48 protein-coding genes and 7 pseudogenes are annotated in these 57671 nt (G+C 61.1%); 21 read left to right on the forward strand and 34 right to left on the reverse strand.

Features of this window, described 5'->3' with window-relative positions; translation table 11 throughout:
* Nucleotides 1–218 precede the first annotated feature (218 nt).
* The 3 genes from GNZ13_RS47500 to GNZ13_RS47510 all read right to left on the reverse strand — a co-directional run bounded on the left by GNZ13_RS47500 (nt 219) and on the right by GNZ13_RS47510 (nt 1387).
* Complete coding sequence (locus GNZ13_RS47500) at nt 219–578, reverse strand: recombinase family protein (RefSeq protein ID WP_236002513.1); 360 nt, start codon at nt 576–578, stop codon at nt 219–221.
* Between the two features lie 136 nt (nt 579–714).
* Nucleotides 715–1047: a DUF6788 family protein gene (locus GNZ13_RS47505; RefSeq protein WP_172178078.1), complete on the reverse strand. Its 333-nt coding sequence runs from the start codon at nt 1045–1047 to the stop codon at nt 715–717.
* Nucleotides 1048–1099: 52 nt separating this feature from the next.
* The gene (locus GNZ13_RS47510; protein ID WP_172178080.1) at nt 1100–1387 is read right to left on the reverse strand and encodes a Y4bD/Y4pK family protein; all 288 of its coding nucleotides are present in this window, start codon (nt 1385–1387) and stop codon (nt 1100–1102) included.
* A 29-nt stretch (nt 1388–1416) separates the two neighbouring features.
* Here GNZ13_RS47510 and GNZ13_RS53270 point away from each other — a divergent pair, with 29 nt between their 5' ends.
* From GNZ13_RS53270 to GNZ13_RS47520, 3 genes are all read left to right on the forward strand, one after another.
* Nucleotides 1417–2067 (forward strand): reverse transcriptase domain-containing protein, encoded by a 651-nt coding sequence (locus GNZ13_RS53270; protein WP_236002514.1) that lies wholly within the window; start codon nt 1417–1419, stop codon nt 2065–2067.
* Between the two features lie 62 nt (nt 2068–2129).
* Entirely contained in the window at nt 2130–2429 is a 300-nt protein-coding gene (locus GNZ13_RS53275) for a group II intron maturase-specific domain-containing protein (RefSeq protein ID WP_236002517.1), read from the forward strand.
* A gap of 21 nt (nt 2430–2450) precedes the next feature.
* A complete protein-coding gene (locus GNZ13_RS47520; protein ID WP_328807409.1) occupies nt 2451–3578 on the forward strand; it encodes an IS3 family transposase in 1128 nt (375 codons plus the stop codon).
* 70 nt (nt 3579–3648) lie between these two features.
* Here GNZ13_RS47520 and ltrA read toward each other — a convergent pair whose 3' ends face one another.
* Nucleotides 3649–4956: a group II intron reverse transcriptase/maturase gene (gene ltrA / locus GNZ13_RS47525; protein ID WP_121113901.1), complete on the reverse strand. Its 1308-nt coding sequence runs from the start codon at nt 4954–4956 to the stop codon at nt 3649–3651.
* 495 nt (nt 4957–5451) lie between these two features.
* Here ltrA and GNZ13_RS47530 point away from each other — a divergent pair, with 495 nt between their 5' ends.
* Nucleotides 5452–5757 (forward strand): winged helix-turn-helix transcriptional regulator, encoded by a 306-nt coding sequence (locus GNZ13_RS47530; protein ID WP_216675301.1) that lies wholly within the window; start codon nt 5452–5454, stop codon nt 5755–5757.
* A 241-nt stretch (nt 5758–5998) separates the two neighbouring features.
* Here GNZ13_RS47530 and GNZ13_RS53280 read toward each other — a convergent pair.
* Nucleotides 5999–6706: pseudogene (locus GNZ13_RS53280) on the reverse strand (glutamate cyclase domain-containing protein).
* 2 nt (nt 6707–6708) lie between these two features.
* Nucleotides 6709–7485: pseudogene (locus GNZ13_RS47545) on the reverse strand (MFS transporter); the annotation flags it as partial.
* Between the two features lie 202 nt (nt 7486–7687).
* On the opposite strand from GNZ13_RS47545, the gene GNZ13_RS47550 reads away from it, so the two are divergent.
* Both GNZ13_RS47550 and GNZ13_RS47555 read left to right on the forward strand, forming a co-directional pair.
* On the forward strand, nt 7688–8116 hold the full coding sequence (locus tag GNZ13_RS47550; RefSeq protein ID WP_172178135.1) for an organic hydroperoxide resistance protein: 429 nt from the start codon (nt 7688–7690) through the stop codon (nt 8114–8116).
* A 768-nt stretch (nt 8117–8884) separates the two neighbouring features.
* Complete coding sequence (locus GNZ13_RS47555) at nt 8885–9094, forward strand: HAD hydrolase-like protein (RefSeq protein WP_172178088.1); 210 nt, start codon at nt 8885–8887, stop codon at nt 9092–9094.
* Here the strand turns inward: GNZ13_RS47555 and GNZ13_RS47560 are convergent.
* Nucleotides 9081–10247, reverse strand: coding sequence for a MurR/RpiR family transcriptional regulator (locus tag GNZ13_RS47560; RefSeq protein WP_236002515.1), 1167 nt, complete (start codon nt 10245–10247; stop codon nt 9081–9083). The genes GNZ13_RS47555 and GNZ13_RS47560 overlap by 14 nt on opposite strands.
* Before the next feature lies 1 nt (nt 10248).
* Nucleotides 10249–12399, reverse strand: a complete 2151-nt coding sequence (locus GNZ13_RS47565; protein ID WP_172178090.1) for a phosphocholine-specific phospholipase C — start codon at nt 12397–12399, stop codon at nt 10249–10251.
* Nucleotides 12400–13037: 638 nt separating this feature from the next.
* Here GNZ13_RS47565 and GNZ13_RS47570 point away from each other — a divergent pair.
* The 4 genes and pseudogenes from GNZ13_RS47570 to GNZ13_RS47585 all read left to right on the forward strand — a co-directional run bounded on the left by GNZ13_RS47570 (nt 13038) and on the right by GNZ13_RS47585 (nt 15840).
* Nucleotides 13038–13292, forward strand: a complete 255-nt coding sequence (locus tag GNZ13_RS47570) for a DUF1488 family protein (RefSeq protein ID WP_328807410.1) — start codon at nt 13038–13040, stop codon at nt 13290–13292.
* A 1353-nt stretch (nt 13293–14645) separates the two neighbouring features.
* Nucleotides 14646–14768 (forward strand): annotated as a pseudogene (locus GNZ13_RS47575) (IS6 family transposase); the annotation flags it as partial.
* 138 nt (nt 14769–14906) lie between these two features.
* Nucleotides 14907–15089, forward strand: a pseudogene (locus GNZ13_RS47580) (transposase); the annotation flags it as partial.
* 28 nt (nt 15090–15117) lie between these two features.
* Nucleotides 15118–15840: an IS6 family transposase gene (locus GNZ13_RS47585; RefSeq protein WP_172178092.1), complete on the forward strand. Its 723-nt coding sequence runs from the start codon at nt 15118–15120 to the stop codon at nt 15838–15840.
* A gap of 102 nt (nt 15841–15942) precedes the next feature.
* On the opposite strand, the gene GNZ13_RS47590 is transcribed toward GNZ13_RS47585, so the two are convergent.
* The 5 genes and pseudogenes from GNZ13_RS47590 to GNZ13_RS47610 form a co-directional block, all read right to left on the reverse strand.
* Entirely contained in the window at nt 15943–17298 is a 1356-nt protein-coding gene (locus GNZ13_RS47590; protein WP_172178094.1) for a competence protein CoiA family protein, read from the reverse strand.
* Between the two features lie 242 nt (nt 17299–17540).
* A complete protein-coding gene (locus tag GNZ13_RS47595) occupies nt 17541–18008 on the reverse strand; it encodes a hypothetical protein (RefSeq protein ID WP_172178096.1) in 468 nt (155 codons plus the stop codon).
* A gap of 312 nt (nt 18009–18320) precedes the next feature.
* Nucleotides 18321–19046 (reverse strand): RES family NAD+ phosphorylase, encoded by a 726-nt coding sequence (locus tag GNZ13_RS47600; RefSeq protein ID WP_172178098.1) that lies wholly within the window; start codon nt 19044–19046, stop codon nt 18321–18323.
* Nucleotides 19006–19392, reverse strand: a complete 387-nt coding sequence (locus tag GNZ13_RS47605; protein ID WP_172178100.1) for an MbcA/ParS/Xre antitoxin family protein — start codon at nt 19390–19392, stop codon at nt 19006–19008. Before GNZ13_RS47605 ends, GNZ13_RS47600 begins: the two co-directional genes overlap by 41 nt.
* Nucleotides 19393–19859: 467 nt before the next feature.
* A pseudogene (locus tag GNZ13_RS47610) lies at nt 19860–20285 on the reverse strand (transposase); the annotation flags it as partial.
* A 79-nt stretch (nt 20286–20364) separates the two neighbouring features.
* Between GNZ13_RS47610 and GNZ13_RS47615 the strand changes: the two are divergent.
* The 3 genes and pseudogenes from GNZ13_RS47615 to GNZ13_RS47625 all read left to right on the forward strand — a co-directional run bounded on the left by GNZ13_RS47615 (nt 20365) and on the right by GNZ13_RS47625 (nt 24397).
* Nucleotides 20365–21452, forward strand: a pseudogene (locus tag GNZ13_RS47615) (IS110 family RNA-guided transposase).
* Nucleotides 21453–21748: 296 nt separating this feature from the next.
* Nucleotides 21749–22443: pseudogene (locus GNZ13_RS47620) on the forward strand (IS110 family transposase); the annotation flags it as partial.
* A 265-nt stretch (nt 22444–22708) separates the two neighbouring features.
* The gene (locus tag GNZ13_RS47625; protein WP_172177469.1) at nt 22709–24397 is read left to right on the forward strand and encodes a phospholipase D-like domain-containing protein; all 1689 of its coding nucleotides are present in this window, start codon (nt 22709–22711) and stop codon (nt 24395–24397) included.
* A 275-nt stretch (nt 24398–24672) separates the two neighbouring features.
* Here GNZ13_RS47625 and GNZ13_RS54060 read toward each other — a convergent pair whose 3' ends face one another.
* The gene (locus GNZ13_RS54060) at nt 24673–25383 is read right to left on the reverse strand and encodes a hypothetical protein (RefSeq protein WP_172177471.1); all 711 of its coding nucleotides are present in this window, start codon (nt 25381–25383) and stop codon (nt 24673–24675) included.
* Between the two features lie 188 nt (nt 25384–25571).
* Here GNZ13_RS54060 and GNZ13_RS47635 point away from each other — a divergent pair, with 188 nt between their 5' ends.
* Nucleotides 25572–26201: a LysE family translocator gene (locus GNZ13_RS47635; protein ID WP_172177473.1), complete on the forward strand. Its 630-nt coding sequence runs from the start codon at nt 25572–25574 to the stop codon at nt 26199–26201.
* 12 nt (nt 26202–26213) lie between these two features.
* Here GNZ13_RS47635 and GNZ13_RS47640 read toward each other — a convergent pair whose 3' ends face one another.
* Nucleotides 26214–27629 (reverse strand): aminotransferase-like domain-containing protein, encoded by a 1416-nt coding sequence (locus tag GNZ13_RS47640; protein ID WP_172177475.1) that lies wholly within the window; start codon nt 27627–27629, stop codon nt 26214–26216.
* 157 nt (nt 27630–27786) lie between these two features.
* Between GNZ13_RS47640 and GNZ13_RS47645 the strand changes: the two genes are divergently transcribed.
* Nucleotides 27787–29115 (forward strand): aspartate aminotransferase family protein, encoded by a 1329-nt coding sequence (locus GNZ13_RS47645; RefSeq protein WP_172177477.1) that lies wholly within the window; start codon nt 27787–27789, stop codon nt 29113–29115.
* A 160-nt stretch (nt 29116–29275) separates the two neighbouring features.
* A complete protein-coding gene (locus tag GNZ13_RS47650; RefSeq protein ID WP_115776711.1) occupies nt 29276–29527 on the forward strand; it encodes a hypothetical protein in 252 nt (83 codons plus the stop codon).
* A gap of 851 nt (nt 29528–30378) precedes the next feature.
* Here the strand turns inward: GNZ13_RS47650 and GNZ13_RS47655 are convergent.
* The 11 genes from GNZ13_RS47655 to GNZ13_RS47705 all read right to left on the reverse strand — a co-directional run bounded on the left by GNZ13_RS47655 (nt 30379) and on the right by GNZ13_RS47705 (nt 44606).
* Nucleotides 30379–31587 carry an ABC transporter substrate-binding protein gene (locus GNZ13_RS47655; RefSeq protein WP_172177479.1) on the reverse strand — a complete coding sequence of 403 codons (1209 nt, stop codon included), beginning with the start codon at nt 31585–31587 and terminating at the stop codon, nt 30379–30381.
* Between the two features lie 227 nt (nt 31588–31814).
* Nucleotides 31815–35426 (reverse strand): molybdopterin cofactor-binding domain-containing protein, encoded by a 3612-nt coding sequence (locus tag GNZ13_RS47660; RefSeq protein ID WP_172177481.1) that lies wholly within the window; start codon nt 35424–35426, stop codon nt 31815–31817.
* Nucleotides 35423–35929: a (2Fe-2S)-binding protein gene (locus GNZ13_RS47665; protein ID WP_172177483.1), complete on the reverse strand. Its 507-nt coding sequence runs from the start codon at nt 35927–35929 to the stop codon at nt 35423–35425. Before GNZ13_RS47665 ends, GNZ13_RS47660 begins: the two co-directional genes overlap by 4 nt.
* Nucleotides 35930–35960: 31 nt before the next feature.
* Nucleotides 35961–37160 carry an amidohydrolase family protein gene (locus GNZ13_RS47670; RefSeq protein WP_172177485.1) on the reverse strand — a complete coding sequence of 400 codons (1200 nt, stop codon included), beginning with the start codon at nt 37158–37160 and terminating at the stop codon, nt 35961–35963.
* A gap of 113 nt (nt 37161–37273) precedes the next feature.
* Nucleotides 37274–37987: an ABC transporter ATP-binding protein gene (locus GNZ13_RS47675; RefSeq protein WP_172177487.1), complete on the reverse strand. Its 714-nt coding sequence runs from the start codon at nt 37985–37987 to the stop codon at nt 37274–37276.
* Entirely contained in the window at nt 37984–38793 is an 810-nt protein-coding gene (locus GNZ13_RS47680) for an ABC transporter ATP-binding protein (RefSeq protein ID WP_172177489.1), read from the reverse strand. The genes GNZ13_RS47675 and GNZ13_RS47680 overlap by 4 nt, the downstream gene beginning before the upstream one ends.
* Nucleotides 38790–40730, reverse strand: coding sequence for an ABC transporter permease (locus tag GNZ13_RS47685; protein WP_172177491.1), 1941 nt, complete (start codon nt 40728–40730; stop codon nt 38790–38792). Before GNZ13_RS47685 ends, GNZ13_RS47680 begins: the two co-directional genes overlap by 4 nt.
* 18 nt (nt 40731–40748) lie before the next feature.
* Nucleotides 40749–41333, reverse strand: coding sequence for an amino acid synthesis family protein (locus GNZ13_RS47690; protein ID WP_172177493.1), 585 nt, complete (start codon nt 41331–41333; stop codon nt 40749–40751).
* A 120-nt stretch (nt 41334–41453) separates the two neighbouring features.
* On the reverse strand, nt 41454–42044 hold the full coding sequence (locus tag GNZ13_RS47695; protein WP_172177495.1) for an amino acid synthesis family protein: 591 nt from the start codon (nt 42042–42044) through the stop codon (nt 41454–41456).
* On the reverse strand, nt 42020–42958 hold the full coding sequence (locus GNZ13_RS47700; protein WP_172177497.1) for a UPF0280 family protein: 939 nt from the start codon (nt 42956–42958) through the stop codon (nt 42020–42022). Before GNZ13_RS47700 ends, GNZ13_RS47695 begins: the two co-directional genes overlap by 25 nt.
* Before the next feature lie 40 nt (nt 42959–42998).
* Nucleotides 42999–44606 carry a 6-hydroxynicotinate reductase gene (locus GNZ13_RS47705; protein ID WP_172177499.1) on the reverse strand — a complete coding sequence of 536 codons (1608 nt, stop codon included), beginning with the start codon at nt 44604–44606 and terminating at the stop codon, nt 42999–43001.
* A gap of 403 nt (nt 44607–45009) precedes the next feature.
* On the opposite strand from GNZ13_RS47705, the gene GNZ13_RS47710 reads away from it, so the two are divergent.
* Nucleotides 45010–45711, forward strand: a complete 702-nt coding sequence (locus tag GNZ13_RS47710) for a TetR family transcriptional regulator (RefSeq protein WP_172177501.1) — start codon at nt 45010–45012, stop codon at nt 45709–45711.
* A gap of 35 nt (nt 45712–45746) precedes the next feature.
* Here the strand turns inward: GNZ13_RS47710 and pcaC are convergent, their stop codons facing one another.
* From pcaC to GNZ13_RS47725, 3 genes are read right to left on the reverse strand one after another with little or no spacing between them, the layout of a single operon-like run.
* Nucleotides 45747–46142: a 4-carboxymuconolactone decarboxylase gene (gene pcaC, locus GNZ13_RS47715; protein ID WP_172177503.1), complete on the reverse strand. Its 396-nt coding sequence runs from the start codon at nt 46140–46142 to the stop codon at nt 45747–45749.
* A complete protein-coding gene (gene pcaD, locus GNZ13_RS47720; RefSeq protein ID WP_172177505.1) occupies nt 46139–46930 on the reverse strand; it encodes a 3-oxoadipate enol-lactonase in 792 nt (263 codons plus the stop codon). The genes pcaC and pcaD overlap by 4 nt, the downstream gene beginning before the upstream one ends.
* A 5-nt stretch (nt 46931–46935) precedes the next feature.
* The gene (locus GNZ13_RS47725) at nt 46936–48315 is read right to left on the reverse strand and encodes a 3-carboxy-cis,cis-muconate cycloisomerase (protein ID WP_172177507.1); all 1380 of its coding nucleotides are present in this window, start codon (nt 48313–48315) and stop codon (nt 46936–46938) included.
* Between GNZ13_RS47725 and GNZ13_RS47730 the strand changes: the two genes are divergently transcribed.
* Nucleotides 48314–48553, forward strand: a complete 240-nt coding sequence (locus GNZ13_RS47730; protein ID WP_172177509.1) for a hypothetical protein — start codon at nt 48314–48316, stop codon at nt 48551–48553. The genes GNZ13_RS47725 and GNZ13_RS47730 overlap by 2 nt on opposite strands.
* A 156-nt stretch (nt 48554–48709) precedes the next feature.
* Here the strand turns inward: GNZ13_RS47730 and GNZ13_RS47735 are convergent, their stop codons facing one another.
* The 5 genes from GNZ13_RS47735 to GNZ13_RS47755 form a co-directional block, all read right to left on the reverse strand.
* A complete protein-coding gene (locus GNZ13_RS47735; protein ID WP_172177511.1) occupies nt 48710–49369 on the reverse strand; it encodes a 3-oxoacid CoA-transferase subunit B in 660 nt (219 codons plus the stop codon).
* Between the two features lie 10 nt (nt 49370–49379).
* Nucleotides 49380–50084 carry a 3-oxoacid CoA-transferase subunit A gene (locus tag GNZ13_RS47740; RefSeq protein ID WP_172177513.1) on the reverse strand — a complete coding sequence of 235 codons (705 nt, stop codon included), beginning with the start codon at nt 50082–50084 and terminating at the stop codon, nt 49380–49382.
* 1092 nt (nt 50085–51176) lie between these two features.
* Nucleotides 51177–52229, reverse strand: coding sequence for a Gfo/Idh/MocA family oxidoreductase (locus tag GNZ13_RS47745; RefSeq protein WP_172178139.1), 1053 nt, complete (start codon nt 52227–52229; stop codon nt 51177–51179).
* On the reverse strand, nt 52229–53245 hold the full coding sequence (gene iolG / locus GNZ13_RS47750) for an inositol 2-dehydrogenase (RefSeq protein WP_172178103.1): 1017 nt from the start codon (nt 53243–53245) through the stop codon (nt 52229–52231). The genes GNZ13_RS47745 and iolG overlap by 1 nt, the downstream gene beginning before the upstream one ends.
* Entirely contained in the window at nt 53238–54119 is an 882-nt protein-coding gene (locus GNZ13_RS47755; protein ID WP_172178105.1) for a MurR/RpiR family transcriptional regulator, read from the reverse strand. Before GNZ13_RS47755 ends, iolG begins: the two co-directional genes overlap by 8 nt.
* Nucleotides 54120–54395: 276 nt before the next feature.
* On the opposite strand from GNZ13_RS47755, the gene GNZ13_RS47760 reads away from it, so the two are divergent.
* The 3 genes from GNZ13_RS47760 to GNZ13_RS47770 all read left to right on the forward strand — a co-directional run bounded on the left by GNZ13_RS47760 (nt 54396) and on the right by GNZ13_RS47770 (nt 57648).
* Nucleotides 54396–55442, forward strand: coding sequence for a sugar ABC transporter substrate-binding protein (locus GNZ13_RS47760; protein ID WP_172178107.1), 1047 nt, complete (start codon nt 54396–54398; stop codon nt 55440–55442).
* 201 nt (nt 55443–55643) lie between these two features.
* Nucleotides 55644–56810 (forward strand): ABC transporter permease, encoded by a 1167-nt coding sequence (locus GNZ13_RS47765; RefSeq protein ID WP_172178109.1) that lies wholly within the window; start codon nt 55644–55646, stop codon nt 56808–56810.
* Nucleotides 56811–56823: 13 nt separating this feature from the next.
* Nucleotides 56824–57648: an ATP-binding cassette domain-containing protein gene (locus GNZ13_RS47770; RefSeq protein ID WP_172178111.1), complete on the forward strand. Its 825-nt coding sequence runs from the start codon at nt 56824–56826 to the stop codon at nt 57646–57648.
* The last annotated feature ends 23 nt before the right edge of the window (nt 57649–57671 follow it).

Raw genomic sequence — 57671 nt, forward strand, 5'->3', positions numbered from 1 at the left:
TGAGCCAGTCATCAAAATCGTCAAGAACAGGGCCGAGCAGCGGCAAGGACAGATGCCGCGCATAGGCCGTTGGTAGAAGCTCGCGAATCATCAGAATCTCCTTTCCAATTGAAGCCAAAGGACACTCCGATGATCGTACTAATGTGAAGTCGCTGCTTGAAATCCATCGATCCACAAGGCCGAAAAGCGATTCGCGCCACATTACTGACCGCTCGACATTAGTCGATCACCAGGGTATGAGTGAGCGCACACAGTTCGAGCAGGCGATGCCAGTCCAGGTTTGAGCGCGCCAGTCGCGACACTTCCAGTGCAAACACTGCACCCACTTGCCCCATCGAGACGTCCGCCACCAGCGTCTTGAAGTCCTCGCGGCCCGTCATCTGCGCCCCCGACTGACCGAGGTCGCGGTCCAGGATCCGGACCGCCGTGGGTGGCCAACCCAGTGCCAGCGCCTTGTCGCGCAAAGCATACTGACGCTCGGTGCTCTCCTGATGGTGTCGCACCTGGGCCAGCGTCGACTGGCGGATATAGATGTACGCCGGCTTGCTGTGATGTTGCGAGGTGATCTTGGTGTTCATCGACGGCCTCCTCGGTCGGTTCCAGCGCGGGTCCGGCGGTGAGCCAGGCCTCGAGCATGTTGGCGATGAGTACGCCGGCCAGGTGAGGATCGATGGGTTGGGTGAGTGACTGCGACGACTGGCTCACCGCCGCCTCTCAGAGCGCTTCGCGGCGGCGTAAGAGTTCGCGGTTGATCTCGCAGATCTCTTCGATGATCTCGCGGACCCTGTGGTAGTTCGCCAAACGTTGGGTGACGTCGGCGTAATCGGCCTGAGGCACGTAGTCCATTTGCGGTCGGCGCCCGGGAAAGCTCACGGACAGATAGTACTTGGGGCCATGACCGGGCCCATCGGCGCACTTGCAGCCAGGCTTGCCGCAGCGCTTGTAGCGTTCGATGAGCGAGCCACGCAGTAGCGTATCCAGAGCCGGCATTTGCCGCAGCAACTGGGCGCGACGCTTGCGTAAAGTCGACGACGGAATGTCTTCCATAAGCGGACCACGTTAACGACTGGTCTGATAGTAGGATAGGACGATCCATTGATCAAGCTCCTTGGGTGGATGACTTCCTGGAGGCCGAAACGGCAAGCTGGTCGATCAAGTCGATCAGCTCCAGCAACATGCCCAGATCGAATCGGCACACGGTGATGCTGGCGTCGTCCTGGACGAAGGGTGCGCCCCAGTCGGTCCATTCGCGGGCAATGCTGAAGCTGCCGCGTTCCACATGACCGAGGAGCAGTGTGTCGGTGCCCGCGACGCGGCGCTCCTTCAGAACGGGAAAGCGTTGACCTCTGAGGGGATGGAACGGGTGACGAATCTCAGCCCAACCCAAATGCTCGTTGAGCGTTTGTGCAGTTCGCGATGACCGTCCCCACCGTGTCAGATCGAGTGGCCCAGACGGTTGTCAAGCTCATGATCGAGCCGATACTCGAGCCGATATTCCATGAAGATTCCTATGGGTATCGGCCTGGGAGGTCGGCGAAACAGGCGGTTGCGGTAACGCGTGAGCGCTGCTGGAAATGCGACTGGGTTGTTGAGTTTGACATCAAGGCGGCATTCGATCAGATTGATCATGGCCTCCTGCTCAAGGCGGTGCGTAGGCACATCAAGGCGGACTGGATCCTGCTGTATATCGAGCGGTGGCTGACTGCGCCGTTTGAGACTGCGGACGGAGCGAGATTGCCGCGGGTGCGCGGTACACCCCAGGGCGGAGTGGTCAGCCCGATGCTGATGAATCTGTTCATGCACTATGCGCTTGACACATGGATGCAGCGACACTTCCCGCAATGTCCCTTTGCGCGTTATGCCGATGATGCGGTGGTCCACTGCCGCAGTGAGGCGCAGGCGCAGGAGGTCATGCATGCCATTGCCTCGCGGCTGGCGGAATGCGGGTTGGAGATGCATCCCGAAAAGTCAGGCATCGTGTATTGCAGGGACCGAAGCCGTACTCAAGCCTACCCGAATGTGACCTTCACATTTCTGGGTTTACTTTCCGCCCGAGGCGAGCGCTGAGTAAGCATGGTCTGGGGGTGACGAATTTCCTGCCAAGTGTCAGTGACGAAGCACAAAAGCGGATGCGACAAACGGTACGGGGGTGGCGACTACACCGACAGACACCGGCGACTCTTGCCGGACTGGCAGAGCAATGGAACCCCACGCTGCAAGGGTGGTGGAACTACTTTGGGACATTTTATCGAACGGGAATGCTGCAGCTCTATCGTTATATCGATGGAAAGCTGGCACAGTGGGCCCGGCGGAAATACAAGAGACTGTGGCGGCATGAGCAGCGCAGTGTTGAGTGGCTTCGCAAGATGAAGACCGTATATCCCAGGCTGTTCGCACACTGGCGCATTATGGGGTGTCAGGTTGGATAGCGGGAGCTGTATGACGCGAGAGTGTCACGTACAGTTCTGAGAGAGGCTCGAGGTGCAATTCCTTTGGCCTACTCACCACAAAGAGGACGATTGATCAACGTCCCGGATCGCCTGTTATGCATATCGTTGATACGCGAGGCGGCGCAGTCAGGCTGCCGGCTGGAGAAGGCCTGCGACGAGCTGGGCCTGAGCCTGCGCACGTTCCAGCGCTGGGTGGGTGACGGTGACGCGGTGCGCGCCGATGGCCGCACGACGACCGAGCGAGCGCCGCCGTCCAATCGACTGAGTGAGGCCGAACGGCAGCAGATTCTGCAGGTCGCCAATAGTGCGGAGTTTGCCAGCCTGCCGCCCAGCCAGATCGTGCCGAGCCTGGCGGATCGCGGCGTGTACCTCGCGTCGGAATCGAGCTTTTACCGCGTGCTGCGCAGCGCTTCGCAGCAGCATCACCGGGGTCGGGCGCGCAAGCCCTCGGCCCGGGTGGTGACCAGCCATTGCGCCACTGGTTCGAACCAGGTCTGGTCGTGGGACATCACCTGGATGCCGGCGGCGGTCAAGGGCCAGTATTACTACTGGTACATGATGCTGGACGTGTTCAGTCGCAAGATAGTCGGTCACGAAGTGCATGAGGCGGAGTCGTCGGAACTGGCCGCGTTGCTGATGCGGCGTGCCAGTCTGGCGGAGGGCCTGGCAGGACGTCCGCTGGTGCTGCACTCCGATAACGGCAGCCCGATGAAGGGCGCGACGATGCTCGCCACCCTGGAAAACCTGGGGGTCGTGGCCTCGTTCAGCCGGCCGCGTGTGAGTAACGACAACCCGTTCGCGGAGTCGCTGTTCCGGACCTGCAAGTACCGGCCCGACTACCCGCGCAGGCCGTTCGGCAGCGTTGATGAGGCGCGGGCCTGGACGCAGCAGTTCGTGCGTTGGTACAACCATGAGCACAAACACAGCGGCCTGAAATTCGTCACGCCGGCGCAGCGCCATGACGGCGTCGCCGCCGCTGTGCTCGCGCAACGTGAAGCCGTTTACGCAGAGGCCAGGCAGCGCAATCCACGGCGTTGGTCCCGATCGACGCGCAACTGGAAATTGAACGATGAAGTCTGGCTCAATCCGGAGCGCATGCAGCCGGAAGAACTAAAGCAGTGCGCATGAAGTGACGGTCGAGTGGCCCGAGGGAACCGCCCCCTCAGGCTCTCACAGATCCGTACGTGAATCTCTCGATTCATACGGCTCCTCTTGTCCGCCGTTCTTCGAAACAGAAATCCCAGTGCGCGAACAGTTGGGGAAGACTTTCCCGACATCGCTTGAGCCATGCCCAAGATTGCCGTTTGTGTCCCCTCAGCCGCTTGTACTTGTTGCGCGCCCACCCGCCAAGCCGTAAATCTATTCTGATCAAGAACCGTTTTAGCGGCTCCGGATAGAAGGCACCGTAGTAATTCACCCATCCCCGTACCATTGGGTTTATGCGCCGCGCCAACTCGCGCAGTGTCAATGAGGTACTCCGATTAAGACTCATGCTTCGGATGGCCTGAGACATACGCTTCAGCGCCTTTTGACTCACCGCGGGTCCGAAACCCGTGAACAACTGCCCCGCTCGGTTTTGCACCGTCCGAGCGTGAAAGCTGAAACCAAGGAAGTCGAACTTAGTGTCGGTATGTTCCTCACGACGTCGTCCATCCCTGCAGTACACCAAGCGCGTCTTTTCCGGGTGTAGCGAAAGCCCACAAGCGGTAAGCCGCGCCCGCAAGGCAGACAAGAAACTTTCCGCCTGCTGCTTCGTGCTGCAATGACAGACAACATCATCGGCATACCGTTCAAACGGCACCTCCGGATGCTCAGTCTGAACCCATCGATCAAACGCGTAGTGAAGAAAGAGGTTAGCCAATAGCGGACTGATCACTCCACCTTGCGGAGTGCCTCGATCCCGAGCAACCAGCTCCCCGGTTTGCTTCTGTACCGGACTCTCTAGCCAGCGTCTGATGTAGAGTCGTGCCCATGGCTCCGAAACGTGCTTTTCTACCGCACGCCTGAGAAGCCCGTGGTCGATGGTGTCAAAGAAGGATTTCAAGTCAATGTCGACTACCCAGTCGTAGCGCCAACAGTTCCTTCTCGCTTGCGCCACGGCTTGCTTCGCCGATTTGTTTGGACGATAACCGAACGATGATGAGTGGAATATCGCATCGATTCCCGGCTCAACCAGTAACTTGACCGCCATCTGAGCCACTCGGTCAGAAATTGTCGGTACCCCGAGAGGACGAAACCCGTCCCCCTTCGGAATCAGCACCTCCTTGACCGGTTGAGGAAAGTAACTCCCCGAACTCATTCGATTCCACAGAGCGTACAGATTTCTTGCCAAACGATTGCGGAAGGTTTCAATACTCTCCCGGTCCACGCCCGGACCGCCTTGATTGGCAGCCACGCGTTTCCAGGCTTCCCAGATCAATCTCTTGGGTATCTCGAACGACTTGGCGTTAACCACGGAATCATCCCGCGTCGCAGTTGTTCCATGATCTCCACCAGACAAGGTCATGCCTTCGCTCCGAAAGTCATTACAACCCCTTCAACGCTACTACGCATGACTCCGCCCCTGTGCCTCGCATCGGTACTCTCACTCTCACGGGTTCTCCGCTTGAGTTTCTCCCTTGACATCGAGACGACAGGTTCCCAAGTTCCATATCCACGCCTGCAGAAAGGTCGCGCCACCTCTATGCCGGATGCCGTCAAACCCACCTTCAGGTTGCCGTTTGACTGATCCCGAGGCGTTGTCGAGTCCTCGGTTTTGACATCATTGCAATTATCGACACTTCTTCGATGGTTCACTTTCGTTCGCCTCCTTACTGCACACCTGACGGGATTCATCCCGCCTTTTCCACAGACGCTTACCACACCCGCTCTTAACGAGTGCAGCTCTGGGTGGTTTGGTATCACCGCCTGATCGGCGACACCGAGGGGCCGGCCCTCATCACGGATACAGCATGTACAGCGACGTACTGTCGCTTTCCTTCTTGGCACACCGACAACTACGTTGACAACCGCCGTACGCGACAATCCATTACGCTTCGTTGAGATCAGACGTCGGATACAGGGTGTGTCGGACAGGATGCTCACACAAACTTTGAGAGCAATGGAAAGGGATGGTCTCGTCCAGAGAAAAGTTTATGACGAACGTCTGCCACGCGTCGAATATGCTTTGAGCTCTTTAGCTCGCTCGGCGTTGCCAATCGTGGTTGAGTTGAAGAAATGGGCCGAGTGCTCTCTCGAGTCCATCGAAGCGAGTATGCAACGGTTTGATTCAAATATTGATCCGCGAGTGGCTTTCCATCAGACCTGACAGCGCCGCGCGTCTGGAAGCGTGGTCGCATAGGACGTTTGGGGCGCGGGGTAGCGTGCGCCATGCGCGCTGATGAAGGACATTGTCCAGTCCGACCATTGTGCGGCGAGCGGGACTCCCCAGTGAAGACCACGGCACAGTGGTTCGCAACTTGGGTGAACGTTCGACGGAAGGGATACGTTTGTGCGCCCACGCGGGGCTATGTTTAGGAGCGGATGCGGGTATGTTCGACATGATTCGGCTAGCGGTCTTTCTCCGGGTGGATGTCCTTGAGCAGCGACGTCGCGCGGGCGAGCTCGGCCAGCGCCGTCGCCAGCAGCAAGCCCCAGCCGCCCCAGTTTGAGACGACTGCGACGATCAAATGATCGGTGGGTGTGGTGGATGCGATGAGGGAACCGTTAGGGATGTCGTCGCGAACGATCTCGTAGGGCAACACGCTCATGCCGATCTCGTTGCCCCCGTCGCCGACGCCTATCGTCTCCCACGGCCGCTCCCATTCCGGGTCATCGAACAACAGGTGCAACGGCGCGGTATCGTCCGACATGTCCGCACCCTATTCGCGATGAGGCTTGCCGTCACTGCCGGGGGCCACACGTTCGATCGCGATCAGGTGCGTGATGGGCCGTTCACCGGCGGCGAGCCGCTCGCGGAGCGCGACGACCGACGCTTTGCTAACCGATGTGATTTCGAGCGCCACCGTTTCAGGCAACTCGGTGGTGATCGCCCAGACGGCCTTGCTGCATGGCGCATCGGAGATGACCGTCACGGGTATGCCCGCGTTCGCGAGACCGGCGGCCATGTGCGCCATGCCGCCAAGACCGTCTGTTTCCGGCGACGGCGGAACCGCATTGCGAATGAAAAATCCGGTGACGATGCCGACGTGCGCGTTGGGCGTACTCATGATTGAACGCGCCGCGTGCTCCAAACCGCCCTGCGCAAAACCCACCATGCGACTGATATCCCGCCGAGGTTTCCGCCGAAATTCAGCAAGCCGCCGAGCGCGCCGACCTTGTTGCGCGTAGCGAGCATCGCGGGAATCGACCAGTACAGCCCGCCCCAGCGCAGGAAGAACAAGGTCGCCGACAGCAGGATGACAACCATCCTTGGATTCGTCGCATAGGCCACGCAAAACACTGAGATCGTGGCCACCACCCCGGCAATGCCGAACATGACGCGCATCACCAGGTTGGGCGCGGCACCGCTCGCAAGCCATTTATCGGCGATAAAGCCGCCCACCACTTCGCCGACGAAGCCGCACATAAATATCAGGAAGCTCGCATTGCCCATTTGCTGCAGGTCGAAACCATGGACCTTGTGCAGATAGGTCGGCATCCAGGTAAAGAGCCCGTAGTAAAGTGTCGTGCAGCACATAAAGCCGAAAAACATCAGCCACACCGACCGGAACCTGAAGAAATCAATCGATCGGCCTGACAGGTCCTTGGCCTCCTTGGCATGCTCCAGCGCCTGAGCTCGCTCAATATGGAGCGCTTCCGCTTCGTTGACGCCCGCATGCTCGCGCGGCTGATTCCTGATATACCGCCATGCAACCATGCCGCACAGGATCGTGCCGATACCGGCGATCGCGAACGCGGCGCGCCACGAGTGCATGACCAGAATCAGCCATGCGATCAGTACCGAACCCAATGCCGCACCGAGCGGCGAGCCGCCGTCCATCAGCGAAGCGCCGCGTACACGCTCGAGTTCGGCCGCGCCGCCGAGCGGCGCGATCCGATGCGCGGGCTGCGACGGCACTTGGCTGCACGAGCAGTCCCCGCTCCTTTATAGACTGGGGTTTGAAGTTGCCGGCGTGGCCGATGGCGCATGACGGTTAGTTGCATTTCATCTACTTCGATCGGCTCACCGGAAGACGAGCCATTACGGGAGACCGACAGTGCTGCCTGTGTTATGTATGAAGTGAAAGCGTCGACTGATTGGCTGTCGATCGGCCCGATCGTATCGTGCTCATGCGCACGTTACCGGCGGCCGCGACGGACGTGCGACGGTTCCCGAAAGCAACCTTGATCTCAAGCTGACCACGCCAACGGAACTCGGCGGCGGAGGCAGCGACGGAACAAATCCCGAGCAACTCTTCGCAGCGGGCTATAGCGCGTGCTTCATCGGTGCGCTGAAATTCGTTAGCGCGCGCGACAAAATCGCGTTACCAAAGGATGTCGCCGTCGACGGCAGCGTCGACATCGGACAGATCCCCGATGGTTTCGCCATCGAAGTCGAACTGAAAATCTCGCTGCCGGCCATGGACCGCGCAGAGGCGCAAGCGCTGATCGACAAGGCGCACGTGGTCTGTTCTTATTCGAATGCGACACGCAACAATATCGACGTCAAGCTGACACTGGTCTAAGCCGCGCTACGTTAGCGAATTTTCGGGTGCAGGCAGCGGATGTGGTATAGCGTGAAGCGCCGCGATCCGCTGCAATCTTTCTGCCTCTATTCCTCATTGCGCGACTGCGCTTGGACGGCAACTGAGGAGCGGCGGCGTTGCCGTACGGATCTTCGTGCGTCGGACAGTCTGCAATGGCCCTTTCCTGCGGCTAGCGGCTTGTGCACGTTGCCAGGCGTCGTTCACCGCATCCTCGAACGCGCTGCCCGCCTTGAACTTCGCGCGATATGTGTCGCAAACCTCATCCTGTTGCCAATCAGCCAACTCGAGGACGTGCATCAGAAAGCGGCGCCCGCGCTTACGCTACGACGAATGCGGCCGGACTTCAGGCGGCTCAGTCCTGCGCTAACGGCCTCCTTTTTTTGGCCGCTCACGCGGCGCGAGGCAGCTATCGTAGGTCCATTTCTCCACCTTGCTTACCTGTCCGAGTTGAATCGGCGGCGGAGCTTTGAGCAACAGTTGGCTTGGATTGTTAAATACTGAGCTATTACCGCCTCAAAGTTGCGCTGGGTGTCGAACGAACGAGTTATCGCCGCCCCAAAACTGATCCGGGTTGTTGAAAACTGAGTTTGGGCCGCCCGCAATCTGGCCCAGCGTCCTTGCCGTCCACCCATTGCGCCCGACGACGTCGTTCGAATCACCGAAGCGTCCCTTGCCGCCAACGCCGTCCGCGTGCGTGGGAGGCACGCCCGAGCGCATCGTCGGCAAACCGGATGAGCCGCATTTTTTGTGCAGGCGCTGCGGCGGCTTGGCACGCCGTCCGCGGCCACGCTGATAATCGGCGACAACCCGGCCGCCACCAACACGACGGGCGCCGCACGGCTCTCGATGCCGCTCGTACTCGTCGCAACTCATGCGCAGGCCGACGTCGCGTCGCTTGCCGAGCTGTTCGACCCGGAGCCTGTGGCGGCGGTGCCCGTGGCCGTCAATATCGCTTGAGCGACAGCACGTCGAACGTATGGCGGATCGTTTCCACTGATTTCTCGTAGTCCGATAGCGCGAGGCACGCAATCAACACGTCGATGATCGCCAGTTGTGCGAGACGGCTGGTCATGGCTTCCGTGCGAAATTTGGTCTCGCGCGCCATGGTGAACAGCACGATATCGGCGAAGGCCTGAAGCGGCGAACGCCCGAAGTTCGTGAGGCAGATGGTGCGTGCGCCGGCTTCCTTGGCGAGGCGCGTTGCCGTCACCGTTTCGTGCGTGCTGCCCGAGTGGGAGATGGTGAGCGTCGCCACGGTGGGGTCGCAAAGCGACGCGCTGATGACCTGGATGTGCGGGTCGATCACCGCGCGTACGTCCAGCCCGATACGCAGCATGCGGTAGTGCGCATCTTCGGCGATCGACGCCGCGCTGCCCACGCCGTAGATTTCAATCCGGCGGGCGTTGCGGATCACCTCGACCGCCCGCTCGAGTTCGCCCACGTCAAGCGTGGATTGGGTTTCATGCAGGGCCTGCACGTTCGAGCTGAAGATTTTTGAAATTACCGCCGCCGCGTTGTCGCTGGGCTCGAGATCTTCGTGGATCAACTGCACCGGACGCACGATTTCCTGCGCCAGCACGATCTTGAGCTGCTGAAAGCCGGTGGCGCCGATCGCCTTGCACAGGCCCACTACGCTGCCTTCGCTCGCACCCACACGCTCGGCGACCTCACTGACCGACATGTGCACCACTTCCTGCGCGCGCTGGCGGATGAAGTCGGCGATGCGCTGGCTGGTGGCGCCGAAGGTCGGATAAAGCTGCTCGATGCGCGACAGGATCGCCGACACCGAATTCGGCTGGGCCGGGGCCCCGCCACTCGCCGCGCCCTTCTTTGCGGGTTTCATCAAAGCTCCTGTGAAAGAAATCGTCGTGCCGCTGGCACGCCACGCGAGGTGCGGCTCGGGCCGCCCGGTGCGCGACACACAACCGGACCCAACAAGGTGGCGGCAAGGATAGCGTGACTTCCGGGCGTGATGAAAGCGGTGAGTATCAAAAGGCGACGCAAAATCGATTACCCACCGCGTTGATAACGACCAGTCGAATGATGTTTGCGATGTCCACGATCCCGCCTGCCGGCGGAAGCCGGAGCCCCCTCCGCCGGCCGCAGCCAATTCAGCTCAAGTGAAGCGCCATCGCCGGATCGCTGACAGTCGGCTTGCCCGTTTCGATACGACCCGAGAAGCGGCGCACGAAGTTGTCGCCCGTCACGGTGAAGTCGTACCAGTTGCCGCTGCCCGAGAGATCCCAGTGCAGCATGCCGACATCCCTCACAGGAACATTCAACTGCCAGGGGCCATCGGTGCGGTAGGCGTTGGACTGCACCGTCACCGTGCCGGGCGCGGTACCGGTGTTGTGCAACTTCACGTAGACCTGGCCGGCGTCCGTGTCGTAGCAGACCTGCACTTCGGGCATGAAGGTCGCGGCACTGGCGGCCACTGCGTTGCCCGCGAAGGTACGCAGGAAGCCGTTCGGGCCGTAGACCCAGAGCTCGTATTTGCCAAGGTCGCTCTTCAGCGTGTCGTCCCAGTAGTCCTCGAGCGTCTTGCCGGCTTCGACCGTGTATCGGCGCGGGATGCGGTCCAGGTGATTCTTGTCGTACACATGGAACACTGCTCCTTGCTTACCTGTGTTGCTGAAAATCAGCTTGACGAGACCGGGACCTTCGATGCGTGCGCTGGTATGCAGTTCATAGGGCAGCGCGCGCGAAAAGCGTGTTCCCGGCTCCTGGAACAGCGGCTCCGGCGTGGCCGGCGGCGCTGCGATGGGCAGTGAGGCCTGGGCAGCAAGCACGGCCTGGTAGTTGCTCGTATCCGGCATTTTAGGAAAGACCGGATCGTTCGGCGAAACAAAGTCGAAACACGAGGTCAGGTCGCCACAGACCGCGCGGTGCCACGGACTGACCGCGTCGACAGTGATATCGAAGCGCTTCTCTAAAAACAGGCTCATCGACGTGTGATCGAAAACCTGCGAGTTGACCCAGCCGCCCTTGCTCCACGGCGAGATGACGTACATCGGCACGCGCGCGCTGAGACCCCACGGCCGCACGTTGCCGCTGATGGTGTCGTTGGCGTTCAGGTATTTTCTCGCCGGATCGGAGAAGTACTCACCGTCCAGCGGGAAAGTGGCCTTGCCTGCCAGTGTGCCGTCCAGGTTGTACGACGGTGGCGCTGGCGGCGCTACATGGTCGAACAGGCCGTCGTTCTCGTCGTAGGTCAGGAAGAATGCGGTCTGGGCCCAGACGTCTGGATTGGCGGTGACCGCGTCGAGCACTTCGGCCGTGAAGTTCGCACCGATCGCTGGATTGCTGTTGCCGGAGTGTTCCGAGTTGGCTGCCGTGCACAAGATCCACGACACTTCGGGCAACTGGTTGCTCATCACATCGTTTTTCAGGTCCGCGATCGAGTAGTCCGTCATGCCCTTCACGTACAGCGGGTCGCCGGGCTTGGCGGTGCGGAAGTCTTGGAAAGCCAGGCCGCCGTGCATAGCGCCGGTCCAGTTGTCGTTGGTGTCCTGGTAGATTTTCCAGCTCACGCCGGCGTTCTCGAGCACTGACGGCAGGGAAAGCCAGGTGAGTGCGTTGTCCGCATACGTATAGCCCGGCGTCGGCATGGTGCCGGTGATCCAGCAACGATCGTTGTTGGGTTCCGAGGTCCGGTCGTCGCTGTTGATGCCCATCTTCGCCAGCTTCGGGTCGAAGCCCGAGCCCGAGAAGAAAACCACGCGGTTCGGGTCCGTGCCGCTCGTGGTCGAGCAGAAGTGGTTGTCACAGATCGTGAACGCTTCGGCCAGCGCGAAATGGAACGGAATGTCGCTGCGGGCAAGATAGCCCATCGTGTACGGCGTCTTGTAAACGGGCCAATGGCCTGACTTGCCCTGATTCCAGGCGGCCTGCATGTCGGAGAAGCTGTGCGGCGTGCTGGGCGATTGCAGTGCCTTAACCTTGGTCATATCCATGTGATACGGCGGAATCACGTTGCCGCTTGCGTCCTGCTGGTACCACACGTCCTTGCCGCTCTCGAGTGGAATCGGCAAGCGGTCACCGTAGCCGCGTACGCCCTTCAGGGTGCCGAAGTAATGATCGAAGCCACGGTTTTCCAGCATCAGGATGACGATGTGCTTGATGTCCTTGATGGTGCCGGTGTCTACCGCAGCTTTAACGGAAAGCGCGCGGGAGATACTGGGCGGCAGCATGCCCAGCGCGAGGGCGGCGCCTGCCGACTTGGCGGCACCGGTGAGGAAACTGCGTCGATCGAGTTTTTTCATGGTCTTGACTATGTAGGGATTGAGCGCGGGGCGGCACTTCGCGGCATCAGGGCGCGCAACTCAGCTTGGCGTTGGGCGGGGCGGGCGACGCCCGATTGGCGGACGCGGAGTCGCCGGCGCCTGGCGGGTTTGTCGAAGACCCGCCGCAGGCGGTTAGCGACAGGCTCACAACGATGCAGGCCGCTACGGCACGGCCATACAACAGGAATTGGGTCATTGGCGGGATCTCATGGGCTGGTAGACAATTAGTAAAACTTATTAATTAGACAATTGATCAATCTTCGAGGTGATCTGGTCTAGTCCGAACACGGCGATAAAGCGTAGGCAGTAGCGGGTACCGACACAGAGAATAAAAACTGAATGTGTCAGCAGAATGAAGACATTTCATTTGCAAGCAATGATATTGCTGAGCAAACTTCATTCTGGTCCTGTCGATTCCGGCTCTGCTACGGGCCGCTGGCCACGGGGCAGGTCTTCACAAACGCGCACCTAAAATCCGCAGTCTGTGTGTGGTGGCAATCGCAGCTGGCTGCCACGCGTGTTCATGTAGGTAAATTTGCAAGCGAGCGACGGCAACCCGAACGGTCGCCGGTGAATTTACGAGGAATGGAACGGATGTTCTTGATTTCGCGCCAAGCGTGTCCCCAGACGGAAGCAAAATTGCCTTCCGGTCGTCCGAACGAACCGGCTTTGCTGAGTGTGTAATCTCACGTGAGGCACTTGAAGCGCATTTCTGGCTGCCGCCAGGCGCCGACGAAGTCCGCACGCTCAAAACGTTTGCAGATGGCCGCGAGCGCATTATTGCGGTCGCGGAAAGAAAAATGCGGGCCCGCGGCCCGATCAGCCGGTCCGACTCACAAGCAATGATTTCATCACGAAGCGCTAGGCAGTAGGCTCGTGCCTGGGCGGAATGCGCAAGACCCTGGATTTGACCGTACTTGTGGTCTCACATCAGCGGCAAGACCATTAAAAAGCACGATCGCGCTAATGTTGCTTCTTGGCACCTACGGCACGGCGTTGCGCGACAGAGGGAATGGCCAGTGTCAGCGGTTATCGACGCCTGAGTAATGTTTTGCAAGGAAAAACCAAGAGGAACCGTTGCATCGCATGCGTGGCCGTTTCTGTTGCGCAGAATCCGGCTGGGAGCCTTGAGCTACCGTCGCCGTATGTCCGAAAAACACAACAGTTCCAAACATACCACCACTGATGTTGTTTCTTTTTATGTCGAATGCATAGGACTACGAATAATATTACACCCACGCTGCTGCTGGTCGTAATGTTGTTCCTGAAATACCGGCACGACAAGGCGTGGACATTCACGAAAGAACAAGCCCTACGCCGCGTGTTGTCTACAAAACTGTTCCGCCGACATGCAACGCACACGATTTCATAACCCGATCGATGGCAGCTCCGTACACCGGGTGACCATGGAGCTTGACGTTCAATACTGGGAACAAACTTACGCTGAGAATAAGGCCAGTTTTTGGCAAACGATCGAGTCCTTCGCGAGGCCGCGTCGGCGACTGGCCGTCTGCGATGAGCAAACCAGATTGCCTCGCCGGGCAGTCTGGAAAGCTGGATTTTGACGTTGAAACGTACGCAATTGTGTTAGACAGTTACTTGCATTTTATCCCGTAATATCGCCCGAACGGTGAGCTTTTGCGGGATTGCAAAACTGCGGCAAACGCGACGGGCGTGAATGGGCCATCAACGTTTCTGTTCAACAACCGATCGAGTTTTCCGACCGGCCCCCATCGCGCGTACACGGACTCGCTGCGGGCTAAAGTCGATGTTGATTATTCGCCCGTGAACAACCTCCCCTCTGGATCTGGCCCGCAAGCTGATAGCTCGAACGTGCGAGCCGCCGTCTCGGAAAAACTTTCGCTTGACTATCGATCCCGCGGACGGCTTAGATCCCGATCGCGCTGACGCGCGCCGGTTAGTGTTCATCTCAGCGGCACATTGTTGTGCGAAGGTCATCTGTCGCGCCCATCTTGTGAGAGCTTGTAGAGTTGCCGCCACATGCGCTTCAATTCGAGGTCGGGTAAGCGGACGCGCTCCAGACTTTATCCCGTCCACCCAAAAATGTTGACAAACCGATGGGAGCAGCTTCGCGCGTTGGACTGTCTGTGTTGCAAGGGTATAGCCCCCACCTTCAAGGCGCATCGCAGTGCGGTCGCCGACCACGATCGGCCGGGTTCGGTAGAGATGTGGCGCGGTAGCAGTAGATTCGGTTTGTCTGTTGAGTGCGTTCGTACGTGTCTTATGCGCTAATCCTGCGAAACCTGGAAGAAATGATGGAGCAGCGAGGTATCTCGGTCGATCATTCAACCGTGCATCGCTGGGCCCTCAAGCGGTTGCCGGTGCTGGGTCAGCGTTCGCATCTCCCCCTCGCGATCCGCTTAGTGTTGGCGTGTAAAGCATCGCATAGTCTTCCGTTCCGCCGATAACAGGAAACGTTCGGATATCGGACAGACGATCAAACATCGCTCCGCCGGCTATGTCTCAGGGTCGCATTTGCGGATCAGGGATACACGGGCGAAGAAGCTGCGCAAGCCGCACGCGATGAAGGCATTGAACTGCAGGTGATCAAACTGCAGGAAGCCAAACAGGGTTTTGTACTGCTGCCCCGGCGGTGGGTGGTCGAGCGCAGCTTTGGCGGTTCTGTCGCATTAAGGCGTTGCGGTAAGATCTGGCGACTGAAAATAAGACATCACGATGCTCATGACAAGCAAGACGCCACGCAATGCATTACCTGCAGGGATCGCGAAGGTGCTGAAACGACTGCACTATCCGCTGGACGTGATCCTGCTGTGTGTGCGGTGGTACGTGGCGTATTCGCTGAGCCTTCGCAACCTTGAAGAGATGATGGCCGAACGGGGCTTTGAGGTTGACCATTCGAGCGTGCATCGCTGGGTCATCAAGCTTGTACCGTTGTTCGAGCAAGCCTTTCGCAAGCACAAACGTCCAGTCGGCAAGAGCTGGAGAATGGATGAAACCTATGTCAAGGTGCGCGGTCAGTGGAAGTACTTGTATCGCGCTGTGGACAAGGCTGGAAAGACCGTCGATTTCCTGCTTCGGGCCCATCGTGACAAGGCTGCAGCCCGTCGTTACTTCGAGAAAGCCATCGATCAGAGCGGCGCGCCTGAGAGCGTTACCATGGACAGGAGCGGCGCCAATCTGGCCGCCATCCAGAGCATCAACGCTGAACGGGAAACGACCATCGAGGTCCGTCAGGTCAAGTATCTGAACAACATTGTCGAACAGGACCATCGTGCCATCAAGCACATCATCAAACCCATGATGGGCTTCAAGGATTTCCGGTGCGCTCGCATCATTCTGTCAGGCATCGAAGTGATGCACATGATCAGAAAAGGGCAAATGAAGGACGACGGCATTGCGCGAACCGTCGCCGCTCTGTTCTACTCGCTGGTGGTATAAGTAATCCTAAATATTGGCAAATATTTTTACCTTGTTCACCTTATCGCGACAGAACCCTTTTTATAGCGGACTCTTCTCTTGATACCAAATTCGGCTGCCGTGTCAGAACAAGGCCTCCTGCGCCGCAGAGGCGGGCCTTGGCGGGCCTTCGACTACCAGACCCGCGTCCCTCAAGAACGCGAGCACGCTTCGTGGTGGAGCGTGCAGCTTCCGCGCGAGTACGACGGCGTACCTGCGGACCGGAACACTCGGATGGCAGTCATCGAACGATTCGAGAAGCTCCTGGACAAGTTCGATCGGGACCTTAAGGCCCGCTCGGACAGAGAGCACGCGTAACTGGCTCGCCGTCAGCGTGGCATTAGCCACCCACGTGAGGTCGTCGGCGGCAGCAGGCGGCCTGCAGGTCGCCACCAGGTAGGTCGGCTCCTCGATGTTCTCGATAAAGGGCAACAGAGCACCTCGCTCGACCAGTCCCTGCAAGTAATAAAAGACCGCCATTCTCGCGGCCTTTTCCCGGTCCGGGTCGACCCAATAACGTTCGCTGAGATATCTCAGCACGTCCGATAACGCAACTTCACGCACGGCGGAATCGGTGCTGGCGGGCAAGACAAAATGACCGAACGCATCGGCCTGCCAAACGCGACGATCCACGCCGAACACATCCTCTTCGCGGACTTCGATGTCGACGTCAGCAGGCCACTGGTCACAAGACAATGCCATTTGTGTTTGTAGTACCCCCAACTGTTCCGCGCGGTTCAAGAGCCGGTAGAAGGAATTATCGGCAAAAACGAGAGGTGACGTCCACGACGAAGGCGCCCGCTTTTCCGCGACACCCCCCATAGCCGGGGCGTGCCACTCTTCGCCCGGCAACGGCGGCGAGCATCGCACATCCTTCTCGCCAGCAAAAAGCCAACTTTTGTTCTCAACGGAGTGAAGCAAGCACTGCCGTAAGTCAGCCCACCCGTGGATGCGGGCGGGGTGCGGCAGGCTGACGACCAGCGCGGGTACCTCGAGCTTCTCGACGCGCTCGAGAGACACCGTACGAGGCAATCCAGGAATGGCGATTTCAACGATAAGCTGGCCGTCCGCGGTTTCAGCCAGAAAATCGATCGGAACATGACCGACCTCGATGTCGGCTATAGAGTCGGTCCACTGGATGAGGAGGCTCTGAAAGCGTCTAGCACCCGGCTCCCCGACGGGGACCGGCACCTTGATGAAGCGGCTGTCCAGAAGGACGTGCTGGGCGGCTGCGCGCAACGCATAGTGTGCGGCAAGCCGGCACGTGGTCCGGTATACGTGCGCGAAGTAAGGGAACCCGCTTTTGGGGACTTTGCGCTGCAGTTCTTTGCCACAGGCAACGCAGATATAAGCGGCGCGGCCGGAGGCAAAGCCATCGCTCGCCGCCGCCATATTCGCCGCTGAGCCCCTTGCAAAAACGATGTGCGCAGTGTTGGGCATAGGCAGTACCGGTCCGTTTGCACGCCCCGGTTTTACCGCACATGGGTCGAAATTGCCTAATTTTTAAGCAAAAAAGCGTTGTGAATTTGAGACGCCAGTTGTCGTCATCGCTGGGGCCAACACCCGAGAACTGAGCAGGCTTGTCGGGGATGCCGAGAGCTACCCGTTGCTAGCGGCAAATAAAACAGTCACCACACCGAGCGAATATGTTCACTTGCAGGCCGAGATCGGATAACTTCTCTTCATCCGAGCGCCTCTTTTATTCCCTCCATAAATTGGACGGCCTCATAGTCTCGCACGAGTTTTTCGAAACCGCGGACGACGTCGGCTTCCATCGCGTGAAGGCCTTTTTCGCCGTGAAATTTGGATCTGAAGGCTTGATTGAACCGGTTGTTCAAGTAGGAACTGACTTCCTCAATTTTTTCGGGGCTCCCTGAGTTCGTGAAGAGAACCGACGTGGGTGAAGCAGCGTCATAGAAAAGGTTGTGCCGCCACTTGGGCACAAAGTTCGCGGGCCTCTCGTCGGTAATCCACATAGAACCGATAAGTTGAAGCTTCCCCTTCATGCCCTTAGGCGTTATGAAGGTCCACACCTTGCGCGGCAGCCGCTCCTGAAGTTCAGCTAGCTTGTCGGTATCGGCCCCAACTGTGCCTATACGCCCTTCGTTTACATCCGATACGAAGTCTTTCCAGTAGTAGAAGATGTCCAAATCTACTCCGTTCTCAAATTGACGATTTCGAGTCAAACGCCGGGACGGCCAACTGGGGGCCGACGCTCAGCGATACAGTTCCCAAAGGCGCTTCGAATGACCGGCGCAGCGGGCCTGAGGTGGAACCGGCTCGCGACGGCGGGCAAAAGGAATTTTTAATCTCTTCGGGTCGAATTCCCCGCCGCTCGCGACGTAGGCCGATCGAAGATCGGCAGCTTGGAAAGGCGCCATTCATACCCCGCCCCTTGGGGCGGGGAGCTTGTTGAGCCTGACGTCCCGCGCCGTCAGAGAGCCAATCCGATCCGTCGGCGCTTATTTCCAGAGGCTTGCTGGGAATTCGAACGCCTCAGGCTGCAATACGTCGCTCTTCTGCCAAATCACCCGATCGAGCGTAACTGACAAATTCCACGTTTCAGCGGCAACAGGTTCTTTCTTTGCGAATGCCTTGGGCGTAAGCAGCGCTACGCACCCACCTCTCGCTGGATCACGCACGGATCGATACACGATCGCGTCGATGTGAGCCTCGCGTGCGACCCCGGCAAACGCTTGGCAGTAGCCATGCTCGGTCTTGTTCTCGAACGCATTCTGCTGGCGTAAAAAAGGTGGCCGGCGAAGATCAACCGCGCGTCCCCGAAGCGCCGCCTTGAACAGTGTCTGTGGCAACGTATCGATCGATCCAAGCGACGGCGATTCAGTCAGAAAGCGCCAGCGCCAATAGCCAAGCTCTGCACACGCGGTGCTTTTATCGTAGGCGGCATAAAAGACACCTGGATCGTAAGGTCGACGAAAGCGCGAGCCATACTTGGACGTCGGATATCGAAAGGGCGTGAATAGTAACCAGTGGAGTCCGAGGGCCGCGGCAGGAATCGGAGGTTTCGATGTATCGAGCAACGCTTCTAGCTGAGCCTGTTCCGCCAGACTGTCAACGAGCGACATCGTCGCCACGCGATGTTGAGCCTCGACAGCACGCCAGGTATCCTCGATAAGTTCGCGAGCCTCAGATGCGACCTCGGTAGAGGTCCAAGTATTCGACGACATTAACGAGTCCCTGAGCGGAGCGGATGAGATCGATTGGTCTCGCATTTAGCGCGGTATTCTCGCCCGTCAGCCATGCTTGAGCTTTCTCGCCTGGACCCACGATGGCATCGAGTGAACGAAACAATCGCACCAGCAATAACGCCAACTCCCATTCTTTGCCTCGTGATTGCTCAAGTTGGTATGTGCCCGCGACAAGTCGCGAGACGGAAGACGTACTGAGTCCGAGCACTTCGGCTAGCGTCGCTTGGCTTATGCGTAGAGCGGCCGCCGCGCGCACCGCCGCTTTAGAAAGCGTGGCGGCCGGCGTTGGACCGACCGCTGCATGATCTCGCGTTGTCGATGCCATGGTAGCCTCCTATTTCTACAGAAATACTATCACGGTATGATTTCTACAGCAACTTAAACAGGTAGCGTGTGTGGACCTCACGGCGTGGAAGCGGCCAATTTGACATAAGGCAGAGGGTTTTTTGGTTGGCGATCGCGGCTACGAACCTGTGAGCAAGACCCGATGAGGTCTGGCCGCGATCGGTAACCAAAAAACCGTTTGTGCTGAACCGCTCCACAGGCGGTCGCCTCTATGGGCATTGAATGGCCACCGGGGTCATCCAGTGCGCGCCACTCACGTTGGCCCGGCACCGGACGACGATGAAGCGGAGTGGATGAGTGCGTGAGGCTGGTGCGAGCGTTGGGTTGGCGAGGTCAGGGGTGCCGGTGGCGGCGCGTTTCCCTGCTGCAAGGACCCGATGACGCAAGGCCGGGCGCGTCGCCATGCGGAATGCATGGCAACATGATCGGTCGTGGTGCGAACGCGAATCAGTGAACATGGTGAGCAGGTGGCGGCGCACGCGGCAGTGCACCGGGCAGGAAGGTTTCGATGCAGACCATGTGACCCTTGCCGCAGACAGGGCAATCGCGCAGGGACTTGCCGGTGAGTCGCTGGTAACGGTCGCGATAGTCTTGCATCGGGTCAGGTATTTGGTCCGTGGGAGCTACGACGCCGAGCAGCCGGCGGCAGGTGGCGAGTTTGGCGGTGCGGTGGCGATTGGCCAGCAGGCCGTAACTGCGGATGTGTTTGAAGCCATCGGGCAGCACATGCAGCAGGAAGCGGCGAATGAATTCGTCGGCCTCAAGCGTCATGGTCTTCGGTGCGGCGGGATGTTTGTAGTCTTTCCACCGGAAGGTGACGTGGCCGTCGTCGAAGCTGACCAGCCGGTTGTTCGAGATGGCCACGGAATTAGTAAGGACTTTCCCGATCTCGTGGCATAGCGATATGCCAGGATGGTTGGTGCTGGGCAACCCATCTGAAAAGGGGAAAGTCATGGACAAGATTACTCGTATCGGCGTGGATCTGGCCAAGAACCTGATCCAGTTACACGGCGTCGACAGCATGGAGCGCGTAGTGGTCAGGAAAGCAATCACCCGGCAGAAGTTTCTAGAATGGTTTGCGAACCTCGAGCCGTGTCTGGTCGCGATGGAAGCGTGCAGTGCAGCCCACTACTGGGCGCGCAAGCTGCGCGCGCTTGGCCAGATGTCCGCCTGATCGCGCCGCAGTTCGCCGCGCCGTACCGCAAAGGCGGTAAGCACGTGAAGAATGACAGGCTCGATGCCGAGGCGATCTGCGAGGCCGCGAGCCGACCGCACATGCGCTTCGTGGCGGTCAAAACGGCGGACCAGCAAAACGTGCTGGTGGTGCACCGAATGCGCAGCGGTTTTGTTGAGGAGCGCACGGCGCTGGTCAACCGACTGCGCGGTGAGCTGGTCGAGTTCGGCGTGTTCCTGCCGCAAGGCATCGACGCATTTCGTGCCCACTTCGTCGAGGCACTGGAGGACGGGACCCCCACTGAACTGAACGGTGTCGCGCGCACTGCGCTACTGCGAGGCTGGAACCACATTCAGGCCCTCGATCAGCAAATCATCTGGTGCGACGCGCAAATCGCCGCGCAGGTGAAGCACGACAGCAATGCGCAGCGCGTCATCGCGGTCATCGGCATCGGGCCGCTCACCGCGTCGGCCGCGGTGGCAACCGTCGGCGACGCCCGCCTGTTCAACAACGGCCGGCAATTTGCCGCCTGGCTCGGCACGGTGCCCAAACAGGCGAGCAGCGGCGGCAAGACCCGGCTGGGCCGCATCACCAAACAGGGCAACACGTATCTGCGCACACTGTTATTCCAGGGCGCGCGCTCGGCCGTAACGAGCGCTCATCGACGAACCGATCGGCTGTCGCGCTGGATCGTTCAGCTCCAGGCACGGGTAGGCTGGTATCGCACGCTGGTGGCCGTCGCGAACAAACATGCGCGCATCCTCTGGGCGATTCTGGCCAAAGGCGAGCGCTTCGATCCCTCGTATGTGCCGACTCGCCTAGCGCCCGCTGGCCGTGACACTGTAACCGCAAGATCAGATAGATGAGTGATGAAGCGTAAGTCCGTTCAACCGACAAGGGGGAACTTGGCACACAAGGATGCAATAGGAATGGATAGCGACAGGTCAGACCGGCAGCGGGCGAACTCGAACACCCCTCAGGCGCTACATCGTATGTATTCGCCGTGATCCGGATGGAGTCCTGCTGCGCGGTTACTATCCGGGCCCGGGCAGCGCAACGATAGTGCCCAACAAGGCCGCTTATAGATCCTATGAGAATCCGGGCGCGGCGAGAGACTGATGCCTACAATCAGCATCGCGAGGCTACTGTAGAGGAGATGATCATGGGCAACGACCAGGGATATCAGTTGGGTACTGACGAAATCGTGCTGGCTGTCTCACTCGAGCTCGCGGCCAGGAAGTGGAAGGTCGCGCTGCACGACGGCCAGCGCGAGCGGCCCGCCGTCCACACGGTCGACCAGCCGCACGCCGCAGCGCGCCTGCAGGCCGTGCTGGCCCTCATCGACCAGCACAAGGACAGGTGGTCCCTGCCGGCCGACGTGCGCATCGTCGTGTGCTACGAGGCCGGTCAGGATGCGTTCTGGATCTGGCGTGCGCTACAGGCCCACGGCATTGAGTGTTACGTCGTGGATCCGGCGAGCATCCCGGTCCAGCGTCACAAGCGGCGTGCGAAGACCGACCGGCTTGACGCGATCAAGCTCGTCATCAACCTGCGCGCATGGCTGCACGGCGAGCGCGACCGCATGCACGTGGTTCACGTGCCGTCCGCGCAGGATGAAGCGTCGCGCCACCTGATGCGCGAACGCGGGCAGCTGCAGAAGGAAGTGCTGCAGCACCTCGACCGCATGCGCAAGCTGCTGGCCACGCTCGGCTGCTGGGAAGACGTCGCGCATCGCGCCTTTGCCGAACGGCTGGCGCACGACGAGGTGCGGTGTCACGACGGCACGCCCCTGCCGCCGGACTGCGCGAGCGGCTGCTGCCTAAGGACACAGACCTCGAATTGCAGCAAATGTTGGCGCGCGGTAAGTATGCGTTCAGGCTTGCCAGGCTGGCGAGCGCAATAACCCGTGCTCGCCAGCCTTCGCCAGCATATTGGACCCTTCGCCGCGTCAAGGGTCCCGCTGGCGCCAGGCTTTGGCCTGCCCTTGACCCGATACGCGCTCCCGCACGTGAGGCGCAGAAGGAAGCTGACCGATGATCCGTGACCCAGTTCGCGAAAGGCCTTGACAACTTACTGCTCATAGAAGGCATGAGCCATTCCGTCCTCACCAGGGAGACATGTCATGCTGACCGCTTGCGCTGGAATTGTGCCGCAATCCGCTGCCGCACCTTACGCCGACGATGGCAGCGCCGCGCAGCCGCAAACCCCTCAGACCAGCCCTGACCTCGCGCCAATCGACATCCGGGCCATGCTCGACACGCACGCCGAATCGTTCCGGCACGCGGGCGTGCTGTCCGTGCGCAGCGGCTTGCAATGGCCGGCATCTGGACGCGCTGCCACGCGTGCCATCGTCGTGACCGTCATGGCGGACAAGCTGGCCACGCTGCAAGCCGCGCTGCCCAAGCAGATCGACGGCGTACCCGTCGATGTACGCGCGGCAGACGCGATGGAATCGATGCAAGCGCTCGACCCTTCACGATATTGCGCACTGGCGGAAGCCCGCCACGAACTGCGGCAGCCCTATTTCGCGGACCAGGTGTTCTTCGACAAACAAGGCAACCCACTTGCGAGTCCGCCTGCACCGCTCATCGCATTCGCTGCCGCCAGCACGCGCAAACAAGAGATTCCGTACACGCCGGCGCCCGGCGCGAGTCTCGATTCGGTGACGGAGCAGGTCTCTTTGGTACTGCATGCGAGTCCCGATGCCGGGTGGGCGGAGCTATCGAAATTCATCGCCGGCGTTCGCGAAGAACTGGTGGTCGGCATGTATGACTTCACCTCCGCGCACATTCTCACCACAGTTGAGGCCGCGCTTGCCGACGGCAAAAAGCTGACGCTCACGCTCGACCATCCCGCGAAGAATCCCACGGCCGATCAGACCGACGAGCAAACGCAGACCGATCTCTCGACCCGGCTCGGCGAGCGCTTCGCCGGCACGTGGGCACTCACCAATGCCGACCCGAAGGCACCCGTCTGGATCTATCCGAACGCGTATCACATCAAGGTCGCCGTGCGCGAAGACGATACTTTCTGGCTCTCTTCGGGCAACTGGAACAACAGCAATCAGCCGGAGATCGACCTGTCGGACGTGGCGGCCGCGCGCAAGCTCGCCGAGACACATGATCGCGACTGGCATGTGATCGTCACGAGCAAGGCGTTGGCGAGCACGTTCCGCGCATTCCTGCAGCACGACTATACGGTCTCTCACAACGCGATTCTTGAGGCTAAGGCACAGCGCATGACTGTTCCGGGAGCCGGAGCCGCTGCTCTCGACGTTCCGATCGAAGCGTTTGCTGCCGGCAAGGCTCCGCACCAGTTCTTCGCGCCGAAGACCTTGACTGACACTGTGACGATCCAGCCGCTACTCACACCCGATAACTATCAGCCTCATGTTTTGGCGCTCATCGAGTCCACGCAGCAGCACTTTTACATGCAGACTCAATATATCCATCCGAGCGGACGCCCTGACGATGCAGAACATGACGCACTGATTGCGGCGCTGAAGGCGCTCATCGATCGCGGACTCGACGTGCGTCTGATCACCAGCCAGTTTCAGAATGACGCGTGGGTCGAGAAGCTGATCGCGGCGGGTGTGCCGTCGTCCGTGCTGCGCCGGCAGGCGAACGTTCACAACAAGGGTATCGTTGTCGACGGAAATGTCGTTCTGGTCAGCAGTCAGAACTGGTCGGCGGACGGCACGCTGCGCAATCGCGATGCGGGCCTGATCATTCATAGCGCCGATGCCGCGGCTTATTTCGAGCAGATTTTCCTGCACGACTGGAATTATCTGGCTTCGCCGGTGGGGAGCTGAGGGAACTCTCGAAGCGTCTGGCCAGTTCTGAAAACCGGCTCTGCGAAACGGACGTGACACAACGTGGCAGCAGTCACGCCACGAAACGGATTCGTCAGGCAACCCGCGGCCCGACGTAATTTGACCGTCACCTTCCAGCAATATGGCGATGTAATGATGATGCTTCGTACCCGCCCTAGCGGCTCGAGAACTTGCAGCCGGATGCGCTGCAGTCCGACACCGCCCGGGCGGGCACGAATTGATTCAAACCTTGCATCGAACCATGATGCCGGGGTTTAGCCATTCGCTGGACGCCCCGTCTTCACCGTCTCGAGCGACGACACTGCGGCAAGCAGGCGCTGCGGCGCTGCCGACTCCAGCATCATCAACCCTGCTCGCAACAGCTCGCTCTTCTTGACCGATACGCCGGCGTCGAGGCACTTCTGCTTGAGAGAAGCAATCTTGTCGTAGTCCGATTTCGGCATCGTGAAGCTGTCGCGCACGACTTTCTCTTTCTTCGGCTGCTTGGCTTTCTTTGCTTCGGGAGCGCTGACCGGCGCGGCTTCGGCAGTTGCCGAACGCTTCGCTTTGGCTGCCTTCTTGACAGCAGGCGCTGCTTCCGTGGTTGCTGAGCGCTTCGCTTTGGCCGCTTTCTCGACGACAGGGGCCGCTTCCGCAGCTGCCGAGCGCTTCGCTTTGGCAGCTTTCTTGGCGGCGGGCTTCGCTTCCGCAGTCGCCGCGCGCTTCGCTTTGGCTGGTTTCTCAGCGGTGGGCTTCGCTTCCGCGGTCGCCGCACGCTTCACTTTTTTGGCTGCTTTCTTGACGGCAGGCGTTGCTTCCGCGGCGGCCGCGCGCTTCGCTTTGGACGCCTTTTCGACGACAGGCGCCGCTTCTGCCGGCTGTTCCGGCGCGACTGCGGGCTCGGCGCCATTTACCCCGTGCTTGGACGAGCTCTTAGGGAAATGGAACGCCTTCTTGGTGTGCTCTTTAGTGACGGGTGTTGTCATGTGGTTCTCCGCGTTGATAACTGTATAAACAGTATATACCGTTTATTTCGCTATCGAAGCCTCGGTTCCGATGCGAACCTCAACCCGTCACCTGTACCGGACAGCATCCCACAAACCGTACAGGTACTGTACCGGAATGGTTCGCTAGAATGCTCCAAAGGTCCTATTGGCCGCCACCGGAGCCACCCATGTCCTACCTCAGCCTCAGCCTTAGCGCGCTGCCCGCCGGCATTCTGTTCGCGCTCGTCACGACCATCACGCCTGGTCCGAACAACACGATGTTGCTGGCCTCGGGCGTCAACTTCGGCTTTCGCCGCACACTGCCGCATGTTTCCGGCATCAGCGCCGGGGTCGTGCTGTTGATGTTGTCGGTTGGGATTGGTCTGGGCGAAGCCTTCGTGCACTTTCCCGTGCTGTACACGGTGCTCGAAGTCGCGAGCGTCGCGTACCTGCTGTATCTCGCGTGGAAAATCGGCACGTCGGGCGAGCTGAAGGTCAAGAAAGGCGATCGCCGGCCCATGAAGTTTTATGAAGCCATCGCGTTCCAGTGGGTCAATCCGAAAGCATGGATGATGGTGCTGACCGCCGCCACGACGATCCACCTGAGCGAGAGCTACAGCATGAACGCCATCGCGATGGCGGTGATCTTCTACGTGATCGGTTTTCCGTGCATCTGCCTGTGGGCCGGTTTCGGCACTGCGATGCGGCGCGTGCTGTCGGATCCAAAGCGGCTGCGCATTTTCAATGTGGCGATGGCGCTGCTGCTGGTGCTCTCGCTGTATCCGATCGTGCTGAAGCTGCTCGGCCAGTCCACTTAAGGTTGAGCACAGCTAGATCGCGCCCTGCCCGACTCGCTCGATGAAGCGCCACAACGCGTCGTCGGTCGAGTACGGGGCGTTGAAACGGAACCAGGCGCTCGGGGCATCGTCGGGACGGAAGTAGGAGCCGGGCGCGAGCCAGATGCCATGCGCGAGCGCGGCGGTCGCCACTTCCCCCGCGCGCTCCGCTTCGATCGGCAGCTGCGCCCACAGGAACAGGCCGGCTCGCGGCCGGTGAAACAGTTCGAGGCCGAGTGAATCGAGCCGCTCTTCGACGGTCGCATGCGCGAGCTTGAGCCGCTCGTTCACGGCTTCGACGTGACGCGCATAGCGCCCTTCGAGCAACACCTTGTCGACGATCCGCTCGATCGCTTCCGACGAGGTCAATCCCACCGCCATTTTCGTGCGCGCCAGCTCGCGCAACACCGCCCGCTCGGCGACCACATAGCCGCAGCGCAGCCCCGGCGTCACCGTCTTCGAAAAACCGCCAACGTAGAGCACACGCTGCAAGCCTTCCATTGCGGCGAACAATGGCGCGCCGGGCGGCGCCAGTTCGCGGCTGACATCGTCTTCGATCACCCACATGCGCTGACGCTCGGCGATCTGCAACAGACGGAACGCCGCCGACATGCCGAAGGTCGCGCCGGTCGGATTCTGCAGCGTGGTGTTGACGAAAATCGCCTTCGGATTGTGCTGCGCGACCAGCGCTTCGAGTACGTCGGTATCGACGCCGGCCGGGGTGCGCGGCACCCCATGCACCACCAGCCCCGCCAGCTTGAGAATTTGCAGCAGATTGCAATAACCCGGATCTTCGACGATCACGGCGTCGCCGGCGCGTAGCAGCGTGCGGACGATCAAATCCAGCCCTTGCGTCGCGCCCTGGGTGAGCAGCACGTTGGAGACGTCGACCGGCAACCCGCGCCGGTCGAGTTGCTCGGCGATCCGCTCGCGCAGCGGCGCGAAGCCGTACGGATGCCCGTAGTCGCCGAGCCGCGCCGCCGGCACCCGGCTCATCGCACGCAGCGCATGCTGCAGACCCGTCTCGTTGATCCACTCGTTCGGCAGCCAGCCGCCGCCCGCCTTGATCGGCACCGAATGGTCGGCGAACACATCGGACAGCAGCCAGGTCGCGGTCAGGCTCGGCGGTTGCCAATCGGTCGGGGCGGCCCGCGCGGACTGCAAGCGCGCCGCCACGCGGTAACCGGACCCGCGCCGCGCCACCACGAGGCCCATCGAAACAAGACGGTTGTACGCTTCGGTGACGGTGAAGGTGCTCAGCTCGTGGCTTTGCGCCAACTGCCGCACCGACGGCAACAGCGCGCCGGCGCGCAGCGACTGCGCCTCGATGGCGCGCGCGAAGCCCTGCACGACCTGCTCGACGAGCGTGGGAGCGGCGCGCCGGTCGCGCTCAAGTTGTAGTTCGATCATGATCGGGAGTGAGGAGTCGACACAGTTATCGCAATTCCACCAACACAGTTAGCGCCACACTGCGTCAACTGTTTATGCCGCCATTAAACCGCGAACGCTACAGTTTTGGCTACGCCCCGAAGGAAGTCCCCTTGGGGGACCACTTCGAGGAAAAACCATGACTTCGCGCCCCGTCATCGACGACCTGTCGTCTTTCTGGATGCCCTTTACCGCCAACCGCCAGTTCAAGGCCGCGCCGCGCCTGCTGGAATCGGCCAAGGGTATGTACTACCGCACCACGGACGGGCGTGAAGTGCTCGACGGCTGCGCCGGCCTCTGGTGCGTGAACGCCGGCCACGGCCGCGACGAAATTGTCGCTGCGATCACCCAGCAACTGTCGACGCTCGATTTCGCGCCCACCTTCCAGATGGGCCACCCGCTGGCATTCGAAGCGGCCACGAAAGTCGCCGAACTGATGCCGGACGGCCTCGACCGGATCTTCTTCACGAACTCCGGCTCGGAATCGGTCGACACCGCCCTGAAAATCGCGCTGGCGTACCACCGTTCGCGTGGCGAAGGCCAGCGCACACGTCTGATCGGCCGCGAGCGCGGCTATCACGGCGTGGGCTTCGGCGGCATTTCGGTCGGCGGCATCGCGCCGAACCGCAAGACGTTCTCCGGCGCGCTACTGCCGGCGGTCGACCACCTGCCGCACACGCATAACCTTGAACACAACGCGTTTTCGAAAGGCCAACCCGCCTGGGGCGCCCATCTCGCCGACGAACTCGAGCGCATCGTCACGCTGCACGACGCGTCGACCATCGCCGCCGTGATCGTCGAACCCGTGGCCGGCTCGACGGGCGTGCTGATTCCGCCGCAAGGCTATCTGCAGAAGCTGCGCGAAATCTGCACGAAGCACGGCATCCTGCTGATTTTCGACGAAGTGATTACCGGTTTCGGCCGTGTCGGCAAGGCGACGGCGAGCGAATACTTCGGCGTGACGCCGGACCTGATCACGATGGCCAAGGCGATCAACAACGCCGCGATCCCGATGGGCGCGGTGGCCGCGAGCCGCACGATCCACGACACGATCGTCAACAGCGGCGCACAGGGCGCGATCGAGCTGTTCCATGGCTACACGTATTCGGCCCACCCGGCTGCGGCCGCTGCCGCAGTTGCGACGCTCGACCTGTATCGCCGCGAAGGCCTGTTCGAGCGCGCGGCGACAATGGCGCCGAAGTTCGAAGCCGCTGCTCACTCGTTGCGCGGTGCGAAGCATGTGAAGGACGTTCGCAACCTCGGCATGATCGCGGGCGTCGAACTCGAGTCGCGCGACGGCGCGCCGGGCGCGCGTGCTTACGAAGCCTTCGTGAAGTGCTTCGAGGCGGGCGTGCTGGTGCGCTTCACCGGCGATATCCTCGCGTTCTCGCCGCCGCTCATCATCGACGAAGAGCAGATCGCGCACATCTTCAAGACGGTGGGCGACGTGTTGGCGACGGTGCAGTAAGACTGCAGGCGAGATGCGGCGCGCGTGGGGTGCGCGCGCCGTATTGTTGCGACGCAGCGGAGCTTCAGGAAATTGCCTTGTAGTGCTCGCGCCTGCCGTCTGGACGGCGTATGGTAATGGCAAGGGTTGGCGCCGTGGTCCGGCCCGACGGGAGACGGCCATGAAGATACCTACCGTTCGCGCGGGCGCGCATATCGAAGGCGTGCATTGGATTGCCGAGTACGCTGAAGACGTTCACGAGATTCGCGTGTTTCGCGAAGGCCAGGAAGTGGATGTGCATAATGCGCCGTCCACGTTGTTTGGCGATGAGGAAAATTCGGGGTCGAAGAGTACCGCTGATCATCGGGCTGTGGAAGCCGCTGTGCTGGCTTATTTGAGGCGGTTTGTGATTGAGCATGATGCGGAGGAGTAATGTTTTTTTTGCCTGCGCGGCGCTTTTTGTCTGTGCTTTTATGGCGTTGGCCTTTCCTTGATTTGCTATTGGTCTATTAGTGTCGCCCCTGTGCGGGGCAGGCACTTACTTTCTTTGCCGCCGCAAAGAAAGATAAGCAAAGAAAGCGGCTCGAACCCCCTGCTAAGCGGGTCCCTCGCGCAGTTGCGGTAGTGGTGCATCTAGAATCCGTGTTCTCGCACACTCCGCGCTAGTGACAAGGCAATCATGCTTCCCGCCTCGCACTATGTGCTCGCCGGAAGGGTTCACCATGCAAACCAATGGCTTCGTTTAGTCATGGTGGGGGCCATCGGCTTCGCCTCGGCGATGCGCTGCAAATACCGGATGGCTTGGGGTGTGCCGCTGGGCGCATCAAGCAGCTAGCTGTCGCTAGCACCCCCTAACGCCTGAAGCAGTTATTGGTCTAATGAAGCAGCAGCGAGCGCACCGATAGCGGGTGAGTTGCCGAATAGTCGCGGCGTGTCGGCAGCGGCGCGCGGTTTGACGAAGTACTACCGAACATCGGCAACAGCGTACGGTTTGATGAAGTACCGTGTCGGCGCGCGCAGCGCCGCCGGAAGTATGACTGCCTTGTCACTCACGCTGAATGTGCGAGAACACAGATTCCAGATGCACCACTACCGCGACTGTGCGAGGAACCCGCTTAGCAGGGGTTTTTAGCCGCTTTCTCTTGCCTACTTGTCTTTGCGGCGGCAAAGAGAAGTAGGTGCCCGCCCCGCACAGGGGCGACGCTAATAAACCAATATCAATTCAAGGAAAGGCCAACACCGCAGGCATACAGGCGAACAAGCGCCGCGCAAGCAAAAACAACCTTAGTCAGCAGGCCTCAACTTCTTAACATCCGCATCCGACGGCTCCACACTAGCGCCGTCAATATACCGATAGGAAGTCATCACACCCTTGCCGTCCTTGAGACCGGTGACACCGACAAAAGCCCCCATCGTCGACTGATTGTCCTGCGCCCGATAAGTAATCGGCCCGAAGGGCGTATCTACCCCAAGTCCCTTGAACGCCGCAGCCAGCTTATCCGAATCAGTAGAACCGGCCTTCTTGATCCCCGCCGCGATCGACATCAACGCCGAATACCCCACCACCGACCCCAGCCTCGGATAATCGTGGTACTTCGCCTGATACGCATCCACAAACTTCTTGTTCGCCGCCGTATCGATCGAATACCACGGGTAACCCGTCACGATCCAGCCAGTCGGCGCCTCCGCACCCAACGGGTCGAGATAGTCTGGCTCACCCGTCAGCAACGACACCACACTGCGATCCTTAAACAACCCACGCGTATTGCCCTCGCGCACAAACTTGCCAAGATCGGCGCCAAACAGCACGTTGAAAATCGCATCCGGCTTCGCATCGGCAATCGCCTGCGACACCGCGCCTGCATCGACATTACCCAGCGGCGTCGCCTGCTCGGCGACAAACTCCACATCAGGCTGCGCCGCCGTCATCAGCTTCTTGAACGTCGCCACCGCCGATTGCCCGTACTCGTAGTTCGGATACACCAGCGCCCAGCGTTTCTTTTTCAGCTTCACCGCCTCGGGCACCAGCATCGCCACCTGCATATACGTCGAAGGACGCAACCGGTACGTGTATTTATTGCCGTCGGCCCAAACAATCTTGTCAGTCAACGGCTCGGCCGCCAGGAAGAAAATCTTCTTCTGCTTCGCGAAGTCGGTCAGCGCGAGACCCGTGTTCGACAGGAAACCGCCGAACAGCAATTGCACCTGCTCACGCGCAATCAACTCCTGCGCGACGCGGATCGTGTCGCCCGGATTGCCGTTGTCGTCGCGCGACACCACTTCGAGCTGTTTGCCGAGTACGCCGCCCGCCGCGTTCACCTGTTCGAGCGCGAGATTCCAGCCGTTCTTGTAAGGACCGAGAAAGGCAGGCTGCGCCTTGTAGCTGTTGATTTCGCCGATCTTGATGGTCTGCTGGGCGCTCGCGCCGAAGGCCGCGAGCGATAGAACCGTTGAAACCGTGAGGCGAGAGATCCATCCTGCGCGCGTGGTCATGCGTTTCTCCGTTATCAAAAGGATTGCGGGAATGCGGTCGTTCTTATCAAGCGTTCAAGCGTCTCGCGATTCGTTCGGCGAGCCGTGTTGCGAGCCGTGTCACGAGTTGTGCTGCAAGTGGTGTTGCGAGTTGTGTTGCAAGCCCTGTTGCGCGTTGTGCTGCAATCGGTGCTGCAAGTGAAGCTGCGAGTGAAGCTGCAAACCGTGCAGCAATACGTCTGGCAATTTCACTCCGCCCGCGGTGTCGCGCGGATTCTGGCGACGCTCGCCGTGACGTCCTGCCATGCCGGCTTGCCGCCGGCGAATTGCTGACGCAGGTATGACACAAGTTCGGCGACCTGGGCATCGTTGAAACTGTCGCGGTAAGCCGGCATCGTACCGAGTTCGGGGCGCGCAGGCGAGCCGATACCATCGAGAATCACACGAATCAGATTATCAGGCGTCGTGCTGTGCAGATTCGTGTTAAGCGCCAGCGAAGGATGCGCACCAAACAATTCCGGCCCGCTGCCAGTGTGATGACAGGCTGCACACGCGCCGTCGAAGAGACGTGCACCGAGCCCTGTCGTCGTACCCGCTATCGTGCTGGCCTGCTCGTATTGACGCGCCATCGCCACAGGATCTGCGTTGGCCTCCAGGGGATTCAAAGACGCCAGATACGTGGCCATCGCGCGAATATCGCTGTCGGGCAGCGCAGCCAGATCGCTGACGACCGGTGCCATCGGCCCGGCCGCGACGCCATGCAGCGGCGCGTGACCGTAGCGCATATAGCTGAACAGTTCGTCTTCGCTCCAGGGCACGGGTGCGTTTGAAAGCGTCGACAGCGCGGGCGCCTCCCACCCTTCCGCCATGCCGCCGCCCATGAATGCGGTGCCGGCTTTCTCGGCGCCGAATGCATTGCGCGGGGTATGGCACGCACTGCAATGGCCGAGGCCGTTCACGAGATACGCCCCGCGATTCCATTGCGCACTTTGCGTCGCGCTGGCGGTAAACGTATTGCGGCCAAGGAAGAGCCCGTTCCATGCAGCCATCAACGGACGCACGCTGAACGGATACGCGAGCTTCGTTTCCGGCGGACGGGAGCGCACTGGCGTTTGCGTCATCAGGTACGCGTAGAGCGCCTTCAGATCGTCGTCGGACGTGTTTTTGAACGACGTGTAGGGGAACACGGGATACAGACGATGCCCGTCGCGGCTGATACCTTGCCGCATCGCCCGCATGAATGCGTCGAGCGACCATGTGCCGATGCCCGTCAGTCCATCGGGCGTGATGTTGGTGCTGTAGACGGTGCCGAACGGCGTATCGAGCGGTTTGCCGCCCGCGTTCGGCACGCCGTTGTGCGCGGTATGGCAAACCGCGCAATTGCCCAGCGACGCAAGCAGTTTGCCGCGCGCCACCAATTCCGGCGCGAACGCGCTCGCTAGCGGTGGCGTAATCGGCGCAATCGCTTGCGGCGACATAGCCAGTGCGCCCAGCCAACCGGCCGCGCCCGCGGCGATTGCGCCGAGAAAACCGAACCGCCAGCGCTTCTTTTTGCGCGCAGCCGCCTCTTCCGCTTGCGCATCGGCGAGCGCGGCGCGAATCGTCTCGGGCGTGAACGGCGGCCTGCGAAAACGTACACCGGTCGCATCATACAGCGCGTTGGCGATCGCGGCGGCACCGGGCAGCGACGCCGATTCGCCTGTGCCCATCGGCGGCTCGCCGTGGCGCGGCATCATCACCACGTCGATCACCGGCACTTCACGGAACGTCAGGATCGGATACGCGCCCCACTCCTGACTCGTCACCGCGTTCTCGCCGAACGTCACGCGTTCTTTCAGCGCGCGGCTGGTGGCCTGGATCACATTGCCGTGTATCTGATGACGTACGCCGTCAGGATTCACCATGGTGCCGGTGTCCTGTCCGACCACCACGCGCGTCACGGCAAGCTCGCCGCTCTTGCGATTGACTTCGACGTCGGCGACCCACGCGGACCATGCGGCCCCGAAGCCGGGGAATTTGCTGTGCACGTATCGGGCGTAAGCGAAGCCTCTACCGCGCGCTATGTCACCATCTTCCTGAGCATCTTTCAAAGCGCTGGTACGAGGTTGCCAGCCGGCTTTCTCAGCCACTGCTTTGACGAGATCGATCGCACGCGGATCAGTGAGATGTTTCAGCCGAAACTCAACGGGATCGACGCCCGCTTCCGTTGCAAGTTCGTCGATGAAAGACTCATGCGCGAATGTGTTCGGCAAGGCGGACACGCCTCTTAGCCAGGATGCGCGCACGATCGGCGGCGTGTCGTCGCAGACAATGCGCATGGTCCGATAGTCGTACGGCGGCACGGACGTGCGGTCGCCCATTTCGAATACTTGCGGCTGTGCGGAGATCGTTCCGCTGAGCAGCAGCGCTAAAGTAGGGGCGTCGTTCGATGGATAGCGCGTCGCGAAATCGTATGCCGCGAGCTCGCCTTCTGCGCTTAAAGCGCCGCGCACGTCCATCAATTGCGCAGCGCCTTTGGGCTCCCATGCATGCTCGTCTTCGCGCGATAGTTGCACGCGCACCGGACTGCCGCTTGCGCGCGATAGCAGCGCGGCGTCGGCGGCGACATCGTCCGCGCAATTGCGGCCATAGCAACCCGCCGCGTCCATGCGCACGATTTCGATGTGCGCTTCATCCAGCGCCATCAACAAGGCGAGATCGGCACGCAACGAATGGGGATTCTGCGTGCCCGACCAGACTTTCAGCTTCGCATCCCGGTAGTCAGCCACCGCGCACGAGGGTCCAATCGACGCATGCATCTGAAACGGCCATACGTAGGTGCGTTCCAGCGTTCGAGCAGGGTCTTGCGCGAGGGCTGCGTCGATATCGCCCTCGATCACCAGATCGCGTCGTTTAGCCGGATTTGCTCTGAGCGCAGCTTCCACTTCCTCGCTGGTTTCGAGCGGCGGCAAACCCTCAACTGCTTTCCACTGCACGTTCAACCGCTTCACCGCCTGCTGCGCGATCTCTTCGCGCTCAGCAACGATGCCAACGAAATCGCGGATCACCACGACCTTGACGATGCCGGGCAAGTCACCGATAGAATTTTCATCAACATGCAGCAGGCTATTGCCAATGAACTCGCCCTGCGCGACACCCGCATAAGGCGGCCGTACGACGCGGCCGTGCAGCATGCCCGGCACGCGCACGTCGTGCACGAAACTCAATTCGCCCGTGGCCTTCGCGGGGATATCGACACGCGGCGAGCTCTTGCCGACGATCTTGTACGTGTCGGGCGATTTCAGAGGCGCATCGGTGGCGAGCGTTAATTCGATGCGCCGTCCGGTAATCAATTCGCCGTAAATCAAGCCTTTTGCAGTATCGTCGTCACGCTGAACGACCACACCGTCGCGCACGTCGAGTTGCTCTGCACTTAAGTTCAAACGCACCGCCGCTTCCGCCAGCAGAAACTGCCGCGCCTGCGCCGCCGCGTGCCGCAACGGCACGGCCGAAATCTGAATCGTGGCGCTCGCAATCGTGGGACCCTGATTCGGCGCTTCGTTCGTGTGTCCAAGCACGATCGATACACGCGTCAACGGCACGTCGAGTTCTTCCGCGACGATCTGCGCGAGCGCCGTGCCGATGCCGGTACCGAGATCGACGTGTCCGTTGAACGCGACCACCGTGCCGTCGTCGCGCACCACGAGAAACATGTCCGCTTCCGTCGGCATGAACGAGGACCGCGACCCTGGCTGCCCAACCGCGGCTCGCACCGGCGCTTGCGGCGGCCGCGTGACGATCAGCACATTCTGCGCGTCGTAGAGTTGCTGCCGCGACGGCGGCGCGGCCCGGCGATCGACGCTGAGATCCGGCCCGGTCATGCGCGCGCTCCCTGATCCAACACCGATTGCGCGGCGAGCAATTCAGCCGCGCGCTGCACCGCGCGCACGATCTCGACATGCGTGCCGCACCGGCAGAGGTTGCGCGATAATTCCCGCCGAATCGTCTCGACACTCGGATGCGGATCGCGATCGAGCAACGCTTTGGCGGTCATGATCATGCCGTTCAGGCAATAGCCGCACTGCGCGGCCTGTTCTTCGATAAAGGCCTGCTGCACCGGATGCAGCGCGGCACGCGTGCCCAGTCCTTCGAGCGTGGTGATCTCACGCCCCAATGCAACCTTCGCGGTCGTCACGCATGAACGCGTCGGCATGCCGTCGAGCAATACCGTACACGCACCGCATTCGCCGAGGCCGCAGCCGAATTTTGGACCGTTCAACGCGAGGTCGTTACGCAGCAGATAGAGCAGTGGCGTGTCGGCAGCGGCGCTGACAAGATGCGTCGCGCCGTTGACGTGCAGCGCAAGTGGCGCCGGGCGGTTCATGACAATGCCGGCCACGCCGTGCGGCGCGCGTTCACAGCACCACCGGCACTTCGGTCGCCGGTGGTGTATTGCGGCTGCGCCGGCAGCGGATCAAACCGTCGATCATCACCATGCCGACGCCGGGAATATCGCCGAGCTGCACGCTTTCCAGCAGGGTATCGGCGGCCGTGTGCTGCGCACGGTCCATGAAGACGAAGTCGGCAGGACGGCCTACTTCGATCAGACCCTGGCGCAAATTGCGTTGCCGCGCGGTGTTGCCGGTCGCGAAGCAGAAGGCGATCTCAGCGGGGATGTCGGCGAGGCTGGAGATCAGCGCGATCATCCGTAAAATGCCGAGCGGTTGCACGCCGGAACCCGCCGGGCTATCGGTGCCGAGAATGATCCGATGCGGACACTTCAATTCGATCGCATGACGTGCGGTGAGCAAGGCGATCCGCTCATTGCCGTTGTGAACGATCTCCAGCGCGCGGCTCGATTGCTCGCACAGATCGCATACGTGCCGATAGGAAAGCGACGTATGGCCGCCGTTGATGTGGCCGATCACGTCAGCGTCGGCGGCGAGCACCACGTCTCTATCGATCAGACCCGAGCCGGGAATCGACGGGCCGCCCGTGTGAATCGTGCTTTGAATGCCGTACTTGCGTGCCCACGCGACCATCTGCCCCGCTTCCTCGCCGCCTTTCACGCTGCCGAGACCCACTTCGCCGAGCAGCTTCACGCCCGCTTCCGAGAGCTCCTTGAAGTCTTCCTCGACCATGCCCTTCTCGATCACCGGCGCACCCGCCATGACTTTCACGCCGCCACCGACACCCGCGCCACGCATCCCTTCGAACGAGCGTTGAGCTGTAATAGCAAGCGCCTTTACGCCGATCACGTCTTTCGGACGACCAGGCAAATGCACTTCGCCGGCGGAGATCATCGTCGTCACGCCGCCGTTCAGATTCGATTCGATCCAGCCCATCTGATTCTGCCGCGGCGTCCAGTCGCCGAACACCGGATGCACGTGCGAATCGATCAGGCCCGGGGCGACCGTGGTGCCCTTGCAGTCGACGGTAGTCCGCGCACCTTCGAGGTCGCAATCCGCCTCCTTGCCGATCGCGAAGATCACGCCGTCGTCGATCACCAGCGTGTCAGCGTCGAGAATCGGCTGGTCGATGTCGCCGGATAACAGCAGACCGATGTTCGTTACGGCGACCTTGCCCGACAAGCCTGTCAACGTCTCTGCTGCCATCTGCCTCTCCTTTTGCAACGGTTTGCAACGGTTTGCAACGGTTTGCAACGGTTCGCAACGACTGCCCGGCGCCGCGTGTGTGCGTACCCTGCACGCCTCGTGCGCCGACGGAATCACACACTCAGATAAGCGCGCCTCACTGTTTCGTTCTTTGCGAGTTCGCCGATCGTGCCGCTAAAGCGGATCTGTCCTTTCTCGAGGACGTACGCGCGGTCGCTGACCAGCTCGGCGAAATGCAGGTTCTGTTCGGACAACAGAATCGAGAGCCCTTCGCGCTTGAGTTCGAGAATCATGTTCGCCATCTGCTCGACGATCACGGGCGCGACGCCCTCGGACGGTTCGTCGAGCAGCACCAGATACGGATTGCCCATCAGCGTGCGTGAGACGGTGAGCATTTGCTGCTCGCCGCCGCTCATCTGGCCGCCTGGGCGTTTCGGCATTTCGCCGAGATTGGGGAACAGGCGGAACAGCTTTTCCGGCGTCCATTGCGGCGCGCCTTCGCGCGGCGGTTGACGGCCGGTGTCGAGGTTTTCCATCACCGTCAGATCGGAGAACACGCGGCGGTCTTCGGGGACGAAACCCATGCCCATGCGTGCGATCCGATACGGCTGCAACGCCGTGATGTTTTGTCCGCGAAAACGCACTTCGCCCTGACGGCGCGGCAGCAACCCCATCACTGCTTTCATCGTCGTCGATTTGCCGGCGCCGTTGCGGCCCATCAGCGCGACCACTTCGCCGCGGCCGACTTCGAGGCCCACGTCGAACAGAATATGCGCGCGGCCATAGAACGCATTGAGGCCGGAGACTTTCAGCATCGGTTCGCTCATTGCAGCGCCCCTTGTCCTTGATGGCCGCCGGCCGCTTCGTGCAGCGGAGCGCGTGGCTGGAAGGTCTTGCCGGTGCCGAAATAGACTTCCTGCACGCGTGCGTCGTTGCGGATCGTTTCGGCGTCGCCCTCGGCGATCAGCTTGCCACGTGCGAGCACGATCATGCGATCGGCGTACGCGAATACAACGTCCATGCTGTGCTCGGTAAAGAGCACACCGATCTTGTGCTCGGTGACGAGACGCTTGGTCAGCGCCATCAGCGCGTTGCGCTCCTTTGGCGCCATGCCGGCAGTGGGCTCGTCCATCAGCAGCAACTTCGGCCGGTTTGCCAGCGCGATAGCGAGTTCTACGCGTTTGACGTCACCGTAGGCGAGCACGCCGCAGGCGCGGTTCGCGTCTGCGCCCATGCCGACTTGTTCGAGCAGCGTCATGGCTTCATCGGCATAGCGCGAGCCCGCAGGTTTCCACAGACCGAATGTCTTGCGTTCACGCGACACCAGGGCCATCTGCACGTTCTCGAGTACGGTCATCGAATTGAAGGTCGCGGCAATCTGAAACGTGCGGCCGACGCCCAGCCGCCAGATATCGCGTGGCCGCATGCCGACCAGTTCATGATCGTCGAGACGAATCGAGCCGGACGACGGCTGCAGTTGCCCGTTGACCATGTTGAAGCAGGTCGACTTGCCCGCGCCATTCGGACCCAGCAGGGCGAGCAGTTGACCGGCTTCAAGATCGAAGGAAACATCGTCGACCGCTTTCAGACCGCCGAACGACTTGGAGAGGCCGGACACGCGCAGCAAGCTCATAGCCCCTCCTTGATCGCCGTACTCCGTGATGGCGATGAGGCACGCTCTTCCGCCTTATCCACCGTATCGTCGCCAAAACGCTCACGAATGAAACCGACGATACCCTGCGGAAACGCGATCACCAGCAGCAGGATCGTGAAGCCCAGCAGCGCCTGCCAATAGTCGGTTTGCCTCGCGACGGTGTCCTGCAGCCACGTGAATACAGCGGCGCCGACGATCGGGCCAGTCAACGTCTGCAAGCCGCCCAGCAGCACCATCACGAGGCCATCCACCGAGCGGCTCACGCTGATCACCTCGGGTGAAATCGTCCCCTTGGAGAAGGCATAAAGCGATCCGGCGAGCCCGCAAAACAGCGACGCGACGACGAACGCCGCCCACTGCACGCGTTTCACGTCGATGCCGATCGCCTCGGCGCGCAGCACCGAATCGCGCGACGCCCGCATTGCATAGCCAAGCGGCGAGAACAGCATCTTGCGCAGCAGCCACACACCGATCACAGCGCAGACGAGCGTCAGATAGTAAAAAGCCACCGGCGACGACAACCAGTTCGACGGCCACAAGCCGAGAATGCCGTTACTGCCGCCCGTCACGTCGTCCCACTGGAACACGACCGACCAGACGATCTGCGCGAACGCGAGCGTCAGCATCGCGAGATAGACGCCTGAGAGGCGCACGCAAAACCAGCCGAACACGAGCGCGCCTGCCACTGCGAGCAAAGGCCCGAGCAGCAACGCGGCTTCCATCGGCAAATTGAGGACCTTGAGAAACAACGCGGCGCCGTAGGCGCCCAGGCCGAAGTACGCGGCGTGGCCGAACGAATGCATGCCGCCGGGGCCCATGATGAAATGCAGACTCGTTGCGAACAACACGGCGATCAGGATTTCAACCAGCAGCACAGGCATGTAGGGAAACGCATTGGCCGCAAGCGGCGCGAGTATCAGCACCAACAAAGCGATTGCCGCCAACCACTTCAGGCGTTTGCCCGCGGGCCTCAATGGCGCTTCAGGCGCAGCCATGCCACGCACCGCGGCGCTCGCCTTCCCTAGCAAGCCCCAAGGCCGCACCACCAGCACCACCGCCATCACGACAAATTCCGCAACGAGCGTAAAGCGGCTCAACGACAGATCGATACCGAACACCGATACATGCCCGATGCCGATACAGAGCGCCTTGATCTCGGCGATCAGCAGTGCCGCGACGAACGCGCCAGGAATCGACCCCATGCCGCCGACCACCACGACGACGAACGCATTGCCGATGGTCTCCAGATCCAGCGACAGATTCGCCGACATCCGCGGACCTTGCAGCGCACCGCCCAAACCAGCGAGAAACGCGCCGACGAAAAACACGCCGGTGAACAGCCACGCCTGATTGATACCGAGCGCGCCGAGCATCTCGCGATCCTGCGTCGCGGCGCGCACCAGCGTGCCCCAGCGGGTACGCGTCAACGCATACCAGAGCAGCAGCAACACCACCGGCCCGATCACGATCAGCGCAATATCGTAGGTCGGCAGCGGATGACCGAGAAAATCGACCGCGCCCGCCAGATGCGGCGCACGCGGTCCGAACAGGTCTTCCGGGCCCCACAGCCACAGCGCGGCGTCGCGAAAGATCAGCACCAGCGCGAATGTCGCCAGCAGGTGAAACAACTCGGGCGCGTGGTAGATGCGCCGTAACACGATCATTTCGACCAGCGCGCCGAGCACCGCAACCACCAGCGCGGCAGCCAGTACCGATAGCCAGAACCCACCCGCCGTATGGCCGAAACGGCTCGCGATGCTGTACGCGACATAGATGCCGAACATATAGAACGAGCCATGCGCGAAGTTGACGATGCGCGTCACGCCGAAGATCAACGACAAACCAGCGGCGACGAGAAACAGCGTCGACGCGTCGGCAAGTCCGTTGACCAGCTGTACCAGCAAATTCGAAAGCATCGCGACCCTTAAAATAACTCAGCGCAAACCGTCTTCGCCCTTGATCTCACTCACTTGCAAGCCGCCGACGCGCGGCAGCGGCCGGCCTGAAGCCGTCACCGCGACCGCCACGACGATTTCATTCGCGCGAGGCGCGTCCGACACCCGCGCCTCGATCGCGTCGAAATGACTGCGCACGAAGGCGGCGTCCTTGTGGCCTAGCGGCACGTCGATCGCGGTGCCGAGCGTGCCCATTTTTTTCGCCGACGGCACCAGCGCCGCGCCCTTTTCAACCGCAACTCGCAGCGGGGCGCCGAGCTTGGGGTGCAGGATCGCGGCCGCATGTTCGAGTTCGCCCGCTTCGCCGACGATTGCCGCCTTGCCATAGCTTTGCGCTTCGCCCGGTTTGATGCCTAGCGCTTCCACGCATTTGTTGCCGAGCAATGCGCCCAGTTCCTCGCCGGCTTCGATCAGCGCGTCCAGCTTGGGCTCGTAGCGACCCGCATACGGATTGTCGATCACCGCAATCGCGACTGCACGGCGTGTCGGCGGCTCGACGGCCTGCCCCATTTCAATGCGTGTTTCATCGACCTGCACGATCAGCTTGCGAAGCTTGATTGCCATTTCACTCTCCGGGTTTCGATGCGAGTTCTGCCTGATGGCCTCGGCTTATTGCTTCAGCGCATTGCATCAATTCAGTGCTTCAATTCAATACATAAGCGCATTGCGTGGATCAAGCGCCGTTCAGCGCAAGCCGTCCTTGCCCACAATCGCCTCTTTAGCAAGCCCGCCGACGCGCGCATGCACACGCTGGCCCGTGCTCATCACGAGGATATACACCAGTTCGTCCGCGGCTGGGGCACCCGGCACACGCACTTCGATCGCATCGAAATGGCTGCGCACGTAGCTCGCGTTGACATGCGTCAGCGGCACATCGAGCGCAGTGGAAGGCGCGCCGACTTTCTTGGTCGACGGCACGATCGCATTGGTCGGCACGCCGTTTTTCTCCAGCAATTCGCGCATCGCATAGCCACCGGGCACATGCCACAGCGCGCCATGCTCGAGTTCGCCACGCGAGCCGACGATTGCGCCTTTGCCGTAGCTTTCGATCGACGCATGCGGCACGGCCATCGCCGCCAGTAGCCGTTGCGCCATGTCGAAGCCGATCGGCTTGAGCGCTTCCATGGCGTGTTCGATTCTGGCTTCGTACCGGCCGGCGAACGGATTCGTCATCACCGCGGCAATCGCACCGCGCCGCAGCGGCTGCGCGAGTGCGGGGCCGAATTCGTGGAAAATGTCTTCGACGTGCGTCAGCACGCGGCGTATTTCGAACACGGAGCCTCCGTTGTTATTTCAGCGCGATTCCTGAACAACGCGCCTTGGCGATGAGTACCCGCCACACGCACCCGCCCTTGCAGGAACAGCGCGGCGCCTTCGATCAAACCTTGTTTTTGTAGACGCTGCGCGGCTTCGAAACCACGCGCCAGCGCGAAATCGATCAATGGTTGCGGCAAGGCCGGCACGTCGACGGTCACGAGCATGTCACCAAGATCGCTATCGTCCTTCAACGAGGAAGCCGGCCTGCGCACGATGCCCGCATGGTCCAGATTGACGGCGTTAGCGATCATCGTCGCGGCGGCATCGGCGGCGGCGGCGTTGCGGGCGAGCACGGTCACGCTGTCGGCGATGCCGAGGCTAAAGCTGCGCCCACGCCAGCCGCTTGTCGCGACGCCGCGAATCGGCATGGTAGCGTCAAGCGTCAGGTTTGCGTCCAAAGCTTGATCCCCTGACAGCCTCGTGCCGGAGAACACCGCCACATCAGCGAACACGCCCACGCGGTACTGCTGACCTTCGGTCAAATAGAGTGCGATGTCGCCGCCGTTGTTGATAAAGGCGCGCGATATGCCTTCACGCGCGAATGCCGTGATCAATTCGTCAGCGACGCTGCCTGCAACGGCCGCCATCGGCGTGATGTAACGCGAGCGGTGAGGATGACATGCACTCCACATGCGGCAGGCTACTGGACCTTTCAACGCACAATCGCTATGAGCCGCATTGCTCGGCACAGGCTGCCGAAGCAGTTTCAACTCGCCGACCAACTCAGGCAACACGTCAACAAAGCGCGCCCAGCAAACCGCGTAAGCAGCCTGCACCGCCGAGGGTTCGCCGTCCGCGCTAAGGATCAGATCGATCGGCCCATGCTGCCAATGCCAGCGGGCCGCGTCGAGCTGGGAGCGGGTTGCGTTCATTGTGTTCGTCGCTCTCGTCGCATCGGTCACGTTGTCGCCGTTAGCCGAGCATCGGCGGCATGGCGGGCGGCCACGGGTTGTCCGGATTACGCGCCAAAGTTCTGCGCGCGAGCGGCGCCCCTTCCGTATGCTCCGGCCCGTTCGCCAGTACGCTTGCCAGCGAACGCACCGCGTCGAGATGGCCGCCGAGATCGCGATATGCGTCATACGTCATGGTGAATTCAATCGGCGCGACGATCGCGGGCGTCGGCACAGTGCCAAATGATCGATCGGGCATACGCGAAACATCCACCATTACGGTGATGCCGCCACCCGGCCACACATAGGCGGGCGCCCCGCCACATGTTACGTTGACCAGTTTCTGTTTGATAGCGCGTGTGAGCAGCACCGGATTCTCCGTTGCTCCCGCTCGCAAACTGCCGCCCGCGCCGCCGAGAAACAACACCGTCGCGAGCGAAGGCTCGCAGTTCTCGCCGATCCGTTCGACCGTGCGGCGCACGGCATTCGGCATGGTTGCGATACGCGGCACGAGGTCCTGATCGAGTTCGTACCACTGCGCGTGTTCGCCGGTGGTCGACACCATCAGCAAGCGCATGCCTGGTTTCGCCACGGCGGGATCGAAGCCTTCGACAATCGCCAGCGGGTCCTGAATGTCGGTGCCGCCCCAACCGGTGCCGGGATTCGCGACCTGGAAATAGCGGCCCGGGGTCGATTTGCGTCCGCGAATCTTCAGACCTGAGCGCGTCATGCCGAGGCAGCGGCCCGCCTGATGTTCAGTGAGCACGCCGGTGATGTGATCGTCGACCACCACTACCTCGTCCGCGTGGCCGAACCATTGCTTCGCAAAAATGCCGATGGTGGCCGACCCACAGCCCACCCGCATACGCTGCTCTTCGACGCCGTCGACAATCGGCGCCGCGCCCGCTCGAATCACCAGACTTGCACCGCCGTCGATGGCCAACTCCACCGCTTCCTTGTTGCCAAGCGCGAGCATCATGTCGCACGTCACGCGGCCTTCCTTCTTGCTGCCGCCGGTCAAATGATGGACACCGCCGAGGCTCAGCATCTGCGAGCCGTACTCCGCCGTCGTCACATGGCCGACGATCTCGCCGTGGCAACGCACGTTCGATTGCTCCGGCCCGAGAAAGCGGTCGGTATCGATCTTCACCTTGAAACTGCAATAGCTGAAAATGCCCTCGGTGACGACGGTGATCATGTCGACGTCATCGAGCTTCGAGGAAACGATGAAAGGCGCGGGCTTGTAGTCAGGATACGTGGACGATGCGCCAATGCCGGTGACGAAGAGTGCCTGTTCCGCAACAGGATCGTGTACTTCGGACGATGCACCAAATTCGACCGTAGCCTCCGCGCTGCCTGTGATCGCTTCGGGCGAACCCGCAGCGCGCGACAGAAACACCACAGGGTCCACGCGAATCAGCCGCCCATCCGCATTCGCATAACGATCGCATGCGCCAGTGCGGCCTTCCGATATCTGGCACAACACCGGGCACGCATTGCATTCAATCTTGTTCGACGCCATCCGCTCGCTGCGCGGCATCGCTTTCTCGAGCACGGTCGGACCTGGCGTCGAGGCGGTTTCGCCGTCGACGCTGTCCGCACCGAAATCGACCTTCGTATGTTCTGTCATGGTGGGGTTCCCATACGACGACATTACAATCGGTCCTGCCCGGCTGACGAATAACCCCTGTTTAAAGGGACTTTCGCGTGATCCGCATTTTTCCATGTTGCGGTCACTCACCGTTCGTGTAGTATCCGCTACACCAAACTTGCTTGAAATCTACTCGATCAAAATAGACTGCGCAATGAGTTTCCCGGCGAACATCTGAATGCTGCGGCGCGGCATCGCCGCATGAATCACGGTTCAATCTACGCCGAAGCACGTGATCGCGCCGGGCATTTCGTCGCGCGTAATATGGGCTGTATGATGAAGGCGCGCCGTGCTCAAGCGCACCTAAGCGCACCTAAGCGTGCTTTAGCGGCTACGGCGCATGCCGTTCAACCCGACGCTAACAAAGAGATCCGAGACCGCCATGAGTCCCACTGCCGCCCGCAAGCCGGGCGCTATCGGCATCCGAGCGAAACAGGCGCAAGACACGCGCGCCAAGATTCTCAAAGCGGCAATCAAGGTCTTTGCAAAGCAAGGCTTTGCAAGCGGCCGAGTCGAAAGTATTTCGAAGGCCGCGCGTTCGCACGACCGGATGATCTATTACTACTTCGGCAGCAAGGAACAGTTGTTTGTCGAAGTGCTGGAGACGATCTACACGCAGTTCAACGAGGCCGAAAGCAAGCTCGATCTCGATCTGGACGATCCCGTGCATGGCCTCGAACAGATGGTCGAATTCGTCTGGCAGTACTACCTCGATCATCCCGAGTTCGTCACGCTGCTGTCGAGCGAGAATCTGCACCAAGGCAAGCACGCGAAGAAATCGTCAAAGCTAAAGGAGATTTCGGGCTATGCGATTTCGGTTGTGCAGAAGTTATTGGACGCAGGCAAGGCGCAAAACGTCTTTCGTGCCGACATCAAAGCGCGTGATGTGTACCTGATGATCGCGTCGCTCGGTTATTTCTATAACGCCAATCAGTACACCCTGGGTGCGTTTCTCGGTGAGCCGCTGATGGAAAAAGACGCACTCGCGCATTGGCGCGAGGTCATCAAGGATACGGTGTTGCGCGCGGTGCGCTTGCAGTTGCCGGCTGAAACTGCAGTGATAAACGAGAGCAGGATTGCCTGAAGCGTATTTCGTCTGACGTACGCTTCAGGGCGTCGTTACGGCTTTGCCGCTGCGGCGTCGTCTTCGCGGAACAGTTTATCGGCTAGGTGGAACGCCGAATTGGCCGCCGGCACGCCGCAATAGATCGCGGTTTGCAGCAACACTTCCTTGATCTGATCGCGCGTCACGCCGTTGTTTTTCGCGGCGCGCAAATGCAATGCGAGTTCTTCGCTGCGATTGAGCGCGACCATCATGGCGATGGTTAGCAGGCTGCGAGTGTGACGCGGCAAGCCTTCGCGCGTCCAGATTTCGCCCCATGCATAGCGGGTGATCAGATTCTGGAACTCTTCGGTCAACTCAGTGCGATTCGCGAGCGACCGGTCGACGTGCGCGCCGCCCAGCACCGCGCGGCGCACACCGAGTCCGGCTTCGTAGCGGTCTTCGTCGTTCATTTCTGCTCCGTCAGGAAGTCGAGCACGGTCTTCGTGAAGGCCTCGGCTTTCTCGATGTTGGAAATATGCGAGGCGTCCAGTTCGACATAACGCGCGCCCGGAATCGCTTGCGCCAGTTCGCGGCCTTGTGCCGGCGTCGCGGCCAGATCGTGCGTGCCGCTGATCACCAGCGCCGGCACCTTGATGCCGGGGGTTTCAGGGCGCAGATCGGTTGCGTCGATAGCGTCGCAATTGGATGCGTAGCCTTCCTTGTCCGTATGCACGAACACGTCGCGGATCATGGCAAACACCACCGATTCGCGTTCGATAAAGTCGGCGGTGAACCAGCGCGGCAGAACCACATCGGCCAGCGCGAGCATGCCTTCAGTGCGGGCTCGTGCGGCGCGCGGCACCCACACTTCCGGCGAACCGATGCGTGCTGCCGTATTGGACAGCACGACACGTTCGAGACGGTTCGCGTGACGCGCGGCCAACGCGACGCCGGTGAGGCCGCCCATCGACACGCCGCAGAAATTCGCACGCGAGATCTTCAGCGTGTCCATCAGGCCGAGCACGTCGCCGGTCAGTTGTTCGATCGTGTACGGGCCTTTCGGCGCTTCCGAGTGACCATGACCGCGCGTGTCGTAGCGCAGCACGCGGAAGTGTTTAGACAGCGCCGCGACTTGCGGCGTCCACATCGACAGATCGCTGCCGAGCGAATTCGACAAAACGATCCACGGCGCATTGCCGTGACGGTCACCGTCGATTCGATAATGAAGCTCGGTACCGTTGACTGCGGCGTAGGGCATGCCGGTTACTCCTTGGAAGTGGCGCGCTTGGCGCGCGTGTGATGAAGTGCCAGCGCGGCGTCCACATAAGCGTGCGCCTGGCCGACGTATTGAGCGGGATCGAGCAGTTGCTTCAGGCGCTCGAGCGAAAGATGTTCGGTCACGGCGGGGTCCGCCGAGAGCACGTCGAAGAGTGTCTTGCGCTCGGCGATTGCCGCTTTCGAAGCGCGCTCAACCAGATGGTGCGCATCGAGCCGGCCGATGCTGTCGCCGAGCGCGAGCATCACTGCTTCGCCGAGAATCAATCCGTGCGTGACGTCGAGATTAGCGGCGAGACGCGGCACATTCACGTTCAGCCCCACGGCAATCTGTTCGATGTTGGCGAGTGCACCGCCTGCGAGGCGCGCGAGATCCGGCAACGCGTCCCACTCGGCTTGCCAGCCGCCGAGCGCGCGCTCGTGCTCCTGCACCATGCCGGCGAACACCGTGGCCACCAGCCCCGGCGCGCGCGTCGCGGCCGTCAGCACCGCAGCGCAGCCGACCGGGTTGCGCTTGTGCGGCATCGTCGAGGAACCGCCCTTGCCTGCCGCGGCGGGCTCGGCCAGTTCGTCGATTTCGGTTTGCATTTGCAAGGAAATATCGCGCGCGATTTTGCCGAGCGTGCCGATCAGCATGCCGAATAACGACGCTGTTTCGGCGATGCGATCGCGCTGCGTGTGCCACGGCAAGGTGGGCACTGCGAGCTTGAGTTCTTGAGCCAGCGATTGCGTGACTTGTGGCGCCGCGTCGCGCAGGCTCGCCAACGTGCCGGCCGCGCCGCCGAATTGCAGCACCAGCACACGCGCACGCAACGCATCGAGCCGATCGCGATGACGCAGCAACGCGTCGAGCCATTGCGCGAATTTCAGGCCGAGCGTAATGGGCAGCGCCTGTTGCAACCAGGTGCGGCCGATCATCGGCGTCGCGCGATGGGTGGCTGCGAGTTTCGCCACTGCGTCGCACGTGGCTTGCAAGCCGCTGTCGAGCAGATCGAAGGTGTCGCGCAATTGCAGCACCGTCGCCGTATCGATGATGTCCTGGCTCGTCGCGCCCCAATGGACGTATTTCGACGCTTCCGCATCCGCCGCTTTGACGCGCGCGGTGAGTTGTTTGACGAGGGGAATCGCGAGGTTGCCGCCGAGCGCCGCGTCGCGCGCAAGTGCGTCGGCGTCGAGTTGATCGGCCTGGCAGGCGCTCTCGATCGCGGCCACGGCGCTGTGCGGAATCACGTTGTGGGCGGCCGAAGCGCGCGCGAGCGCTGCTTCGACATCGAGCATCCCTTGCAGCGTGGCGCGCGGCGCCCAGATGTCGTTCATCGGCTGTGTGCCGCAAAGAAGGCCGGTCAGACGGGCGCTGGAGTCGAGCATGATGGCGTCGATGAGGGAATCGGAAGTGAAGGTTTCGCCGGAACTGTCTGGACGCGCTGCGAGGCGCATCCCGGCGCGCTATCTATCGAGAGCGTACCGCACACGGCGTTGCGGCGCATTGTGCTCCGAACATCGCCGCGACGGTGGGCCGGATGCGCCGTGCGCCGAACATCGCCGCGACAGGGGGCCGGACGTGTCGTATGTGCCGCATACGCCACATGTGCTGTATATACGGTAGGCGCGGTGATGTCGGGTGACACGCAGGAAGCGTGCCTCATGCGCGCTCCGGACAATGGCGGCGGGACGCTAGCGCGGCGTGCGCGTTTCGCTTGCCTCGCCAGCATTTCGGCTTCGCTGCAAGGCAAGCGCAGACGCCTGCCACGTCCGTCTGTACTTAGGCCGCGCGAGCCGCTTGCGTGCCGTCGATCAGCGGCACGCCGGTCAGTTTGTGCAGCGCATCGAAGTCGATGTCCGAGAAGATCTCGCGCACCACGAGGCCCTTGTCGGTGACGTCGATCATCGCCAGGTCCGTATAGATGCGGTTGACGCAGTTCACGCCCGTGACCGGGTACGTGCATTCCGCCGCGATCTTGCTTTCGCCCTGCTTGGTCAGGTGCTCCATCATCACGTAGACCTGCTTCGCGCCGATTGCGAGATCCATGGCGCCGCCGACTGCCGGAATCGCGTCGGGCGCGCCGGTGTGCCAGTTCGCCAGATCGCCGTTCGCCGACACCTGGAACGCACCGAGCACGCAGAAATCCAGATGGCCGCCGCGCATCATCGCGAACGAATCCGCGTGATGGAAGTAGGCACCGCCCGTGAGCAGCGTGACGTGCTGCTTGCCGGCGTTGATCAGTTCGTCGTCTTCCTCGCCCTTTGCGGGTGCCGGGCCCATGCCGAGCAAGCCGTTTTCGCTATGCAGGAAGATTTCCTTGTCGGCAGCGAGGTGGTTGGCCACCAGCGTGGGCACGCCGATGCCGAGGTTCACGAAAGCGCCTTCAGGGATATCCTGGGCAACGCGCTTGGCCATTTCATCGCGGGTCAGTTTTTTCATGTCGGTCTCCTCAGGCGGCGGTCGCGGATGCAAGCTCGGCTTGATGCGCAGCTTGCGGCACTTCGATCACGCGTTGCACGAAGATGCCAGGCGTGACGATATTTTCCGGATCAAGCTCACCGAGCGGCACCACTTTCGACACCTGCGCGATGGCCGTTTTCGCCGCGCTCGCCATGATCGGGCCGAAGTTGCGCGCGGTCTTGCGATAGACCAGATTGCCCCAGCGGTCGCCCTTGAACGCCTTGATCAGCGCGAAGTCTGCATGCAGCGGCGATTCCAGCACGTAATGCTTGCCGTCAATCAGACGGGTTTCCTTGCCTTCGGCGAGCTTGGTGCCAAAACCGGTGGGCGTGAAGAACCCGCCGATGCCCGCGCCTGCTGCGCGAATACGTTCCGCGAGGTTGCCTTGCGGCACCAGTTCGAGTTCGATTTCGCCGGCGCGATAGAGCGCGTCGAACACATACGAATCGGTTTGGCGCGGGAACGAGCAGATGACCTTGCGCACGCGTTTGGCTTTGAGCAGCGCCGCGAGGCCGATGTCACCGTTACCGGCGTTGTTGTTGACGATGGTGAGTTCGCGCGCGCCTTGTTCGATGAGCGCGTCGATCAGCTCGGACGGCATGCCGGCTGTGCCGAAGCCGCCGATCATGACGGTCGCGCCGTCGTTGACATCGGCGACCGCCGATTGAAGTGACTCGAAAATCTTGTTGATCATGTCGAATTTCCTTTTGCGGCGCTGCGTACCGATAGGCTTTTTGCCTTTGCAGGCGCGGGCTTGTGCGGGACGGTCTCCGGGCCTGTTGCTGGCGGCGGCTCGCTGGGTGGAGATGCGGGCTGGCGCCTTTGGTTTGTTCGTTGTCGATTTGTTCTGTATGCGAACATGGATTCGATTAGCGAACGGTTAGGCGATTATGGTTGCCCTCCGGGCGGGTTGTCAAGGCAGGGGATTTCCCTTAATCATAGGTTTTTGCCTGCCCGGCAGGGGTCTTTGTTGGCTGGTTGCCTGCTCGGCGTTTTTTTGTCTGTTTGCCTGCGGCGTTGGGCTTTCGTTGGTTTGTTTGCCTGCTCGGCGCTTTGTGTCTGTGCGCCTGCGGCGTTGGCCTTTCCTTGATTTGATATTGGTTTATTAGCGTTCGCCCCTGTGCGGGGCAGGCACTTACTTTCTTTGCCGCCGCAAAGAAAGTAAGCAAAGAAAGCGGCTCCAACCGCTAATTCTTAAGCGGGTCCCCTGGCTTGGAGTGGGTAGTGGTGCATCTGGAATCCGCGTCCTCGCACATTCGGCGTGAGTGACAAAGGGCTCATCAGCTCCCACTCCGCACTGCGTGCGTCGCGGATGGGTCTGCCAGGGAAACCTGGGGCTTCGGTTGGGCGTGGTGGGGGCCATCGGCTTCGCCTCGGCGAGACACCTAGGCATTCAGAAGAGACGTTCCGCGAGCGGCCGCGGTGCCGATCAAAATGCGAGAGCGCAAGCGCGGAGATCGGTTTGGTGAAGTACGCGTCGGCGCGCGCAGCGCCGCCGGAAGTATGACTGCCTTGTCACTCACGTCGAATGTGCGAGAACACAGATTCCAGATGCTCCACTGCCTCCTCCAAGCCAGGGGACCCGCTTAAGAATTAGCGGTTGGAGCCGCTTTCTTTGCTTACTTTCTTTGCGGCGGCAAAGAAAGTAAGTGCCTGCCCCGCACAGGGGCGACGCTAATAGACCACTAACAAATCAAGGAAAGGCCAACACCGCACGCACACAACCAAAACCGCGACGCAGGCAAAAAAACCCACGCAAAACCCACCGCCGCAGGCCCCACCCCTACTACAAAACAACAGCCTCCCCGCTCTGCAGCGACTGCCGCAACGCCATGCCGATCCGCGTAGCTTCGAGCGCATCGGCCAGCGTGGCCCCCACTTGCGCGCCAGTGCGAGTGCCAGCCCCACCCCCGCCCTGCACAGCGGCAACAAACGCCCTTGCCTCATGCAAAAACGCATCCTCGAACCGATCGAAGAAACTCGGCGTACATTCATTTCGAATGCCCGAAGCATCATAAATCTCAACGCGATTCGCACGCGGATTGTGCCCAATGGCCAACGCACCCGCCGTACCGATCACTTCGCTATGCGTATCATTTCCATGCGCCTGCGTGCGCGACGCATAAAACATCGCGAGCTTGCCGTCCTCGAATTCGCAGATCGCCACACCATTATCGACGTCGCCGAATTCACGCAGCCCCTCATGCAACGCAACCGCCCCCGCCGCAAACACGCGTTTGGCCCGCGGCTTACCGAGCAGCCAGCGCGCGACATCGATATCGTGCACGGTGCAGTCCAGAAAGATCCCCCCGGAAGTAGCAGCAAAACGCACGAAGAAACCATCGTCGTCGTTCTTGTCGGTGGTCTGCGAGCGCACAAGGAACGGCCGGCCAATCGCACCAGACTCGATCTTGCCGAACGCATCCTTATAGCTCGGATCGAAACGCCGCATGAAGCCGATGGTCGCCTGCAGATGCGGATAGCGCGCAGCTTCAGCCAATACGCGCTCGCACTCGGCGAGATCCAGCGACAACGGCTTCTCGCAGAACACATGTTTGCCGGCGCGCAACGCATCGATAATCTGCTGCGCGTGCAACGACGACGGCGTGACGAGCCACACCGCGTCCACGTCGCGATCGGCGAGCAGGTCCGCATAATCGTCGTAAAGACGCGGTTCGGGCAACGCCTCGCGCGCCCATGCCCGCTCCTCCTCCACCGGACTGCAAGCGGCCACGAGCGCCGCACCCGGCACGCGATACGCCAGATTTTCCGCGTGCCGCTTGCCCAAACGCCCCAAGCCGACCACACCCAAACGAAGCCGCCCGTTAGCCGCCTTCATCATGATGCCTCGCCGAGTTTCACAGCACGACCCTCGCGCCACGAACGCGTCGCGGCGTCGGCGAGTTCGAGCGCTTTCAGGCCGTCGGCGACGGTGGTTCGCACCGGCTTGCCGTGCGCGACCGCATCGAAGAAATGCGCGATTTCCAAGGCGTACGCCGCGCGATAACGCTCGAGGAAAAACGCCTCGGGCACGTCGCTCGACACTTCAGTTCGCGAATACGCAGTGACCTCAGTGGGCCGCACATTGCCCGCCTGCAGCATGCCGGTGCTGCCGAGCACCTCGAAACGCTGGTCGTACCCATAGGCCGCACGCCGCGCGGTATTGATCTGGCAAAGGCGGCCGCGCTTCGTGCGAATCGTCACGGCGGTCGAATCGATATCGCCCGCTTCGGCAATCGCCGGATCGGAAAGGCAACTGCCGGTGGCGTGCAGCGTGTCGGCTTCGTCGTCGAGAATCCAGCGGAAAATGTCGAAGTCGTGAATCAGCATGTCCTTGAAAATGCCGCCCGAGTGCTTGATGTACTCGACCGGCGGTGCGCCAGGATCGCGGCTCGTCACCACCAGCATTTCCGGCGTGCCGATTTCGCCCGCATCGATGCGCGCTTTCAACGCGGAGAAGGTCGGGTCGAAGCGGCGCTGAAAGCCGATCATGCAAACCACGCCCGCACGCTCGACCGCCTCGGCGCAGGCACGCGCCCGCTCCAAAGTCAGGTCCACCGGCTTCTCACAGAACACATGCTTCTTCTGCGCGGCCGACTTCATGATCAGATCCGCGTGCGTGTCCGTGCTAGAACAGATCACCGTCGCGCCGATCGACGCATCACCCATCGCGCCGTCGATATCCGCAACCTGCGCACCATGCTCGGCGGCGAGCGCCGCAGCCACCTCGCGATTCACATCGACCACATACTTGAGCCGCACGCCCGGTTGCCGCGCCAGATTCGCCGCATGAATCTTGCCGATCCGTCCCGCACCGAATACCGCTACGTCGATCGTCTTTCCCGCGTCAGTCATCGTATCCTCCAGTGTCTTTGGATTCTTCAACGTTCAGTTCGAGCTTGTACGCGAGCGCGATGAACAACGCCTGGCACAAACAGATCGTGCTGGTCAGCGAGCGGAACGCAAACGCGCTGCCCTCTTTCACATACAGTTGGGTGGTGGCGTAACGCGCCAGCGGGGAAAGTTGGCTATCCGTAATAACCAGTGTCTTCGCCTGGTGATGATGCGCAACACGCAGGCAATACTGCGTTTCCTTGCCATAGGGCGCAAAGCTGATCGCGATCACCACGTCGCCCTTCTTCACGCTGCGAATCTGTTCGCGGTACATGCCGCCGAAACCGGATACGAGATGCACGCGCTTCGGGGTGTGCTGCAGCGCGTAGACGATATAGCTCGCCACCGGAAACGAACGCCGCACGCCGACCACGTAGATGTTGTCCGCCTGCTGCAGCATGTTCACAGCGGCATCGAACTGCTGGTCGTCGAGACCTGCTTCGAGTTCTTCAAGACCGCCGCGTGAGGCCGCGATGAATTCACGCGCCACTGCGCCACCGGATAAGGCGCCGGGCTTCTCGTCAATCAGCTTGCGAATCCTCTGCTGATAGCTCGGCGACGAGGTGCCCTGGCCCGTATAAGCCTGCCGGAACACTGCCTGTAAATCCGAGAAGCCGGAAAAGCCGAAACGCTGCGCAAAACGCACCACCGCGGACGGGTGCACGCCGCAGCTCGCGGCGATATCGCTGGTGCGATCCACCATCACGCTCGAGCGATGCTGCTCGATATAAGTCGCCACGTTCTTCAATTGACGCGGCAACGCCTCGTAGTTTTCCGCGATGCGCTGCATCAATTCTTCGACGCTCGGCAAGTCTTCGGTGCTCTCTTCCGCCATGGCTCTCTCTTCGTTGCTTTATTGCAGCGCGCAAGGCGCTTCCAGCGCCCCACACACAGCATCCTGACGCTGCCGATTATAGGTAGGCGCCCCATCAAATGGAATGTATTTTCCATTTTTATTTGTCATGAAATTTTCATTGCAACGCTTCGGAAGATGGCCTAATCTTGATCGTGAGCGATGACGCATCGGCTGATGCATGCCGCAACGCACGCAATCGAAAGGCCGCCGCCAGACGCTCCCTTCAATAACGACAGACCGAGAAAGGTGGAGACAATGAGACTTTGCAAGGGCAAGGCTACGCTCAGGATTCTGGTGACGGCGTTGACGTTGACGATGGGATTCGGTGCGGCGTCGGCCGCCCGCGCGGCTGACGCTCACTTCGTGCTGATCAGCCACGCGCCGGATTCGGATTCGTGGTGGAACACCATCAAGAACGCCATCAAACAGGCCGACGAAGATTTCAACGTCGAGACCGACTACCGCAATCCGCCGAACGGCGACATCGCCGATATGGCGCGCCTCGTCGAGCAGGCTGCCGCGCGCAACTACGACGGCGTGATCGTCTCGATCGCCGACTTCGACGTACTCAAGAGCGCGATCGCCAAGGTCACTGAGAAACACATCCCGCTCGTCACGATCAACTCGGGCACTGAGGCGCAAAGCGCGCAGCTTGGCGCGATCATGCACGTCGGTCAGCCTGAATACACCGCTGGCAAAGCGGCGGGCGAAAAGGCGAAGGCAGCGGGCATCAAGTCGTTCCTGTGCGTCAACCATTACGCGACCAACCCTGCTTCGTTCGAACGCTGCCGGGGCTTTGGCGACGCAATCGGCGTCGACTTCAAGTCCTCCACGCTCGACGCCGGCCAGGACCCGACCGGTGTGCAATCGAAAGTGAGCGCGTATCTGCGCAATCACCCGAACACTCAGGCGGTGCTCACCCTCGGTCCGCTGTCGGCAGCGCCGACGATCAAGGCGCTGCAGCAGATGGGTCTCGCCGGCAAGGTCTGGTTCGCGACATTCGATTTCGACAGTGACATCGCGAAGGGCATCCAGGACGGCACGATCCAGTTCGCGATCGACCAGCAACCCTACCTGCAAGGCTATATCCCGGTCGCCGTACTGGCCATCGTGAAAAAGGAACACACCACAGATCCGGCGAAGATCCGCCAGTTCCTGGAGGCAAATCCGAAATTCCAGCAACGCCTCGCCACCTACGGCCTGGCGCCTGCCTATGGGCCGCGCAATATCGGTTCCGGTCCGGGCTTCATCACCAAGGCCAATATCGACAAGGTGGTCAAGTACGCCGGGCAGTATCGCTAACGCATTTCGCTGGAAGTACGGACACGGGAGAACCGTTCCGGCAGGTATGAAGAAAGTGGACGCGGCCGGCCGCAACTGGCCAGGCCGCCCCACGCCTGCGTTCACCACGTTTTACGTGCATCACGCGCCATGCGGTCCGATTGCGGTTCGTTAATAGTTCGTTCGCGACTGCCATCCCCGGGCGCATCAAGGAGAGCTTCAATGGGCGTAGCCAACCCCTTCCACCCTCATCCCCGCAAGCAGCCCCCTTCCGGCACGGGGACGTCCAGCGGTGCACCCGCGGCGGCCGATGAACGTGTGCGCCAGGAATCGTGGTTCCGGCATCTGCTGAACCGTCCGGAATTCGCCGCCCTCGCCGGCACCGTGATGGTGTTCCTCGTGTTTGGCGTGGCGGCCGGCAACTCCGGCATGTTCAACCTCGACGGCGTGATGAACTGGTCGCAAGTGGCCGCGTATCTCGGCCTGATCGCAGTCGGTGCGTGCCTGCTGATGATTGCCGGCGAATTCGATCTGTCGATCGGTTCGATGATCGGCTTTTCGGGCATGATGGTCGCGCTGCCCACGATGTACTTCCATTGGCCGATTGCCTTGTCGATCGTGTTCGCGTTCGCCGGATCGATGCTGCTCGGCGCGCTCAACGGCTATCTGGTGATGCGCACGCGGCTGCCGTCATTCATCGTGACGCTGGCGTTTCTGTTCATCCTGCGTGGGCTCACGCTGGCCCTGTCGGTCATGTTCGCCGACCGCACGATCATCTCCGGCGTGGGCGACGTCGCCGCTCACGACTGGCTCGCCCATACCTTGTTCCAGGGTGTCGCGTTCAAGGGCCTGTTCGTCTGGCTCGGCCACATCGGTGTCGTGAAACTGCTCGACAACGGCAATCCGCTCGTGCCTGGCATTCCGAAAGTCCTGCTCTGGTGGTTCGCGCTTGCCGCGGTCTGCGCGTTCACCCTCGCCAAGACCCGCTTCGGCAACTGGATTTTCGCGGTCGGCGGCGACGCCAACGCGGCGAAGAACGTCGGCGTGCCGGTGCGGCGCGTGAAGATCTCGCTTTTCGTGTTGACCGCGTTCTGTGCGTGCCTGTTCGCCGTGCTGCAAGTGTGCGACATCGGGTCGGCCGCGGCCGACCGCGGGCTGCAGGCCGAATTCGAAGCCATCATCGCGGCGGTAATCGGTGGCACGCTGCTGACTGGCGGCTACGGCTCGGTGATCGGCGCCTGCTTCGGCGCGCTGATCTTCGGCGTCGTGCAGATCGGCATCACCTACACGAACGTCGACTCCGACTGGTTCCGCGTGTTCCTCGGCGTGATGCTGCTGATCGCCGTGCTGTTCAATCACTACGTGCGCCGCCGCGTCGCGCAGTCGTAACGAGGAGACGACCATGTCCGATACGAATACCGTGAACACTGCGGCTGAACCGCAGGAAGACGTGATCCTCGCGCTCGAAAACGTCAGCAAGTACTTCGGCCAGGTCATCGCGCTGAGCGGCGTGACCTTGCGTCTGAAGCGCGGTGAAGTGCATTGCCTGCTCGGCGACAACGGCGCGGGTAAGTCGACGCTGATCAAGACGCTCGCCGGCGTGCATCAACCCTCCTCCGGTCAATATCTGGTGGATGGCAAACCGGTGCGGTTCGATTCGCCGAAAGACGCGCTCGATCTCGGCATCGCCACCGTCTATCAGGATCTGGCGCTGGTGCCGTTGCTCTCCGTTGCACGCAACTTCTTCATGGGACGCGAGCCGCAGAAGAAACTGTTCGGCTTTCTGAGGGTGATGGACCTCGAAACGAGCGCTACCACCGCACGCGACAAGCTCGCTGAGATGGGCATCAACGTGCGCGACCCGCATCAGCCGATCGGCACCATGTCTGGCGGCGAGAAGCAATGTCTGGCAATTGCGCGGGCGATTCACTTCGGCGCGCGCGTGCTGATTCTCGACGAGCCGACCGCCGCGCTCGGCGTCAAGCAGAGCTTCAACGTGCTGAAGTTGATCCACACGGCGCGCGCGAAAGGCATCTCGGTGATCTTCATCACGCACAACGTGCACCACGCTTATCCAATCGGCGATTCGTTCACGCTGCTCAATCGCGGCAAATCGCTCGGCACGTTCACGAAGGACACCATCAGCAAGGACGAAGTGCTCGACATGATGGCCGGCGGAGCCGAAATGCAGAAGATGATCGGCGAGCTCGACGGCGCGACGATCTGATTTATTCGCGCGGGTTTCCGGCG

This window comes from Paraburkholderia elongata (assembly GCF_013177735.1).
In the GTDB taxonomy this organism is placed as follows: domain Bacteria; phylum Pseudomonadota; class Gammaproteobacteria; order Burkholderiales; family Burkholderiaceae; genus Paraburkholderia; species Paraburkholderia elongata.

What these genes read in the sequence shown, in the direction of transcription:
- GNZ13_RS53275 (WP_236002517.1), top strand. Translation starts at nt 2,130, where the DNA reads ATGCGACAAACGGTACGGGGGTGGCGACTACACCGACAGACACCGGCG.
- GNZ13_RS47745 (WP_172178139.1), bottom strand. Translation starts at nt 52,229, where the DNA reads ATGAAGGCGGCTAACGGGCGGCTTCGTTTGGGTGTGGTCGGCTTGGGG.
- pcaC (WP_172177503.1), bottom strand. Translation starts at nt 46,142, where the DNA reads ATGAACGACGAAGACCGCTACGAAGCCGGACTCGGTGTGCGCCGCGCG.
- GNZ13_RS47585 (WP_172178092.1), top strand. Translation starts at nt 15,118, where the DNA reads ATGCTCATGACAAGCAAGACGCCACGCAATGCATTACCTGCAGGGATC.
- GNZ13_RS47760 (WP_172178107.1), top strand. Translation starts at nt 54,396, where the DNA reads ATGAGACTTTGCAAGGGCAAGGCTACGCTCAGGATTCTGGTGACGGCG.
- GNZ13_RS47640 (WP_172177475.1), bottom strand. Translation starts at nt 27,629, where the DNA reads ATGATCGAACTACAACTTGAGCGCGACCGGCGCGCCGCTCCCACGCTC.
- GNZ13_RS53270 (WP_236002514.1), top strand. Translation starts at nt 1,417, where the DNA reads ATGACCGTCCCCACCGTGTCAGATCGAGTGGCCCAGACGGTTGTCAAG.
- GNZ13_RS47765 (WP_172178109.1), top strand. Translation starts at nt 55,644, where the DNA reads ATGGGCGTAGCCAACCCCTTCCACCCTCATCCCCGCAAGCAGCCCCCT.
- GNZ13_RS47600 (WP_172178098.1), bottom strand. Translation starts at nt 19,046, where the DNA reads ATGTCGTCGAATACTTGGACCTCTACCGAGGTCGCATCTGAGGCTCGC.
- GNZ13_RS54060 (WP_172177471.1), bottom strand. Translation starts at nt 25,383, where the DNA reads ATGACAACACCCGTCACTAAAGAGCACACCAAGAAGGCGTTCCATTTC.
- GNZ13_RS47670 (WP_172177485.1), bottom strand. Translation starts at nt 37,160, where the DNA reads ATGGCAGCAGAGACGTTGACAGGCTTGTCGGGCAAGGTCGCCGTAACG.
- GNZ13_RS47685 (WP_172177491.1), bottom strand. Translation starts at nt 40,730, where the DNA reads ATGCTTTCGAATTTGCTGGTACAGCTGGTCAACGGACTTGCCGACGCG.
- GNZ13_RS47505 (WP_172178078.1), bottom strand. Translation starts at nt 1,047, where the DNA reads ATGGAAGACATTCCGTCGTCGACTTTACGCAAGCGTCGCGCCCAGTTG.
- GNZ13_RS47755 (WP_172178105.1), bottom strand. Translation starts at nt 54,119, where the DNA reads ATGGCGGAAGAGAGCACCGAAGACTTGCCGAGCGTCGAAGAATTGATG.
- GNZ13_RS47680 (WP_172177489.1), bottom strand. Translation starts at nt 38,793, where the DNA reads ATGAGCTTGCTGCGCGTGTCCGGCCTCTCCAAGTCGTTCGGCGGTCTG.
- GNZ13_RS47740 (WP_172177513.1), bottom strand. Translation starts at nt 50,084, where the DNA reads ATGATCAACAAGATTTTCGAGTCACTTCAATCGGCGGTCGCCGATGTC.
- iolG (WP_172178103.1), bottom strand. Translation starts at nt 53,245, where the DNA reads ATGACTGACGCGGGAAAGACGATCGACGTAGCGGTATTCGGTGCGGGA.
- GNZ13_RS47725 (WP_172177507.1), bottom strand. Translation starts at nt 48,315, where the DNA reads ATGCTCGACTCCAGCGCCCGTCTGACCGGCCTTCTTTGCGGCACACAG.
- GNZ13_RS47705 (WP_172177499.1), bottom strand. Translation starts at nt 44,606, where the DNA reads ATGACAGAACATACGAAGGTCGATTTCGGTGCGGACAGCGTCGACGGC.
- GNZ13_RS47675 (WP_172177487.1), bottom strand. Translation starts at nt 37,987, where the DNA reads ATGAGCGAACCGATGCTGAAAGTCTCCGGCCTCAATGCGTTCTATGGC.
- GNZ13_RS47590 (WP_172178094.1), bottom strand. Translation starts at nt 17,298, where the DNA reads ATGCCCAACACTGCGCACATCGTTTTTGCAAGGGGCTCAGCGGCGAAT.
- GNZ13_RS47645 (WP_172177477.1), top strand. Translation starts at nt 27,787, where the DNA reads ATGACTTCGCGCCCCGTCATCGACGACCTGTCGTCTTTCTGGATGCCC.
- GNZ13_RS47690 (WP_172177493.1), bottom strand. Translation starts at nt 41,333, where the DNA reads ATGGCAATCAAGCTTCGCAAGCTGATCGTGCAGGTCGATGAAACACGC.
- GNZ13_RS47650 (WP_115776711.1), top strand. Translation starts at nt 29,276, where the DNA reads ATGAAGATACCTACCGTTCGCGCGGGCGCGCATATCGAAGGCGTGCAT.
- GNZ13_RS47565 (WP_172178090.1), bottom strand. Translation starts at nt 12,399, where the DNA reads ATGAAAAAACTCGATCGACGCAGTTTCCTCACCGGTGCCGCCAAGTCG.
- pcaD (WP_172177505.1), bottom strand. Translation starts at nt 46,930, where the DNA reads ATGCCCTACGCCGCAGTCAACGGTACCGAGCTTCATTATCGAATCGAC.
- GNZ13_RS47655 (WP_172177479.1), bottom strand. Translation starts at nt 31,587, where the DNA reads ATGACCACGCGCGCAGGATGGATCTCTCGCCTCACGGTTTCAACGGTT.
- GNZ13_RS47635 (WP_172177473.1), top strand. Translation starts at nt 25,572, where the DNA reads ATGTCCTACCTCAGCCTCAGCCTTAGCGCGCTGCCCGCCGGCATTCTG.
- GNZ13_RS47700 (WP_172177497.1), bottom strand. Translation starts at nt 42,958, where the DNA reads ATGAACGCAACCCGCTCCCAGCTCGACGCGGCCCGCTGGCATTGGCAG.
- GNZ13_RS47665 (WP_172177483.1), bottom strand. Translation starts at nt 35,929, where the DNA reads ATGAACCGCCCGGCGCCACTTGCGCTGCACGTCAACGGCGCGACGCAT.
- GNZ13_RS47735 (WP_172177511.1), bottom strand. Translation starts at nt 49,369, where the DNA reads ATGAAAAAACTGACCCGCGATGAAATGGCCAAGCGCGTTGCCCAGGAT.
- GNZ13_RS47730 (WP_172177509.1), top strand. Translation starts at nt 48,314, where the DNA reads ATGATGGCGTCGATGAGGGAATCGGAAGTGAAGGTTTCGCCGGAACTG.
- GNZ13_RS47770 (WP_172178111.1), top strand. Translation starts at nt 56,824, where the DNA reads ATGTCCGATACGAATACCGTGAACACTGCGGCTGAACCGCAGGAAGAC.
- GNZ13_RS47605 (WP_172178100.1), bottom strand. Translation starts at nt 19,392, where the DNA reads ATGGCATCGACAACGCGAGATCATGCAGCGGTCGGTCCAACGCCGGCC.
- ltrA (WP_121113901.1), bottom strand. Translation starts at nt 4,956, where the DNA reads ATGACCTTGTCTGGTGGAGATCATGGAACAACTGCGACGCGGGATGAT.
- GNZ13_RS47710 (WP_172177501.1), top strand. Translation starts at nt 45,010, where the DNA reads ATGAGTCCCACTGCCGCCCGCAAGCCGGGCGCTATCGGCATCCGAGCG.
- GNZ13_RS47625 (WP_172177469.1), top strand. Translation starts at nt 22,709, where the DNA reads ATGCTGACCGCTTGCGCTGGAATTGTGCCGCAATCCGCTGCCGCACCT.
- GNZ13_RS47660 (WP_172177481.1), bottom strand. Translation starts at nt 35,426, where the DNA reads ATGACCGGGCCGGATCTCAGCGTCGATCGCCGGGCCGCGCCGCCGTCG.
- GNZ13_RS47500 (WP_236002513.1), bottom strand. Translation starts at nt 578, where the DNA reads ATGAACACCAAGATCACCTCGCAACATCACAGCAAGCCGGCGTACATC.